General features: G+C 40.8%; 58 protein-coding genes (2 of these 58 running past the window's edge). 40 read left to right on the top strand and 18 right to left on the bottom strand.

The window, feature by feature from the left end; translation table 11 throughout:
• From CSV63_RS11815 to paaX, 21 genes are all read left to right on the top strand, one after another.
• On the top strand, nucleotides 1-1,254 hold the 3' portion of the coding sequence (locus CSV63_RS11815) for a 2-isopropylmalate synthase (protein WP_099695980.1). It extends 333 nt beyond the left edge of the window; the window shows 1,254 of its 1,587 coding nt (coding positions 334-1,587); its start codon lies beyond the left edge, outside the window; its stop codon occupies nucleotides 1,252-1,254.
• A gap of 478 nt (nucleotides 1,255-1,732) precedes the next feature.
• Complete coding sequence (locus CSV63_RS11810) at nucleotides 1,733-3,052, top strand: phenylacetate--CoA ligase family protein (protein WP_099695979.1); 1,320 nt, start codon at nucleotides 1,733-1,735, stop codon at nucleotides 3,050-3,052.
• 30 nt (nucleotides 3,053-3,082) lie between these two features.
• Entirely contained in the window at nucleotides 3,083-3,961 is an 879-nt protein-coding gene (locus CSV63_RS11805) for a branched-chain amino acid ABC transporter permease (RefSeq protein ID WP_099695978.1), read from the top strand.
• Entirely contained in the window at nucleotides 3,961-4,998 is a 1,038-nt protein-coding gene (locus CSV63_RS11800; RefSeq protein ID WP_099695977.1) for a branched-chain amino acid ABC transporter permease, read from the top strand. The genes CSV63_RS11805 and CSV63_RS11800 overlap by 1 nt, the downstream gene beginning before the upstream one ends.
• A 4-nt stretch (nucleotides 4,999-5,002) precedes the next feature.
• Entirely contained in the window at nucleotides 5,003-5,782 is a 780-nt protein-coding gene (locus CSV63_RS11795; RefSeq protein WP_099695976.1) for an ABC transporter ATP-binding protein, read from the top strand.
• Nucleotides 5,779-6,519 (top strand): ABC transporter ATP-binding protein, encoded by a 741-nt coding sequence (locus tag CSV63_RS11790; RefSeq protein WP_099695975.1) that lies wholly within the window; start codon nucleotides 5,779-5,781, stop codon nucleotides 6,517-6,519. The genes CSV63_RS11795 and CSV63_RS11790 overlap by 4 nt, the downstream gene beginning before the upstream one ends.
• Nucleotides 6,520-6,536: 17 nt before the next feature.
• Nucleotides 6,537-7,712, top strand: a complete 1,176-nt coding sequence (locus tag CSV63_RS11785; protein WP_099695974.1) for an ABC transporter substrate-binding protein — start codon at nucleotides 6,537-6,539, stop codon at nucleotides 7,710-7,712.
• A gap of 255 nt (nucleotides 7,713-7,967) precedes the next feature.
• Nucleotides 7,968-9,002, top strand: a complete 1,035-nt coding sequence (locus tag CSV63_RS11780) for an NAD(P)/FAD-dependent oxidoreductase (RefSeq protein WP_099695973.1) — start codon at nucleotides 7,968-7,970, stop codon at nucleotides 9,000-9,002.
• Between the two features lie 36 nt (nucleotides 9,003-9,038).
• Nucleotides 9,039-9,278: a ferredoxin gene (locus CSV63_RS11775; RefSeq protein WP_099695972.1), complete on the top strand. Its 240-nt coding sequence runs from the start codon at nucleotides 9,039-9,041 to the stop codon at nucleotides 9,276-9,278.
• A 121-nt stretch (nucleotides 9,279-9,399) separates the two neighbouring features.
• Nucleotides 9,400-10,353 carry a 1,2-phenylacetyl-CoA epoxidase subunit PaaA gene (gene paaA / locus CSV63_RS11770; protein WP_099695971.1) on the top strand — a complete coding sequence of 318 codons (954 nt, stop codon included), beginning with the start codon at nucleotides 9,400-9,402 and terminating at the stop codon, nucleotides 10,351-10,353.
• A gap of 16 nt (nucleotides 10,354-10,369) precedes the next feature.
• The gene (gene paaB, locus CSV63_RS11765) at nucleotides 10,370-10,717 is read left to right on the top strand and encodes a 1,2-phenylacetyl-CoA epoxidase subunit PaaB (RefSeq protein ID WP_099632044.1); all 348 of its coding nucleotides are present in this window, start codon (nucleotides 10,370-10,372) and stop codon (nucleotides 10,715-10,717) included.
• Complete coding sequence (paaC, locus tag CSV63_RS11760) at nucleotides 10,714-11,523, top strand: 1,2-phenylacetyl-CoA epoxidase subunit PaaC (RefSeq protein WP_199203652.1); 810 nt, start codon at nucleotides 10,714-10,716, stop codon at nucleotides 11,521-11,523. Before paaB ends, paaC begins: the two co-directional genes overlap by 4 nt.
• 24 nt (nucleotides 11,524-11,547) lie before the next feature.
• Nucleotides 11,548-12,051, top strand: a complete 504-nt coding sequence (gene paaD / locus CSV63_RS11755) for a 1,2-phenylacetyl-CoA epoxidase subunit PaaD (RefSeq protein ID WP_099695970.1) — start codon at nucleotides 11,548-11,550, stop codon at nucleotides 12,049-12,051.
• Nucleotides 12,052-12,065: 14 nt separating this feature from the next.
• Complete coding sequence (locus tag CSV63_RS11750) at nucleotides 12,066-12,371, top strand: EthD family reductase (protein ID WP_099695969.1); 306 nt, start codon at nucleotides 12,066-12,068, stop codon at nucleotides 12,369-12,371.
• Nucleotides 12,368-13,144: an enoyl-CoA hydratase-related protein gene (locus CSV63_RS11745; protein WP_099695968.1), complete on the top strand. Its 777-nt coding sequence runs from the start codon at nucleotides 12,368-12,370 to the stop codon at nucleotides 13,142-13,144. Before CSV63_RS11750 ends, CSV63_RS11745 begins: the two co-directional genes overlap by 4 nt.
• 14 nt (nucleotides 13,145-13,158) lie before the next feature.
• The gene (locus CSV63_RS11740) at nucleotides 13,159-13,932 is read left to right on the top strand and encodes an enoyl-CoA hydratase-related protein (RefSeq protein WP_099695967.1); all 774 of its coding nucleotides are present in this window, start codon (nucleotides 13,159-13,161) and stop codon (nucleotides 13,930-13,932) included.
• A gap of 14 nt (nucleotides 13,933-13,946) precedes the next feature.
• Nucleotides 13,947-15,461: an aldehyde dehydrogenase family protein gene (locus CSV63_RS11735; protein WP_099695966.1), complete on the top strand. Its 1,515-nt coding sequence runs from the start codon at nucleotides 13,947-13,949 to the stop codon at nucleotides 15,459-15,461.
• Between the two features lie 93 nt (nucleotides 15,462-15,554).
• Nucleotides 15,555-16,427, top strand: coding sequence for a 3-hydroxyacyl-CoA dehydrogenase (locus tag CSV63_RS11730; protein WP_099695965.1), 873 nt, complete (start codon nucleotides 15,555-15,557; stop codon nucleotides 16,425-16,427).
• Nucleotides 16,424-17,629, top strand: a complete 1,206-nt coding sequence (locus CSV63_RS11725; RefSeq protein ID WP_099695964.1) for a thiolase family protein — start codon at nucleotides 16,424-16,426, stop codon at nucleotides 17,627-17,629. Before CSV63_RS11730 ends, CSV63_RS11725 begins: the two co-directional genes overlap by 4 nt.
• A gap of 36 nt (nucleotides 17,630-17,665) precedes the next feature.
• Complete coding sequence (locus CSV63_RS11720; protein WP_099695963.1) at nucleotides 17,666-18,442, top strand: enoyl-CoA hydratase-related protein; 777 nt, start codon at nucleotides 17,666-17,668, stop codon at nucleotides 18,440-18,442.
• A gap of 95 nt (nucleotides 18,443-18,537) precedes the next feature.
• Nucleotides 18,538-19,398, top strand: coding sequence for a phenylacetic acid degradation operon negative regulatory protein PaaX (paaX, locus tag CSV63_RS11715; RefSeq protein ID WP_099632067.1), 861 nt, complete (start codon nucleotides 18,538-18,540; stop codon nucleotides 19,396-19,398).
• Nucleotides 19,399-19,456: 58 nt separating this feature from the next.
• Here the strand turns inward: paaX and CSV63_RS11710 are convergent, their stop codons facing one another.
• Nucleotides 19,457-19,984: a gamma carbonic anhydrase family protein gene (locus tag CSV63_RS11710; protein ID WP_099695962.1), complete on the bottom strand. Its 528-nt coding sequence runs from the start codon at nucleotides 19,982-19,984 to the stop codon at nucleotides 19,457-19,459.
• Nucleotides 19,985-20,047: 63 nt separating this feature from the next.
• Between CSV63_RS11710 and CSV63_RS11705 the strand changes: the two genes are divergently transcribed.
• On the top strand, nucleotides 20,048-20,995 hold the full coding sequence (locus CSV63_RS11705; RefSeq protein WP_099695961.1) for an NAD(P)H-dependent flavin oxidoreductase: 948 nt from the start codon (nucleotides 20,048-20,050) through the stop codon (nucleotides 20,993-20,995).
• Between the two features lie 288 nt (nucleotides 20,996-21,283).
• Here CSV63_RS11705 and CSV63_RS11700 read toward each other — a convergent pair whose 3' ends face one another.
• Nucleotides 21,284-22,648 carry a sigma-54 interaction domain-containing protein gene (locus CSV63_RS11700; protein ID WP_099695960.1) on the bottom strand — a complete coding sequence of 455 codons (1,365 nt, stop codon included), beginning with the start codon at nucleotides 22,646-22,648 and terminating at the stop codon, nucleotides 21,284-21,286.
• A 255-nt stretch (nucleotides 22,649-22,903) separates the two neighbouring features.
• Here CSV63_RS11700 and CSV63_RS11695 point away from each other — a divergent pair, with 255 nt between their 5' ends.
• The 6 genes from CSV63_RS11695 (at nucleotide 22,904) to CSV63_RS11670 (ending at nucleotide 29,681) form a co-directional block, all read left to right on the top strand.
• Nucleotides 22,904-23,938, top strand: a complete 1,035-nt coding sequence (locus tag CSV63_RS11695) for an NAD(P)/FAD-dependent oxidoreductase (protein ID WP_099675979.1) — start codon at nucleotides 22,904-22,906, stop codon at nucleotides 23,936-23,938.
• Nucleotides 23,939-23,964: 26 nt separating this feature from the next.
• Entirely contained in the window at nucleotides 23,965-24,213 is a 249-nt protein-coding gene (locus tag CSV63_RS11690; RefSeq protein ID WP_099632031.1) for a ferredoxin, read from the top strand.
• A gap of 48 nt (nucleotides 24,214-24,261) precedes the next feature.
• A complete protein-coding gene (locus tag CSV63_RS11685) occupies nucleotides 24,262-25,356 on the top strand; it encodes an aromatic ring-hydroxylating oxygenase subunit alpha (protein ID WP_099695959.1) in 1,095 nt (364 codons plus the stop codon).
• Entirely contained in the window at nucleotides 25,349-26,794 is a 1,446-nt protein-coding gene (locus tag CSV63_RS11680; RefSeq protein ID WP_099695958.1) for an aldehyde dehydrogenase family protein, read from the top strand. The genes CSV63_RS11685 and CSV63_RS11680 overlap by 8 nt, the downstream gene beginning before the upstream one ends.
• Nucleotides 26,795-26,811: 17 nt before the next feature.
• Nucleotides 26,812-27,894 (top strand): tartrate dehydrogenase, encoded by a 1,083-nt coding sequence (locus tag CSV63_RS11675; protein ID WP_099636230.1) that lies wholly within the window; start codon nucleotides 26,812-26,814, stop codon nucleotides 27,892-27,894.
• Between the two features lie 125 nt (nucleotides 27,895-28,019).
• Nucleotides 28,020-29,681: a BCCT family transporter gene (locus CSV63_RS11670; protein WP_099632028.1), complete on the top strand. Its 1,662-nt coding sequence runs from the start codon at nucleotides 28,020-28,022 to the stop codon at nucleotides 29,679-29,681.
• 438 nt (nucleotides 29,682-30,119) lie between these two features.
• On the opposite strand, the gene yedF is transcribed toward CSV63_RS11670, so the two are convergent.
• A complete protein-coding gene (gene yedF, locus CSV63_RS11665; RefSeq protein ID WP_099673420.1) occupies nucleotides 30,120-30,359 on the bottom strand; it encodes a sulfurtransferase-like selenium metabolism protein YedF in 240 nt (79 codons plus the stop codon).
• A complete protein-coding gene (yedE, locus tag CSV63_RS11660; RefSeq protein WP_099695957.1) occupies nucleotides 30,349-31,557 on the bottom strand; it encodes a selenium metabolism membrane protein YedE/FdhT in 1,209 nt (402 codons plus the stop codon). The genes yedF and yedE overlap by 11 nt, the downstream gene beginning before the upstream one ends.
• Nucleotides 31,558-31,985: 428 nt before the next feature.
• Here yedE and CSV63_RS11655 point away from each other — a divergent pair, with 428 nt between their 5' ends.
• Nucleotides 31,986-33,500: a BCCT family transporter gene (locus CSV63_RS11655; RefSeq protein WP_233192066.1), complete on the top strand. Its 1,515-nt coding sequence runs from the start codon at nucleotides 31,986-31,988 to the stop codon at nucleotides 33,498-33,500.
• A gap of 111 nt (nucleotides 33,501-33,611) precedes the next feature.
• Here CSV63_RS11655 and CSV63_RS11650 read toward each other — a convergent pair whose 3' ends face one another.
• The 4 genes from CSV63_RS11650 to CSV63_RS11635 form a co-directional block, all read right to left on the bottom strand.
• Nucleotides 33,612-34,181 (bottom strand): nitroreductase family protein, encoded by a 570-nt coding sequence (locus tag CSV63_RS11650; RefSeq protein WP_099695955.1) that lies wholly within the window; start codon nucleotides 34,179-34,181, stop codon nucleotides 33,612-33,614.
• A 117-nt stretch (nucleotides 34,182-34,298) separates the two neighbouring features.
• Nucleotides 34,299-35,831 (bottom strand): AbgT family transporter, encoded by a 1,533-nt coding sequence (locus CSV63_RS11645; protein ID WP_099675986.1) that lies wholly within the window; start codon nucleotides 35,829-35,831, stop codon nucleotides 34,299-34,301.
• Between the two features lie 315 nt (nucleotides 35,832-36,146).
• Nucleotides 36,147-36,989 (bottom strand): YitT family protein, encoded by an 843-nt coding sequence (locus CSV63_RS11640; protein ID WP_099695954.1) that lies wholly within the window; start codon nucleotides 36,987-36,989, stop codon nucleotides 36,147-36,149.
• A 68-nt stretch (nucleotides 36,990-37,057) separates the two neighbouring features.
• Nucleotides 37,058-37,492 (bottom strand): hypothetical protein, encoded by a 435-nt coding sequence (locus tag CSV63_RS11635; protein ID WP_099695953.1) that lies wholly within the window; start codon nucleotides 37,490-37,492, stop codon nucleotides 37,058-37,060.
• A 132-nt stretch (nucleotides 37,493-37,624) separates the two neighbouring features.
• Here CSV63_RS11635 and CSV63_RS11630 point away from each other — a divergent pair, with 132 nt between their 5' ends.
• The 5 genes from CSV63_RS11630 (at nucleotide 37,625) to proS (ending at nucleotide 43,817) form a co-directional block, all read left to right on the top strand.
• On the top strand, nucleotides 37,625-38,530 hold the full coding sequence (locus tag CSV63_RS11630; protein WP_099695952.1) for a DMT family transporter: 906 nt from the start codon (nucleotides 37,625-37,627) through the stop codon (nucleotides 38,528-38,530).
• 155 nt (nucleotides 38,531-38,685) lie between these two features.
• Nucleotides 38,686-39,960 carry a sensor histidine kinase gene (locus CSV63_RS11625; RefSeq protein ID WP_099695951.1) on the top strand — a complete coding sequence of 425 codons (1,275 nt, stop codon included), beginning with the start codon at nucleotides 38,686-38,688 and terminating at the stop codon, nucleotides 39,958-39,960.
• Nucleotides 39,957-40,832, top strand: a complete 876-nt coding sequence (locus CSV63_RS11620) for a response regulator (RefSeq protein ID WP_099695950.1) — start codon at nucleotides 39,957-39,959, stop codon at nucleotides 40,830-40,832. Before CSV63_RS11625 ends, CSV63_RS11620 begins: the two co-directional genes overlap by 4 nt.
• A gap of 98 nt (nucleotides 40,833-40,930) precedes the next feature.
• Nucleotides 40,931-42,220, top strand: a complete 1,290-nt coding sequence (locus tag CSV63_RS11615; RefSeq protein WP_099695949.1) for a cation:dicarboxylate symporter family transporter — start codon at nucleotides 40,931-40,933, stop codon at nucleotides 42,218-42,220.
• A 160-nt stretch (nucleotides 42,221-42,380) separates the two neighbouring features.
• The gene (gene proS / locus CSV63_RS11610) at nucleotides 42,381-43,817 is read left to right on the top strand and encodes a proline--tRNA ligase (RefSeq protein ID WP_099695948.1); all 1,437 of its coding nucleotides are present in this window, start codon (nucleotides 42,381-42,383) and stop codon (nucleotides 43,815-43,817) included.
• 552 nt (nucleotides 43,818-44,369) lie between these two features.
• Here the strand turns inward: proS and CSV63_RS11605 are convergent.
• The gene (locus CSV63_RS11605) at nucleotides 44,370-46,562 is read right to left on the bottom strand and encodes a DNA topoisomerase III (RefSeq protein WP_099695947.1); all 2,193 of its coding nucleotides are present in this window, start codon (nucleotides 46,560-46,562) and stop codon (nucleotides 44,370-44,372) included.
• Between the two features lie 294 nt (nucleotides 46,563-46,856).
• Here CSV63_RS11605 and CSV63_RS11600 point away from each other — a divergent pair, with 294 nt between their 5' ends.
• On the top strand, nucleotides 46,857-47,294 hold the full coding sequence (locus tag CSV63_RS11600) for a GatB/YqeY domain-containing protein (protein ID WP_099695946.1): 438 nt from the start codon (nucleotides 46,857-46,859) through the stop codon (nucleotides 47,292-47,294).
• A 52-nt stretch (nucleotides 47,295-47,346) separates the two neighbouring features.
• Here CSV63_RS11600 and CSV63_RS11595 read toward each other — a convergent pair whose 3' ends face one another.
• From CSV63_RS11595 to CSV63_RS11585, 4 genes are all read right to left on the bottom strand, one after another.
• Nucleotides 47,347-47,949: a hypothetical protein gene (locus CSV63_RS11595; RefSeq protein ID WP_099695945.1), complete on the bottom strand. Its 603-nt coding sequence runs from the start codon at nucleotides 47,947-47,949 to the stop codon at nucleotides 47,347-47,349.
• Nucleotides 47,950-48,259: 310 nt separating this feature from the next.
• Nucleotides 48,260-48,451: a hypothetical protein gene (locus CSV63_RS16365; RefSeq protein WP_143565397.1), complete on the bottom strand. Its 192-nt coding sequence runs from the start codon at nucleotides 48,449-48,451 to the stop codon at nucleotides 48,260-48,262.
• A gap of 10 nt (nucleotides 48,452-48,461) precedes the next feature.
• The gene (locus tag CSV63_RS11590) at nucleotides 48,462-49,979 is read right to left on the bottom strand and encodes an ABC transporter permease/substrate-binding protein (RefSeq protein ID WP_099695944.1); all 1,518 of its coding nucleotides are present in this window, start codon (nucleotides 49,977-49,979) and stop codon (nucleotides 48,462-48,464) included.
• Nucleotides 49,972-50,922 carry an ABC transporter ATP-binding protein gene (locus CSV63_RS11585; RefSeq protein ID WP_099695943.1) on the bottom strand — a complete coding sequence of 317 codons (951 nt, stop codon included), beginning with the start codon at nucleotides 50,920-50,922 and terminating at the stop codon, nucleotides 49,972-49,974. Before CSV63_RS11585 ends, CSV63_RS11590 begins: the two co-directional genes overlap by 8 nt.
• A 167-nt stretch (nucleotides 50,923-51,089) precedes the next feature.
• On the opposite strand from CSV63_RS11585, the gene CSV63_RS11580 reads away from it, so the two are divergent.
• From CSV63_RS11580 to CSV63_RS11570, 3 genes are all read left to right on the top strand, one after another.
• Nucleotides 51,090-52,121, top strand: a complete 1,032-nt coding sequence (locus CSV63_RS11580) for an ABC transporter permease (RefSeq protein ID WP_099695942.1) — start codon at nucleotides 51,090-51,092, stop codon at nucleotides 52,119-52,121.
• Nucleotide 52,122: 1 nt separating this feature from the next.
• Nucleotides 52,123-52,800, top strand: coding sequence for an ABC transporter ATP-binding protein (locus tag CSV63_RS11575; protein WP_099695941.1), 678 nt, complete (start codon nucleotides 52,123-52,125; stop codon nucleotides 52,798-52,800).
• Between the two features lie 191 nt (nucleotides 52,801-52,991).
• Nucleotides 52,992-53,621, top strand: a complete 630-nt coding sequence (locus tag CSV63_RS11570; RefSeq protein ID WP_099695940.1) for an alpha/beta hydrolase — start codon at nucleotides 52,992-52,994, stop codon at nucleotides 53,619-53,621.
• A 76-nt stretch (nucleotides 53,622-53,697) separates the two neighbouring features.
• Here the strand turns inward: CSV63_RS11570 and CSV63_RS11565 are convergent, their stop codons facing one another.
• From CSV63_RS11565 to CSV63_RS11555, 3 genes are all read right to left on the bottom strand, one after another.
• On the bottom strand, nucleotides 53,698-54,603 hold the full coding sequence (locus tag CSV63_RS11565; RefSeq protein WP_099695939.1) for an EamA family transporter: 906 nt from the start codon (nucleotides 54,601-54,603) through the stop codon (nucleotides 53,698-53,700).
• A 161-nt stretch (nucleotides 54,604-54,764) separates the two neighbouring features.
• Nucleotides 54,765-55,004 (bottom strand): hypothetical protein, encoded by a 240-nt coding sequence (locus CSV63_RS11560; RefSeq protein ID WP_099695938.1) that lies wholly within the window; start codon nucleotides 55,002-55,004, stop codon nucleotides 54,765-54,767.
• A 16-nt stretch (nucleotides 55,005-55,020) separates the two neighbouring features.
• Nucleotides 55,021-55,320 carry a DUF3243 domain-containing protein gene (locus CSV63_RS11555; protein ID WP_099695997.1) on the bottom strand — a complete coding sequence of 100 codons (300 nt, stop codon included), beginning with the start codon at nucleotides 55,318-55,320 and terminating at the stop codon, nucleotides 55,021-55,023.
• A gap of 157 nt (nucleotides 55,321-55,477) precedes the next feature.
• On the opposite strand from CSV63_RS11555, the gene CSV63_RS11550 reads away from it, so the two are divergent.
• Nucleotides 55,478-55,945 carry a YflT domain-containing protein gene (locus CSV63_RS11550; RefSeq protein WP_099695937.1) on the top strand — a complete coding sequence of 156 codons (468 nt, stop codon included), beginning with the start codon at nucleotides 55,478-55,480 and terminating at the stop codon, nucleotides 55,943-55,945.
• Nucleotides 55,946-56,008: 63 nt separating this feature from the next.
• Here the strand turns inward: CSV63_RS11550 and CSV63_RS11545 are convergent, their stop codons facing one another.
• Both CSV63_RS11545 and CSV63_RS16905 read right to left on the bottom strand, forming a co-directional pair.
• The gene (locus tag CSV63_RS11545; protein WP_099695936.1) at nucleotides 56,009-56,218 is read right to left on the bottom strand and encodes a CsbD family protein; all 210 of its coding nucleotides are present in this window, start codon (nucleotides 56,216-56,218) and stop codon (nucleotides 56,009-56,011) included.
• Nucleotides 56,219-56,513: 295 nt separating this feature from the next.
• Nucleotides 56,514-56,636, bottom strand: coding sequence for a hypothetical protein (locus tag CSV63_RS16905; protein ID WP_255408937.1), 123 nt, complete (start codon nucleotides 56,634-56,636; stop codon nucleotides 56,514-56,516).
• Nucleotides 56,637-56,781: 145 nt separating this feature from the next.
• On the opposite strand from CSV63_RS16905, the gene CSV63_RS11540 reads away from it, so the two are divergent.
• Nucleotides 56,782-57,671, top strand: partial view of an MFS transporter gene (locus CSV63_RS11540; RefSeq protein WP_099695935.1) — the 5' portion only. Its footprint extends 304 nt past the window's final position; 890 of the gene's 1,194 nt are visible here — the first part of the coding sequence; it begins with the start codon at nucleotides 56,782-56,784; its stop codon lies off the right edge, out of view.

The following is a 57,671-nucleotide window of genomic DNA, read 5'->3' as shown; positions in this document are numbered from 1 at the left end:
AAAAAGTTCAACAAATCAAAGGACCAGATCCTTGAACTAGGCGTAGAAGCGGTGAAATATGCAAAAACGTTAATGCCTCAAGTTCAGTATTCAACGGAAGATGCATCACGCTCGGAATTCGAGTATTTATGGCATACAATCGAGTCTGTTATGAATGCGGGTGCAACAATGATCAATGTGCCTGACACAGTGGGCTTTGCAGAGCCTGAAGAATTCGGTGCGCTGATTTATAAATTAAATGACCGGATGAAAAACTTGAATCCGGATGTCTTATTAAGTGTTCACTGTCATAATGACCTAGGAATGGCGACGGCAAACACCTTAGCAGCGGTCAAGAATGGTGCGGATAAAGTAGAGTGTACCATGAATGGAATCGGAGAACGAGCAGGCAATGCTGCGCTTGAAGAGGTAGTCATGGCATTAAAAACAAGAAGCTCAATTTATAATGTGCGTACGCAAATCAACACAAAGGAAATTATGAACACTTCCCGTCTTGTATCTAGCTTCATGGGTCTGGATGTGCAAGTGAACAAGGCGATTACAGGTGATAATGCTTTTGCGCACTCGTCGGGTATACATCAAGATGGCTTGTTGAAATCCCGTGATGCGTATGAAATTGTTCATCCGGAAGATGTTGGATTAGATGATATGGAATTGATTTTGACAGCACGGTCAGGACGGCACGCTGTGAAAAACGCACTTGAAAAGCTAGGCTTTACTCATATGAAGCCAGAGGAATTTGAAGGGATTTTTGAAGGATTCCTAACATTGGCGGATATGAAAAAGGAAGTTTATGACCATGATTTATATATAATTGTGGAAAACTACTATGAAAAGCATGAAAAAGAGAACGTGACGAATTACAGCGATCATTTCTTTGAATTTGAAGATTTACAAGTCGTTAGCAATTCTAGCTTCCCTTCAGCTAGCGTCAAAATTCGTAAAGGGGCAGAAATCTTCCAGTCGAGTGCTGTTGGTACGGGTCCAATCGATGCGCTGTATTCAGCAATTGCAGAAATTACTAAGATACAAGTTAAATTGATTGGCTATGATATAAGCAGTGTTTCTCGGGGGAAAGATGCATTAGGGAAAGTGAAAATTACTATTGCACATGAAGAGGAAAATTATATCGCGAAGGCAGCAGACACTGATATTTTGAAAGCAAGTGCATTGGCGTACATCAATGCAGTCAACAGTGTAATCGTAGCGAAAATAAAAGGAACTTCTGCACATAAGTTAGCTGTGAATAGTTAATTCAAAATAAAGAGGCAGCTATCCGTTTATGGATAGTTGCCTTTTCTCATGTGTAAAATTAAAGTAAAGCAGAGAAAGGCTCGGAACTTTGTTAATAGTATGAAATAATCATATAGTTCATTAAATCAAATTAACCAAGTAAATTAGATTTGCGGTATGATATTCATAGATCCTGTTAATCTTTTCATAAAAATCAATTACTATAACACAATCGAAACGGTTAACCATTTATCGTTATCATTGAATACACAAATTTTTAGAAGTGAAAGTTATGGTTAAATACCTTTACATATTTATTCTTTTGGTCTTTGAATTACTACCTCATAATGGTCAATCGAAATGGAATATTCTGAAATTGATGTTGACTTAATGAAAAATATGTATTAATGTATTGCTATATATAACGAATAAAGGAAGCGTCGTTCTATACGCGTTATATTCGTATAAAGTAATATGAGAGAAAAGGGAGGATTTATCTATGTACAACCCAGAAATTGAAAGCGCACCCATTTCCGAAAAGCGAGAACTACAGCTCAAAGGATTAAAAAAGACAGTGGAAAACGTATATGAAAATGTAGGATTTTATAGACAGAAATTTGATGAATTGCAAATTAAGCCTGAAGATATTCAATCGTTGGAGGATATTAAAAAGCTACCTTTCACAAAGAAAAAAGATTTCCGTGATCAGTATCCATATGGACTATTTGCTATTCCTGTGGATGATGTTGCAAGGATCCATGGTTCATCTGGAACAAGTGGAAAGCCAACTATTGTCGGCTACTCAGAGCGTGATCTTAAGAACTGGGGAATTTTAGTGGCACGTGCTATCGTTGCTGCTGGCGGTAGAAAATCTGATGTCTTTCATAATGCGTATGGGTATGGATTATTTACAGGAGGGCTTGGACTTCATCAAGGTGCAGATGAATTAGGTGTAGCTACAATACCGATCTCTGGAGGAAATACAGAACGTCAAATCACCATTATCAATGATCTTAAGCCACGTGGAATATGTGGTACCCCGTCTTACGTCTTGAGCATCATTGAGAAGATGGAAGAACAAGGAATGGATCCACGTGAAACAAATCTTGCTTACGGAATATTTGGAGCAGAAGCTTGGTCTGAAAGCGTGCGTCAAAAGCTAGAACAGAAACTAGGAATAAAAGCTGTAGATATCTATGGATTAAGCGAAATTATGGGACCTGGCGTTGCGTCTGAATGTCATGAAGCGCAGGATGGATTACATATTGCAGATGATCATTTCTTTGTGGAAGTAATTAATCCCGATACACTTGAACCCGTTGCCGATGGAGAATTAGTGTTTACTAGCTTGCAAAAGGAAGCGCTTCCAGTTATCCGTTACCGTACGGGAGATATTGCATCAATTACTCATGAGAAATGTAAATGTGGAAGAACAACGACTCGTATGTCACGTGTTAAAGGACGAACTGACGACATGATCATTGTTCGAGGAGTAAATGTTTTCCCTTCCGAGATTGAACGAGAATTACTTCAAATAGAAGGATTATCACCTATTTATCAAATACAATTAGTTCGCAAAGGCGTTATGGATGCAATTGAATTACATATCGAGATTGAGCTTTCTCTATATGAACAAGTTGGCTGTGACCTACTTCATGAATCCATCACGAGTATAAAGCGGATGATCCAACATAAGTTGAAGAATTCGTGTTTAATCTCAGTAGATGTTGTGTGTAATGAACCGAAAGCCCTTCCAAGATCAGAAGGAAAAGCGACACGTGTTGTAGATAAGCGTGAAAGTTCACCTGTAAGCGTATGACAATAACAACTGGATAAGGGCGTGAAGTGAGTGCAAGATTTTTTACAGTTCACATTAACGGGAATTACGATTGGAAGTATTTATGCAATTGTCGCCCTCGGTTTTGTTACTATTTATAGTGTGACAAAAGTTATCAACTTGGCTCAAGGTGAATTTGTCATGCTTGGTGGATTGACCATGTTTTCACTCGTATCAGTGGGCGTGCCATATTGGCTATCCTTTATAGCTACGATTCTCTTTGTGACATTCATCGGGTGGCTAATGGAGAACCTCTTGATACGTAGAGCCAAAGGTGCCGACGCGATCAGCTTAATCATTTTGACTATTGGAACTTCAATTTTCATCCGTGGAATCAGTAGTATGGTATGGGGAAAAGATCAACATACAGTAGCGCCTTTCACGAAGAATACTCCCGTTGAAATTGGAGGCGCTTCCATTACCCCCCAATCCATTTGGGTCATTCTGATTATGTTGTTAGTTGTCGGACTTATGTATATGTTTATCGACAAAACAATGCTAGGTAAAGCGTTCCAAGCATCCTCTGTTAATCCGATGGCTGCAAGATTAATGGGAATAAGTCCAAAAAGAATGTCTTCTTTTTCCTTTGTTTTAAGCGCTGCTCTTGGAGCTATTGCGGGGCTTGCAATCGCACCAATCATTTTCCCTGCATATGACATGGGTGCTATGTTAGGCATTAAAGGATTTTCAGCAGCAATTCTGGGAGGACTAGGTAGTGCCCCTGGAGCTGTCATTGGTGGTTTGCTAATTGGACTATTTGAATCCATGGGGGCAGGCTATATTAGTTCAGGAATGAAAGATATTATTACATTTTCAATATTTTTGCTTATATTAATCATTAGACCCAATGGTATTTTGGGTGAAAAAACTATTGGGAAAGGAGGGTTGTAATGAAGTTACGAGGCGTACAGCAGACGAAGTGGTGGGGCGTAGTTGTATTCATTGCTGCCATCCTTATATTTCCATTGATAGTTACTCAATCATTTTTTATTACACAGGCAACATTTGCAGGTATATACGCTATTATAGCCATCGGTTTAGGCTTGTTAATGGGTTATGCCGGACAAATATCTTTAGGTCAGGCAGCATTTTATGGAGTGGGAGCATATACCACGTCGATTCTGACAGCTACGTGGGGATGGAGTCCTTGGCTTAGCTTGCCTATAGCTTTACTAGTTCCGGCTCTTCTTGCTATTGTCATGGGATATACGATGTCTCGTTTAAGTGGATATTACTTAGCTATGGCAACATTGGCTCTTGGTATAATCGTTCATGGTCTTCTGGTTGAAGGCAAAGGAATTACAATGGGAGCATCAGGATTTTATGGGATCCCCCAGCTGTCATTGTTTGGCATGACAATCAACCAAGGAGTTCCCTATTACTTTCTAGTATGGTTTTTTGTTTTACTAGTTTTAATTCTTTCACTAAACATTGTTCATTCTCGGGTTGGACGTGCACTCCGTTCTATACACGACTCAGAAATAGCTTCCAGCTCGATGGGGGTTAATACGGGCAGGTATAAAATGCAAGTGTTTATATTGAGCGCATCATTTGCGGGACTTGCCGGCTGGTTGTTTGCCCACATGAGCTACAGCATATCTCCTTCCGCCTTTACATTTGATGCATCCATTCTTTTCTTAGCGATGGTCGTCCTCGGAGGAAGTGGAAGTGTATGGGGTGCATTAATAGGCGCTTTACTAATCCGAATGATCGGTATTACCGTTCATACACTTGGTGAGCAATTCTCGTTTATCACTAGTGATTCGGAACACGTGATTTATGGATTAATCTTAATATTAGTCGTGATCTTTATGCCAAAAGGTCTGTTTCCAACAGTAATAGACTGGTTTAAAAATACATCCATAAAAAGAGCAGAGAAAAAATCATCTGTACCCGTCACACCGATAAAACAAAGCGTTTCAGAATGAGAGGATGATGACATTGTTGCAAGTAGAATCAATTACAAAAAGATTTGGTGGAGTTGTAGCAAATAGCGATGTCAGCTTCTCTGTCGATGAAGGGCAAATTGTTGGGCTAATAGGACCGAACGGAGCAGGAAAAAGCACAATGTTCAATATGATATCTTCTATATTTCCACCGACCGAAGGAAATATTTTGTTTTGCGGGAAGAGGATTGATTCTCTTCCTTCATACAAGGTAGCTCCATTAGGCATATCACGGACCTTCCAAAACTTACAAGTGTTTAAAAATATGACAGTGATCGAGAATGTCATGGTAGGCCAGCATATGAGAACGAAGCAAAATCTTTCAGGTGTTGCTTCCATGTTACTTGGTATTTCCAAAAATGAGCGCAAAGTGTATGAAGAGGCAATGGATATCTTAAGTTTTTTCAACCTAGAACTACTTTATGATCAGAAGGCATCCAGTTTGTCATTAGGTAAATTGCGACTATTAGAATTTGCCCGTGCTTACGCCACAGAACCCAAGCTTCTTCTGTTGGATGAAATTGCAGCGGGATTAAATCATAGTGAGACGTCTGAAATGAGTGAGTTGATTAAAAGAGTAAGAGACTCTGGAGTAACTATTCTAGTCGTTGAGCATGACATGGATCTAGTCATGAGCATTTGCGATAAACTCGTTGTTTTGGATCAAGGCATGAAGATTGCAGAAGGAGCCCCAAAAGAAATTCAAGCGAATGAAGCGGTCATTGCGGCTTACTTAGGTGCTGAGATCGAGGAGGAAGTCGTATGAGCGAACAAAAGCTACTTGAGGTACTTGACTGTTCTGTAAGTTATGGGCCGATTCAAGCATTAAATGGCGTATCACTGTCTGTGAATCAAGGAGAAATTGTCGCTTTGCTAGGTGCAAATGGAGCAGGTAAGACAACTCTTCTACAAACCATGTCTGGACTTCTTCGACCGACAAGCGGCCAAGTTATCTATCAAGGTATGGATATTACGGGAATGGAAGCAGAAAAGATTGTTGAGAAACACTTAATTCATGTACCTGAACATCGTCAAATTTTTTCTACAATGACTGTGTTGGATAATTTATATTTAGGTGCTTACCATCATCGCAAAACTACTAACAAGCAGGCAATAGAAGAAAACATCAAAAAGGTTTTTGAGTTATTTCCGATATTAAGTGACCGAAAAGATCAAATGGGTGGAACGATGTCTGGCGGTCAGCAACAAATGCTTGCAATTGCAAGAGGTATGATGGCAGAGCCTGACTTGTTGTTATTAGACGAACCTACATTGGGACTAGCCCCTCTTATAGCGAAGGATGTATTAGAACTAGTCGGTGATTTACGTAAGCAGTTTGGAACAACGATTTTATTAATAGAACAAAATTTACATGCATCCCTTAAAGTTGCTGATCGGGGGTATGTCATTTCTCATGGTGAAATCATTAAGAGCGGCAGTTCAAGCGAATTATTGAATGATCCCGAAGTAAAAGAAGCTTATTTAGGCCACACAGTACATTGATGATGGGGGATGAGAAGATGTTCAAAAAATTAACTATGCTATTTCTAGCAGTTATCATTTCATTGGTACTAGCCGCATGTAGCGACACAGACGCAAGTTCTGAAAATGGAGAACCGAAAGAGTATAAGATCGGTGCCATTTATTCAAAAACGGGTCCAAATAGTCCGTTAGGTGAACCTGAATGGAATGCAGCAAAACTCCTAGAAGAGAAAATCAATGCAGATGGTGGGATTAATGGCATTCCACTAAAGATCATCTTGGCGGATGATCAATCGAGCCAGGAAAAAGCAACACAAGAAGCTAATCGATTAGTGAACGACGAAAAAGTATTAGCGTTACTCGGGTCTTCAGGTAGTGGTGAAAGCCTTGCTATGAAAGGAATCGCATTGCAACAAAAAGTCACTATGATCTCGGCTGCAGCAAGTGCGCATGTCGTTGAACCTGTTGAAGATGCAGAATGGGTATTTAAAACACCGCAATCGGATAGACAAGCAGTTGAACGGGTTTATATGTATTTACAAGAACAAGGAATTAAGAAAATTGGTACGATTAGCGATTCTAATGCGTTTGGCTCAAGTGGCTTAGAGCAATTGGAAGCTTTAGCAGATGAATATGATATTAAAATCGTAGCAAAAGAAAGCTATAATACACAAGATCCTGATATGAGTACGCAAGTGACGAAGATTAATAGTGCAAAAGCAGAAGCAATCGTCGTCTGGGGAACTAATCCCGGACCAGCCGTAATCGCAAAGAATGCGCATGATCTAGGAATTAGTTTACCGATAGTTGGAAGTCACGGCATTGCAAATCAAAACTTTATCTCTTTAGCGGGAGAAGCTGCAGAAGGTGTAGTAATTCCAACTGGCAAGCTATTATTCCCAGACCAGATTCCTAAAGATGATATACAGCACAGTGTATTATCAGAGTTCTACAATGAGTATACAGAAAAGTACGGCAGTGAACCGACTAACTTTGGTTCTTATGGCTATGACAATGTGATGTTGACAGTAGAAGCATTGAAGAATGGTGCTACTGATCGTGAAGCAATTCGAGATTATTTAGAAGAGAATATTAAAGACTGGATTGGAACGACAGGAGTTTATAATTACACAGCTGAAGATCATAATGGGCTTGGACCAGAGAGCTTTGTAATGGCGACTGTGAAGGATGGAAAATGGACATATATTGAATGATGTAAAAAGCACTGCGTCTTAGCAGTGCTTTTTGTATGAAAATTTTTTAAACAACGACATATCTACTGAGTAAAATACGTCCGTGACGCAATGCTCTGAAATCTTGAAATGAAAATAAATTATTCTGAATATATTCTTGACAACGCTTACACATTGATTTAAGATACTAAGTATAACAAGAAAAGCGAATAACGTTATTTATGCGTTATACATGGAAAAATCAATTTTCTTCCGAAAGAGAGGAGAGGCTAGCATATGAGTAATGAACAGAAAATTTATGATATAACAATAATTGGTGGCGGCCCTGTGGGTTTGTTTACATCCTTTTATGCAGGTATGCGTCAAATGTCGGTAAACTTGATTGAGAGTCTTCCACAACTTGGCGGTCAACTAACAGCTTTGTATCCAGAGAAGTATATTTACGATATTGCAGGTTTTCCAAAAATCACTGGACAAAAACTTATTGACAATCTAGTTGAGCAGATGTCTCAGTTTGAACCAACTATCACACTTGGACAAGAGGTACGTGAAGTGACTAAGCAAGAAGACGGGAACTTCAAAATCAAAACGAATAAAGAAACACATTATTCTAAGGCAATTATTATTACTGCAGGAAATGGTGCATTTCAACCTAGAAAGATTGAAATTGAAAACGCTGAACAATACGAGGGTAAAAACTTACATTACTTTATTAAAGATTTACAATACTTTGCAGGAAAGAATGTACAGGTTTTTGGCGGTGGAGATTCTGCGGTAGATTGGTCTCTAATGCTTGAGCCGATTGCGAACAAAGTAACACTCGTTCACCGCCGAGATAAGTTTCGCGCACATGAAGCTAGCGTTGAGAACTTAATGAATTCCAAAGTAGAAATTAAAACACCGTATACACCATCATCATTTATTGGTGAAGATCATATTGAAAAAATTGTTCTTAGTAAAGTGAAGTCAGACGAGGTAGAGGAAATCGCAATTGACGAAGTGATAGTCAACTATGGTTTCGTGTCTTCGCTTGGTCCTATCAAGGATTGGGAACTAGAAATAGAAAAGAACAGCATTGTCGTGAATTCAAAAATGGAAACGAACATTGAAGGTATTTATGCTGTAGGCGACATTTGTACGTATCCAGGTAAAGTAAAACTTATAGCTAGCGGATTTGGAGAAGCACCTACGGCTGTTAGTAATGCCAAGGTCTACATTGATCCAACGGCTAAAGTTCAAGCAACACATAGTACGACGCTAATGGAGAAAAAGGAAAAGCAAGATCAGAAAAAAGTCCCGGTCAACTCTTGAACATATGACTAATTAGAATAAAGGAGGACACCTTTTATGGCTACACATACTATTGTTGATCAATCAACTTGCATAGCGTGCGGTGCTTGCGGAGCAAGTGCACCTGACATTTTTGAATATGACGATGAAGGTTTTGCATTCGTACATCTGGATAATAATCAAGGTTCAGCAGAAGTCGATGAGGATTTATTGGATGATTTGGACGATGCGGTTGAGGGCTGCCCAACTGACTCCATTAAAGTATCAGAACATCCAATCGTTTTGGAAGAGGTCTAGTATTTTTTTGTGGCCAAGTATAACAAAGTTTATGCAAAGTCATTAAATTTGTTATATTTGATCGTTGTAAATAGTATCTTGTGGTATTAACTTTTCAAAATATAAAGGAGGAATTAGATAAATGGTAATGATGACAGCGATGACCGCAGATGAAAAGATGGAGTATTTCATGGAACGTATAGAAAGTGGCGATAAGATCCAGGCAGATGATTGGATGCCCGAAGAGTATCGTCAAACGTTAATTAAACTCATTTCCATGCACGGAATCAGTGAAATTATGGGAGCGCTTCCTGAGAAAGAGTGGGTACCTAAAGCGCCTTCACTATACCGCAAACTTGGAATTATGGCGAAAGTACAAGATGAAATGGGTCACGGACAACTATTATTACGCGTAGCAGAAGATTTAATGAAGCCATATGGTAAAACTCGCGGTGATATCATGCAGGATCTATTTAATGAGGATCTGAAGTTTCATAATGTATTTCATATGGAAACAAAGACTTGGGCAGATGCAGGATTGATAGGTTGGTTAGTAGATGGGGCTGCAATCATTACACAAACGAATATGCTAGATGCATCTTATGGACCGTATGCAAAGGCCTTACAACGTATTTGTGCAGAAGAAGTATTCCATGCGCAGCACGGAGAGTCGATTATCATGGCACTTGCCGAAGGAACAGAAGAACAAAAAGCAATGGTACAGGACGCGCTTAACCGCTGGTGGCCGGCACTGCTTATGTTTTTTGGACCTCCAAGTAAAGCTACGACAGGTGCATCAAAGCAAGAAGCTACTATTAAATATCGTATCCGTAAGAACACAAATGAAGAATTACGCCAGAGCTTCTTGGATAAATACATTCCGAGAATTCTATCGCTCAGTTTAACAATTCCGGATGATACATTGCATTTTGATCAGGAGAAGAATCATTGGGTTTATCAGCAACCCGACTGGTCAGAATTTAAAAAAATTATTAAAAATAATGGACCAAAATCACAAGCGCGTCTTAATCTTCGCCGTTCATCATATGAGAACAATGCGTGGGTACGTGAAGCGTTAAGTGCAATTGTTGAATAAAGGAGCGAAAGAGAATATGTCAGAGAAAACATTTTATCAAGAGTTTGAAGTATTTAGTAAACGCACCCATGCTGCGTCATTCCAGCACCAATTCGATTTACTAGCACCAAATGAAGATATGGCACTTATGATGGCACAAGAAAACTTTATGCGTCGTGAGCCAGTCGTTGATATATGGGTCGTAAATAAAAAAAATATCCGAAGTATGGATGAAGAAGAACGTCTTTCTTTGAGTCGTTTAGATAACAAAGATTACCGTACTACAAAAGGTTATGGTTACTTACGTAAAAAATGGCGTAAATACGAACAAGAAATGCTCGATGAGAAGGAAATCCTATCTTGGGCAGGAGGTAAAGAAAAATGAGTAATGTTGAAAAAATGATGAGTACGGAAGAGAAAAAAGCAGTAGAAACGCTTTTATTCCAGTTAGCAGATGATGATTTCCTGTTTTCATATTGTGGCTCTGAATGGTTGGGTCTAGCTCCGCATATAGAAGAGGACGTTGCATCATCTTCAATCACACAAGATTCCATGGGTCATGCAGCTATGTATTATAAGTTGCTAGAAGACTTAGGATTAGGCAAAGCGGATGATCTAGCTCACTTACGTCCAGCAGAAGAAAGAAAAAATAGTGTTTTGACTGAACGTATTAATGGTGACGGTTATTATATGGACACACCACAATATGATTGGGCTTATACAGTAGTTAGAAGCTATTTCTATACACAAGCGAAAAGAGCGAAAATCAATTCACTTAAAGAAAGCACATTCGAACCACTTCGTGAAGTCGCTGTAAAAGCTAGTATGGAACTCTATTATCATGTGATGCATTGGAAGCTGTGGTTTGAACAACTACTAAGCTCTACAGAAGAAGCGAAAGCCAAAATGATTAGCGCAATCGAATTGGTTGTTGCAGACATCGGAGATCTATTCTCTTATGGGGAACAAAAAGAATTGATTGAACGCTTTGGCTTGATAGATTCAGAAGAAAAAATACAAAATGCTTGGCTTGAAGCATTACGCCCAACTTTTGAAAAATTGAAATTGGATTTACCAATAGTCCCTGAACCCAAGTTGAATGGACGTAATGGACAACACACAGATGAGTTGCAAGCAGCAATCGATACACTTTCTGAAGTGTACAGACTCGACACAGCCACTAACTGGTAATAGATAGAAAGAGGTGTTTTGGAAATGGTAGCTCTTATAAAAAACTCACAAAACTTAGAAGTATGGAAGGTGCTTGAAAGCGTCAAGGACCCTGAAATTGATACAGTCAGTATTGTGGATCTTGGAATGGTGGAGAAAGTGGAAGTTGAAGCCGAACAGATCAAGGTAACGTTATTGCCTACGTTTTTAGGTTGCCCGGCACTTGAAATCATCCGAACGAATACTAAGAATGCTGTGATGGGGCTATCTTTCGCCAAAAACGTCGAAGTAGAATTTATTTTCAGTCCTCCTTGGACATCTGATCGTGTGACGGAAAATGGGAAAAAAGGATTGAAAGAATTTGGAATCGCTGCTCCACCGCGTCATCTAGAAGAAGATGGCTCGTGGCATGTTGATTGCCCATATTGTGATTCAACCTACGTCACGATGGAAAATATATTTGGACCAACTGCTTGTAGAAGTATTTTATATTGCAAGAGTTGTAAAACACCGTTTGAAGCAATGAAACCTGTATCAACAATAATGTAATTGGAGGATTTTAAATGGCTAAATTAATCGCACTTTACAAACACCCTGAAAACAAAGAGGAATTTGACGAGCATTACTTCAATGTTCATTCACCACTCACAGCGAAGATTCCTGGCTTGCGTGAAATGAAAGTAACGAAATTCACTGGTAACCCAATGGGTGGAGAAACACCGTATTACTTGATGTGTGAAATGATTTACGATGATGCGGCATCATTAAAAGCAGGTTTGAGCTCTGATGAAGGAAAAGCTTCTGGAAAAGACTTGATGGGCTTTGCAGGTAAGCTAGTTACTTTGATGATTGGTGAAGACAGCGAATGACAGCTTACAAATTCATAGAAACATCGGTTGATCAACAAATCGGCATGATTGAATTGAACAGACCTAAGCAATTGAACTCGTTAAATCGCTATATGGTAGGTGAAATTCTTGAGGCGCTGCAAGCGTTTGATCGAAATGAGGAAGTACGTGTAATTTTGCTAGTTGGCAAAGGAAAAGCTTTCTCTGCTGGTGCTGATATAGAGGAGATGGCCGGGGCAGATTCAATGAGTCTCGAATTATTGAATCAGTTTGCTGACTGGGATCAGATTCCTCTTATCAAAAAGCCCATCATCGGTGCAGTTCATGGATTTGTTTTTGGTGGAGGTTTTGAACTTGCCCTTTGCTGTGACGTGCTATTAGCCGCAGATGGCACAGAGTTTGCATTCCCTGAAGTGACGTTAGGTGTTATGCCCGGAGCTGGCGGGACGCAACGCTTAACTAAATTAGTTGGACGTGCGAAAGCGATAGAGTGGCTGTGGACAGGTGAGCGAATTATAGCAAATGAATTACAAAAATACGGAGTGATCAACCGAATCGTCTCTCCGGAGCTATTGCGCGAAGAAGCATTCCGGTTTGCAAATAAGATTGCTAGCATGCCGCCACTTGCTATCCGAATGATAAAGGATTCAGTGAACAAGGCGGTTGACTATCCACTGTATGAAGGTATGCAGTATGAGCGAAAGAACTTCTATCTCTTATTTTCATCAGAGGATCAAAAAGAAGGAATGCAGGCCTTTGTCGAGAAGAGAAAGCCAGTATATAAAGGTAAATGAGGAGACGATTTTCTATGTCTGAAACAATTCAATACGAGGTGAAAGATAGTATTGCTTGGCTTACATTGAATCGACCTGATAAATTAAATGCATTCGTAGCTCAGATGAATCATGAAATTAAAGATGCGTTGCGTATGGCATCAAAGGACGACAATGTAAGATGCATCGTCGTAACGGGTGCAGGTAGAGCGTTCTGTTCAGGTCAAGATCTGTCAGAAGTTGATGAACAAATGGATCATGGGCAAGTACTAAGAGATCACTACGGTCCAATGATTTTGGAGATAAAGAAATTGGAAAAGCCGATTATCGCAGCAGTCAATGGAGTAGCTGCCGGAGCGGGTTTTAGTCTAGCTTTAGCATGTGATTTCCGTTTGATGTCTGAGAAAGCCAGCTACATAAATGCATTCATACATGTAGGACTCATTCCTGACTCTGGCAATCTGTTTTATCTATCGCAATTAGTTGGTACAGCGAAAGCAGCAGAAATTTCAATTCTAGGTGAGAAAATCACTGCAACACAGGCATTGGATTTGGGGCTAGCAACGAAAGTTTATTCTCAAGAAGATTTTGAGGTAGAAGTGAAAGCGTTCGCAAAAGGTATTGCCATGAAGCCAACTAAGGCAATTGGACTAATTAAAAGAGGGTTGAATGACGTTCAAACACTACCGTTTGAAGAATATCTTCAACGCGAAGCAGAAAGCCAGCGAATTGCTGGCTTGACTGAAGATCATGTAGAAGGTATCGAAGCATTTAAAAACAAAAGAAGTCCTGAGTTTATTGGAAAGTAAGGGGAGGAAATAAAATGACAAATGTTCAAGAGCAAGTAGTAGCACAAACGATGAAGCGTGATTTCTATAAATTATTTATTAACGGAGAGCAAGTAGAGAGTAGCAATGGTGCTCGGACAAAAGTCTATAATCCGGCAACAGGAGAACTCTTAGCGGAAGTCGCAAAAGCAACTCAAGAAGATGCACAACGCGCTATTGAAGCAGCACGTAATGCATTTGATAACGGGAAGTGGAAAATTACTCCAACAGGAAAACGTGCTCGTGTACTTAATAAAATTGCAGCGATCATGAGAAGTCGTTTTAGCGAATTAGTAGAACTAGAAGTACTAAATACAGGTAAAACTATTTCGGCAGCGCAAGCTCAGATTAATCAGGCTGTAGAAGATTTTGAGTTTTATGCAGGCGCACTAGTTTCACACCGCGGCTCTGTAAATAACGTACCTGGCCAATTCCACAACTACACAGAAAAAGAGCCGGTTGGCGTATGTGCGCAAATCATTCCATGGAACTATCCTTTAATGATGGCAGCTTGGAAAGTTGCACCGGCACTTGCGGCAGGGTGTTCTGTAATTATTAAACCTGCATCTCTGACACCGCTGACAGCAATTGTCTTAGGAGAAATTTGCCATGAAGCTGGAGTTCCCGAAGGTGTAGTAAACATCTTGCCAGGATCAGGTTCTGAAATTGGAAACTATCTGGTTGAACATGATTTGGTAAACAAAGTAGCTTTCACAGGCTCTACACCGATTGGTAAAGATATTATGGCACGTGCTTCTGGCACATTGAAGCGTGTCACATTAGAGTTAGGCGGAAAATCACCTAGCCTAATCTTTGAAGACGCAGATATTGATCAAGCAGTAGATTGTTCTATCTATGGCATTTACAACAACACTGGACAGTCATGTGACGCACGTTCACGAATTTATATTCATGAAGATGTGTATGATGAGTTCGTTGAGAAATTCGTTGAAAAAACGAATCGTATCGTTCTTGGTGATCCGTTCAGCAAAGGAACACATGTAGGAGCAGTAATTGACCAAGGACAATTGGATACTGTAAAAGAATATGTACAATCGGCAATTGATGAAGGGGCAGAAATTTTGGCTGGCGGTGAGCAAATACACCCTGAAGGCTTTGAGAAAGGTTTCTGGTATGCACCAACAGTTATCGGTAACGTGACGCAAGAAATGCGCGTAGTACAAGAAGAAATCTTTGGCCCTGTCGTTGTACTATCCAAGTTCTCAAATGAAAAAGAAGCGATCGCATTGGCGAATGACTCGGTGTTCGGTCTTGCATCATCTGTTTGGTCTAAAGATGGCGCACGTGCAACACGTGTTGCAAATCAAATTCAAGCGGGCATCGTCATGATCAACTCACCATTCTCTGCTTTCCCTGGAACACCATTCGGTGGCTACAAGCAATCAGGATTTGGACGCGAGTTGGCTATTGAAACATTAGATCTTTACTCTGAGACGAAGAGTATCATGTCTTACTATGGATCTCGCCCATTAAACCCATTCGGACTGTAAAAAACATTACGTTAAAAGGAACAGGGGCTAGTTTGCATGCCTCTGTTCTTTCTTACTATAAATATGGAATAGCCATTTAAAGGGGGAAATAAAATGATTAAAAATATCGTAGTTGTTGGTTCTGGCGTGATGGGTAGAGGTATTGCTTATGTAAGTGCATTAGGTGGATATTCTGTCACTGTCGTAGATATTAATGAACAAGCATTGGCTAATGCAGAGAAAGAAATTGAGTTGATCATTACAAAAGGTGTGGATCGCCAAAAAATTTCGCAACAAGTAGCAAAAGAGCTTCGAACGAATCTTCATTTTGAAACGGAGTTAGCAATCGCGGCAAAAACAGCGGATTTAGTTATTGAAGCGGTGCCTGAAATTGCAGATATAAAAAAACAAGTATTCGAAACAATTGAAGAAAATGCACCTACATCTTGCTATTTTGCAACCAATACATCAACTATGAGTCCAACTGAAATTGCATCGTACGGTCAACGTCCTGAACGCACTATTGCCATGCACTTTTTCAACCCTGTACATAAAATGCCACTTGTAGAAATTATACGCGGGCTAGAAACAAGTGATGAAACAGCAGAAGTCATTAGAAATGTAGCTATAAAAATGGGCAAAGAAACAGTGGTCATCAATGAATTCCCTGGTTTTGTCACAAGCCGAATCAGCGCACTAGTCGGAAATGAAGCTTTTTACATGTTGCAAGAAGGGTTAGGCTCACCAGAAGAAATCGATAAAGCAATTAAGTTGGGCTTAAACTATCCGATGGGACCATTTGAATTAGTAGATTTAGTCGGACTTGATGCACGTTTGAATAACTTGAAATATCTCCACGAAAAACTGGGTGAAAAATATCGTCCTGCCCCTCTGCTAGAACAGTACGTTAAAGCTGGACGTCTCGGCAGAAAGAGTGGAAAAGGGGTCTATGACTATACAGATAACAAGGAGATGGTGAAATCATGAAGGAAGTTGTAATCGTTGATGCAGTACGTACACCATTTGGAAGATATAAGGGGGCGCTAAAAACAGTTCGTCCTGATGATTTAGGTGCAACAGTAATCAAGGCCTTAATTGATAGAAATCCAAGTCTTCCAACTAGTGAAATTGAAGAAGTGGTATTTGGAAACGCGAATCAGGCAGGTGAAGATAATCGTAACGTGGCTCGTATGTCAGCCTTACTCGCCGGCTTGCCTATAGAAGTGGGTGGAACGACTATTAACCGCTTATGTGGATCAGGTATTGATGCAGTTATGTATGCAGCTAGAGCAATCATGGCAGGCGAAGGGGATGTCTTCATTGCGGGCGGTACGGAGAGTATGACACGCGCCCCATTTGTGATGGGGAAGCCTGAAGTAGAGTACCCACGTGGAGATATGAAGATGTATGACACAACTATTGGGTGGCGCTTTACTAATAAGGAATTAGAAAAAATGTACGGATCTGACACTATGCCAAAAACAGCGGAAAATGTAGCACAGCGTTATAACATTTCACGAGAAGAGCAAGATGCTTTTGCATATGAAAGTCAACGCCGAGCAAAAAAAGCAATTGAGGAAGATGTATTCAGCGAAGAAATAGTACCAGTTGTATATAAAGATCGTAAAGGCAATGAAATCATTGTGGATCGGGATGAACATCCACGTCCAGAATCATCTATCGAGGCATTGGCAAAACTACGACCGATATTTGAAGGTGGTACAGTTACAGCAGGAAATGCATCAGGGGTAAATGATGGAGCAGCAGCTCTTTTATTAATGAGTGCGGAGAAAGCGAAAGAGCTCGGATTAAAGCCACTCGCCAAGTATGTTGTAGGAGCAGTGGCAGGTCTTGAGCCAGCGGTGATGGGACTCGGTCCGATTGATGCATCGCGCAAAGCTTTAAAACGTGCAGACTTAACAATTGATGACATAGGCCTAGTAGAATTAAATGAGGCATTTGCATCTCAGTCGCTCGAATGTATTCGCCAACTAGAATTAGATACACAGAAAGTAAATGTTAACGGTGGAGCAATTGCGTATGGACATCCACTCGGAGCAAGTGGAGCACGTATTTTAATGACTTTAATATATGAAATGAATAAGCGTGATACGCAGTACGGCCTGGCAACTATGTGTATAGGTGTAGGGCAAGGTATAGCAATGATCGTAGAAAAGCCAGAAGTGTAAGATCTATAACGCGACACGCATAAAGGAGCCTGTATAATGAAACCAGTTTTATTAGAAATTAAAAACCGTATCGCTTATGTGACAATTAATCGGCCGGAATCTTTGAATTGCTTTAATTATCCAGCCTTAAAAGAACTACAAGAAATCGTAGAGACCCTCCATATTGCTCCTGATGTCAGAGTGGTAATTTTCAAAGGGGCAGGGGAAAAGGCATTCAGTGCTGGAGCTGATCTGAAAGAGCGTAAAACTCTTAATGAATCGGAAGTACGCCGTAATGTAAAAGCTATTCGTGATGTGTTCAACAGTATTGCAGAATTACCACAACCTACAATCGCTGCAGTGAATGGCCATGCGCTAGGTGGCGGTTTTGAATTGATGCTAGCTTGTGATTTCTCGATCGCGGTGACACATGCTACGTTAGGTTTGACTGAAACTAGTTGGGCAATCATTCCGGGGGCGGGAGGCACACAACGTCTGCCCCGATTAGTTGGAGTGATGAAAGCAAAAGAACTGATATTTACTGCCAAACGCCTGACTGCAGCTGAAGCATTGGAGCTAGGTATTGTATTAAAAATAGTTGCATCAGATAATTTAATGGCATCTTGCGAAGAATTGGCAGAAGCTATTATGAAAAATGGTCCTGTTGCAATTAAACAAGCTAAATATGCAATTAATGAAGGATTAAATACTGATCTTCGTACAGGACTTGCAATCGAGACGAAAGCATACGAATTAGTCATCCCGACCAAAGATCGCGTTGAGGCTTTACAAGCATTCAATGAAAAGCGTGAACCGGAATTCCAAGGCACATAAGCTTGTCATCATTATTGGCCAAAGGTTATAATGGAGAGAAGGAACCGAATAATTTAATTGAAAGAGTGGTTTTTTCTATCTCTAATACAAAGTCTATGATATTTACGATTTTCGGTGATTATGTTCGCCACTATGGCAATAAAATTTGGATTGGTAGCCTGATCCAGTTAATGAAAGAATTTGGCCATAATGAACAAGCTGTACGCGTTGTTCTATCTCGAATGATGAAGCAAGGATGGTTTGAAACAGAGCGTGTAGGAAGAAAGAGTTACTATTACTTAACAAAACGTGGGGTATCTCGTATCGAGGAAGCTGCATCGCGTATTTTTAAATTAGAGCCTCATGAATGGGATGGTCAATGGCGTATGTTGATTTACAACATACCTGAAGATAAACGGCAACTCCGCGATGAATTGCGGAAAGAGCTTTTATGGAGTGGATTCGGTACCTTTACGAATGGTTGTTGGATTACGCCAAATGATTTGGCGAAAGAAGTACGCTTATTAATAGCAAAATATGAGATTGAAGATCATGCAGACTTATTTCTTTCCGAGAACAGAGGACCAAGGTCAAACCAAGAATTGGTTGCCAAAAGCTGGCCTCTTGAAGAGATTGAGAAAAAGTATGAAGAGTTTATTTCGATATACAGTCATAAATTCGTCGTGTCTACAAGTGCAATGGAAAGTGGTTTGTTATCGGATGCCCAATGTTTTGTAGAACGCACCAATTTAGTGCACGAATATCGAAAGTTTTTGTTTGTTGATCCTGGTTTGCCAAAAGAACTTCTTCCAGAGATGTGGAGCGGAACACACTCAGCTCATTTATTTGCACAATATTATAAGTTACTTGCGGAACCCGCTAATCGATTTTTCGAACATATATTTGAAAAAGATAATGATATAAGTAGAAAAGACGCTACTTACGATGCTGAAGACAACCCGATGATCATAAAATGATAGAAAAAAGCCATGAGCATTTTATTTTATGCTCACGGCTTTTCTTAATTATAACCTATCAAGCATTCAATTCGTTCTGTAAAATAAGGTTGAAGTCTTTTCCTTTCTCAACGTACGTATCTATAGACAGCTGAATCAGTTCAAGATCTTGGTCATTTAATTGTCTAACGACTTTTCCGGGAGATCCAATCACTAAAGAGCGCGGTGGGATAACTTTTCCGGAAGGGATTAAAGTGTTTGCGCCTATAATGCACTCTTCTCCGATGTCTGCATGGTCAAGAATGGTTGAACCCATACCGATAATAGAACGTTTTCGGATTCTACAGCCATGTAATACTACATTATGACCAACAGTTACTTCGTCTTCAATTTCAACAGGTGCATTTTCATATAGGTGAATGGTGGAATTATCCTGTATACTGCACCGCTTGCCAATTACGATAGCCCCCTCGTCCGCGCGTAATACAGCGTTGAACCATATCGTAGATTCTTCTCCAACTGTTACGTCGCCTATCAGATGAGCACCAGGGGCAATGAAAGCGGATTCATTAATCAAAGGACTTTTGTTATTATAAGGTATAATCATGAATTTACTCCTCCTATCGATGTAAATATATGATAAAGTATAACATAAAAGGGAGTGCATTGTATGAATAGGTTATGTAAGGAACTGTCTATACGATATCCAGTCATTCAGGGTGGGATGGGAAACATCAGTAGCGTAAATTTGGCGGCAGCTATTTCCGAAGCTGGGGGTTTAGGCACAATAGGTTGTGGAACGTCTGAATTAGACGAGGTAGAGCAAAAAATTGTCGATTTAAAATCTATGACTTCACGTCCTTTTGCTGTAAATATTGCTATCAATGTTGCACCTCAAGTCGAAGAATTACTAGCATTAGTTGTTAAGCACCGAGTACCGGTTGTATCGTTATCGGCTGGCAATCCGTCACCGTACATTCAAAACTTACATGCTAATGAAATAAAAGTTATGGCTATCGTAGCTTCTGTAAAGCATGCAGTAAAAGCGGAAGCGGCCGGAGCGGATATTATAGTGGCGGAAGGGTTTGAAGCTGCTGGTATCAACTCGCCTCTTGAATTAACTACGATGACATTGATTCCGCAAATTACTAAAAGTATTCAAATTCCTGTCGTAGCAGCAGGTGGAATCGGGGACGGAAAAGGTTTAGCTGCAGCACTTGCTCTAGGAGCTGAAGGTGTGCAGATGGGCACTCGCTTTATAGCCACTCAGGAAATGCAAGCGCACGAACTCTATAAGCAACGTCTACTAGATGCATCTGATATAGAAACGAGAATCATTGGTCGTGAAGTTGGTCGTGTGAGAAGAGTACTAACTAACGATTATGTAATGAACCTAGAAAAGCGTGTAAAAGAGGGAATGAAGCTAGAAGAGTTTAATGAAGCGACTACCGAGGTACAGCATGTGTTAGGTGCCATAAAGGGAGATATGCAGAACGGCTATATCAATAGTGGTCAGGTCGCTGGATTAATAGAAGATATTCCAACGGTCCAAGAACTATTGGAACGTATGATGATAGAAGCGAAGGAAGCGTGTAAACGCACAGCAAATTTACTGTGAACCAATAAATAACAGATATAAAGCACTTGCTTATAATTGTTGAAAAGCAAGAGCTAGTATATCTGTTGGTTATTAAAAGATAGCGAGACAAAATATCGTAGTTTTTATTTTCACTTACCCGATTTGCGAAGAAGGTATGGTTGTTCGATTGATCACTCCATGAAATAGAAAATAGAATCTCCAGGGAAAATCCTATAAAAACAATAATAAAAGGCTACCGCTCGGCAAAATGTTACTCGTGCCGAGTGATGCCTTTTTATTATTGTCAAATTCATGATAATAGTTCTCTTACTCTTCATCCCGACAATAATCACGAATCAATCGGGATGCTTTCGACTGGCTGATCTGGAGGTCTGATGCTACACCCCTCGTAGAACCAAACTTCTGATAGGATCTTCTGACCATGGTAGCTGTTACATTATCCAATGCCTGGTCGAGCGAATTGGAATAGGCGAGTTCAGGTATCTCTTTTACTTTTTCCAAGATTACTTCGGGTAAATCTTCTAAAGTGATGACTGCATCACTTGTAATTACAAGTCGCTCTATCAAGTTTTCTAACTGTCGCACATTGCCTGGCCACGAATAATGATAGAGTACATTCAAACAATCTTCGGAAATTATTTTAGTAGAGTTGTACTTGTTGTTAAAATTATTCAGAAAGCTATAAGTTAAAGGGATAATATCTTCTTTGCGTTCATCCAACCGTGGTAGTTCGATGTCAATGACATTGAGTCGGTAGAATAGATCTTCGCGGAAAGTCTTATTTTCTACCATTTTCGGTAAGTCTTGATTTGTTGCGGCGATAATACGGATATCCACTGTCTTGCTGACGTTGCTGCCAATCGGAATAAACTTTTTGTCTTGTATGACTTGAAGAACTTTTGCCTGAAGGGGCAAAGCCAACTCGCCGATTTCATCCAAAAAAATTGTGCCGTTATCTGCTGCCTCAAACAAACCAATTTTACCGTCTTTTTTAGCACCAGTAAATGATCCTGCCGTGTAACCAAATAGCTCCGATTCTAACAGATCTCCGGGAATAGCTGCACAATTTACATTAAGGAAAGGACCATCCTTTCTTTTACTCAATTTATGCAATTGATATGCGATGACCCCTTTTCCAGTTCCCGATTGACCATGGATTAAAATAGTAGAATCTGTAGGTGCCACCTTTTCACAAAAGCGCAGTATTTTTCGCATTTTTGCGTTGTTCGTAATAATCGTACTTGCAAAAACTTCATCTGCCGAGTTTGTAAGGTTAGGTTCTTCCTTTTTGACGAGCCGTTTAAAATCTTGTATTTCGGTTGCTGTGCACACAATGTATTCAATCTCATTGTTCGAGTTCAATATAGGGAAAGCCCTAGTCAGCAATTCAGCACCAATATGAGTTTGTTGGCGTACTGAAACGGGAGTTTTCTTTTCCAGTACGAGTGGAACTACGGAAGGCGTCCAGTATCCATCGTTAAAAAAGTCATCATTATACTTACCGACAACATCATCTTTTGTCATTCCATAATGCTTTTCACAATTTCGATTTACATAGACGATCCTTATCTCTTTGTCCAATACATAGATTTCATCTGATGAATAATCCAGAATTTTAAGCAAGGATTCTAAAGATAGACTCATTTTCTCCTGTTCGTTCTCATAGGACATATTGTTACACCTTCCTACTAATTATTTTGAGTTAATTTTGAGAATATTTATATTTTACTGAGTCTCCATTGACTCAATTGTGAATCAATTGTAACAGCGTTTTATAAAAAAGACGAGAACAATCGTATTCCCATGCAAATCTCAAAAGTTGGCATGATACTTGCAATAGTATTTAGTAACGCGGCAAGGATAAGGGAATACCCTGATCGCCCCGTAACTATATCTTTAATATAAATGATAATGAGGAGGCACAATATGAACAGATCAGCCGAAGTTAGTGACATAACAATTATTGGAGGTGGACCAGTCGGCCTATTTACTGCATTTTATGCAGGACTTCGACAAATGTCTGTAAAAATTATTGAAAGCTTACCCCAACTAGGCGGTCAACTTTCTGCATTGTATCCTGAAAAATATATTTATGACATTGCAGGGTTTCCTAAAGTCAGAGCTCAGGAGCTAGTAGATAATCTAGTTGAACAAATGAATCAATTTGAGACTACTATCTGCTTAGGTGAGACGGTAATGGAAGTCTTAAAAGAACATGACGGTGTTTTCAAGTTGACTACAAATAGTGGAGTACATTATTCACGAACAATTATTATCACTGCCGGAAACGGTGCTTTTCAAGCAAGGAAGATGGAAATCGAAAGTGAAGAGAAATTCCAAAATCAAAACATTCATTACTTCGTTCAGAACATGAATCAGTTCCAAGGCAAGAAAGTGGCTTTGTTTGGTGGCGGGGATTCTGCAGTAGATTGGGCATTGATGCTTGAGCCGATTGCTGAAAAGGCTTCCATTATTCACCGGAGAGATAAGTTTCGTGCACATGAACACAGTGTAGAATTATTGAAACAATCCAAAGTGAACTGCTTGACGCCATATGTTCCAGTTGAATTGGTGGGAGACGAGAAAGTTGAAAAGGTCATCATCAAGCATTCGAAAACAGGTGAGTTGGAAGAGCTTGAAGTCGATGACGTATTGATCAATTACGGTTTTGTCTCATCGCTCGGTCCTATCAAAGACTGGAGTCTTGAAATAGATAAAAATTCCGTAGTGGTTAATTCAAAAATGGAAACAAATATTGAAGGAATATACGCGGTGGGCGATATTTGTACTTATGAAGGAAAAGTTAAGCTGATTGCATCTGGTTTTGGAGAAGCACCTGTTGCGGTGAGTAGCGCAAAAGTATATATAGATCCGACTGCAAAAATGCAACCGCTACACAGTACGAGCGTTATGGGTGAAGCGGAAGAAGTGCCAAAGAAAGCGAAGGTTGGAGTCAACTGATTAATTTTTAGATAGGAGGCTAGGAAATGGCGCAATATACAATGGTGGAGCGAAGTACATGTATTGCTTGCGGGGCATGTAATCCTGTTGCTCCCGAACTATTTGACTACACAGCCGATGGATTTGCTTTTGCTTTATTGGATGACAATGAAGGAGTTACGGAAGTTCCGGAAGATCTGATTGAGGATTTGGAAGACGCATTTGAAGGTTGTCCAACCAACTCTATCAAAATGGCAGATACTCCGTTCTCTTGTCAGAAAATTAAAGCTAGTTGATAAAATAATTGATAAAATGAAAAATATAACTCTGAAGGAGAATGAAAAATGGCTTATAATAAAGTACAGAACGCAACGAATAGAACTTTTGAAAGAACGATGCCTTACAACCTATTTACGGATCCAGAGGTATTGAAAAGAGAAAGAGAATTGATTTTCGCAAAGAGTTGGCAATTAGTCGGCCATGTTAGCCAAGTTGAGAAAAAAGGTGCATTTTTTACTGCTGAGGTTGGCGATGACCCACTTATCATTATTCGTGGAACAGATGAAGTTCTACGCGCGTTTTATAATGTTTGTCCTCACAGAGCGACGAAGCTGGAGAAAAGTGATTCGGGCAAAAAGAAAATTCTACAATGCTCGTATCATGGCTGGACATTCAAAACGGATGGCGCTTTAAACAAAGCACCGAACTTCCGTAGTGAAGAAGATGCTGCTTGCGTTCAAGATGCGTGCTTGCGTTCCGTGAGAATGGAAGTAATCGAATCTTTAATTTTTGTTAACTTGGATGACAACGCAAAGCCATTGGCTGAATCATATGGCGATTTCTTCGATCGTCTAGGTAAATTTGAATTCTTGAAGAATCTACAGTTTACTCACAGGAAGTCCCGTCATATTAAAGCGAATTGGAAAGCATTTATTGAAAATTATCTCGAGTGTGATCATTGTCACGTAGCACACCCAAGTTTTATTGACACATTGGACATGGATGATTATCAAATCATTACGTGTGAGAACTATTCAATACAAGGTTCTATGGTGAAGCCTGATAAGAAATACGGCGAAGTAAATCTAGATGAAGCAGAAATGCAAGGCGGGTCATTCTTCTGGTTATGGCCGAACTTGATGCTGACAATTTATCCGGGACCTGCAAATATGGCAACTATTCAGTTAGTCCCGATTGACGAAGAAAATACTGAAATCGTGTATACGTACTACTTTAGCGAAGACAGCTTGGATAAGTTGACTCAAGAAGAGAAAGACTTGATGACGTTCGCGGAGCAAGTTCGCTTTGAAGATATCGAATTGGTTGAATTAGAGCAACTCGGCTTCAAATCACGTGCATTCGAGAAAGGTCGCTACTCACAATCTGAACAAGCAATTGTACAATTCCACGAAATGGTTCTGGAGGCGCTCAATGAATAAATTACTAGACAGAACAACAAATAAACAATTAATGATTAATGGGGAATATGTAGAAGCACCAAGCTACGCTCCATTATATTCTCCATACTCCAATGAAAAAATTGCTGACATTGCTATGGCGGATCAAGCATTGACGGAACAAGCAATTGAAGCTGCGTATAATGCTAGAAAAATTATTGGCAACATGCCAGCATTTCAACGTGCTGAAATATTAGAAAACGTTGCAAGCATACTAGCTGAGAGAACAGAAGAAGCAGCGACAGTTATTTCAAGTGAATCTGCGAAGCCCATCATGTTTGCAAGAGCTGAAGTTTTACGAACAATTGAGACATATAAATTCGCTGCAGAAGAAGCGAAACGCATTCACGGAGAAACGATTCCATTTGATGCTGCTTCAGGTGGTGTAGGACGTATCGGTTATACATTGCGTGAACCGATTGGCGTAATCGCAGCCATTACGCCATTTAACTTCCCAATGAATTTAGTGGCGCATAAAGTTGGCCCGGCAATTGCTGCAGGGAACCCGATCGTTTTGAAACCGGCTTCCCAAACACCTTTATCTGCTTTATTCATTGCGGAAGTATTTAAAGACGCTGGTCTTCCACCGGGCGTGCTAAATGTCATCACGGGACCGGGCGGTGTGATCGGCGACGTTCTTGTCTTAGATGAACGTGTTAAAATGGTTACGTTTACTGGAAGTCCAAGTGTCGGAATCGGAATCAGCAATAAAGCTGGATTGAAGAAGACAACATTGGAATTAGGATCCAACTCTGCGTTGATTATAGATAAGGACATCGATATTGACTCTATTATCGATCGCTGTATTATGGGAGCCTTCTCGAATCAAGGTCAAGTGTGTATTTCAACACAACGAATTTACGTTCACGAAGATCTTTACGAAGAATTCACAACTAAATTTGCTGCTGCTGCTAAACAATTGAAGTTAGGTGATCCGCTTGCGGAAGATACGTATATCTCATCGTTGATTTCAAAGAAAGAATTGGAGCGCACACTTAGCTGGATTGAAGAAACAAAGAATTATGATGCAGAAATTCTTGCAGGTGGCCATGCGCAAAACGGTGTCCTGGAACCTACAATCATTGCAAATGCAGATCATGCGCTAAAAGTTTCTTGCCAGGAAGTGTTTGCACCAATTGTCGTGGTGAATAAAGTGGATTCCGTGCAAACAGCTGTTGAGTTAGTCAATGACTCTCGTTTCGGTTTACAAGCGGGAATCTATACAAATAATGTGCAGCATGCTCTGTATGTTTCGAAAAACTTGGAAGTCGGCGGCGTGATTATTAATGACGTACCTACTTACCGTGTAGATCAAATGCCATACGGCGGTGTAAAAGAGAGCGGAACAGGACGCGAAGGCTTGAAATATGCCATTGAAGAAATGACAGAAATGAAACTCGTAGTCTGGAATCAAGGATGAAAGTGGTGGATTCGAAATTGAAAACGTATAAAATTGCAGTTATTGCAGGAGATGGTATCGGTCCCGAAGTTATTGACGAAGGGATTAAGGTATTAAAGAAAACTGCCGAACTAGACGGCGGCTTCGCATTTGATTTCACCTATTTCCCTTGGGGCTGTGAATATTACACGCAACAAGGACGGATGATGGCGGAAGATGGGATTGAGCAGCTAAAGGAATTCGATGCCATCTATTTAGGGGCAGTTGGTTTCCCAGGTGTTCCTGATCACATTTCCTTGTGGGATCTCTTGTTGATTATCCGTAAGAGTTTCGATCAATATGTCAATATTCGTCCTGTGACGTTGCTGGCAGGGGCACATACTCCACTGCAGAATATCGAACGCAAAGATATTGATATGCTGTTCATTCGTGAAAATACAGAAGGTGAATATTCGGGAGCTGGAGATTGGCTGTTTAAAGGTCAGGAGCATGAAGTGGTTCTGCAGAACGGTGTATTCTCCCGCAAAGGTACAGAAAGAATTATTCGCTATGCTTTTGAAACTGCTAAAAAACAAGGCCGTAGCCTGACAAGTATCAGTAAAGCGAATGCATTAAACTATTCGATGGTCTTCTGGGATCAAGTATTCGAAGAAGTAAGTGCAGAATACCCGGAAGTCAAAACTGCATCTTATTTAGTGGATGCTGCTGCGATGCTAATGATCACAGATCCAAAACGTTTTGAAGTAGTAGTTACTTCGAATTTGTTTGGTGATATTTTAACCGATGTCGGCGCAGCAATTGCAGGCGGAATCGGCCTGGCTGCAGGTGCAAACATTAATCCGGAGGGTACATTCCCTTCCATGTTTGAACCTGTACATGGGTCGGCTCCCGATATTGCAGGCAAAGGAATCGGTAATCCTTTAGCTACCATCTGGTCTGCGAGTCAAATGCTCGATCACTTCGGTTACGAACAATACGGTAAAATGGTTGTAGATGCTATCGAGCAATTATTGGTGGACGATGAAGTGCTCACGCCTGATATGAAGGGCAGCGCTTCTACTTCTGAAGTGGGAGATCGGATTGTAGATATCATAGGGAATTTGCAGTCAGTTAAAGCTTAAATTCGATTTAATCGGTGTTATGCAAATAACACCGATTAAAATTTAACAAATGCCCGCTCGTTTGGCTGTGTGTGGGGATACTCGACACATCCACACAAGTGGGTCTTTGAAATAGGAGCGGTAATATGAGAGATAAAAAAACAGTGTTTTATTCTTCATTGGCTGTTAGCTTAGTTTTAATAAGTATCGGTATTTTTGCGCCGAAGCAGCTAGAAAACTTCTCAAATTCCTCACTTAGTTTCATCTATAATAATCTAGGTTGGTTCATTTTGGGAAGCGTTTTCATTTTCTTCGTTTTTTGTATTTATATCGGGATGTCCAAATTCGGTCATATCCGGTTGGGAGATGATGATGATCGGCCGGAATATAAGACGGCCACTTGGATCGGTATGCTATTTAGTGCCTCTATAGGAATCAGCCTGGTCTTCTGGGGAGTTGCAGAACCGGTTTCCTACTACATAGACCCTCCGTTTGGAACGGGTTATTCGGAAGAATCTGCAAAAACGGCAATGCAATTCGTTTTCCTGCATTGGGGTGTTTCGGCATGGGCCTGCTATGCGTTGGTCGGTGTATCATTAGCGTTTTTCCAGTACCGGAAAAAACTACCCGCTTCTTTAAGTTCCGTCTTTTATCCGTTGGTCGGCGATAAAATTCGAGGAACTTTCGGCAAAACTATCGACGTCATCGTCATCCTATCCATCGTCATTGGGATTGCGACTTCGCTCGGCTTCGGAACATTACAAGTCAATAGCGGCATGAATTATCTCTGGGACGTGCCGATCGGTATTTCCACACAAGCGATCATCATCATAGTCGTTAGCATTATTTACGTGGCTTCGACAGTTTCCGGTCTTCAAGGGGCGATGAAGCATCTATCCAACTTGAATATGTTACTGGCGTTCGTTTTATTAGGGTTGGTGCTTCTCTTTGGTCCGACACAGATGATTATGAAAATCTTCTTCCAAGGAATAGGTGATTATGCGCAGAACTTCATCAGCATGTCATTCCGTACGGATCCATATGGGGATGGTTCGTGGATTTCAAGTTGGACGTTGTTCTATTTCGGCTGGTGGATCGCATGGGCTCCGTTGGTCGGCAGCTTTGTAGGCAGGATTTCAAAAGGCAGAACGATAAAGGAATTTATGTTCGGTGCGATTTTCATCCCAGTATTGGGATCTTTCATTTGGTTTTCGGCCATGGGTGGCTCAGCGATTACGTTCATCCAGAATGCAGGCGCGACTGCACTTGCAACCGCGGTGGAATCAGATGTTACTTCAGCACTGTTTAAGTTTTTTGAATACTTGCCAATGACAGTATTTTTGAGTATTTTAGCCATGGTGCTAGTCATTGTTTTCTTTATCACTTCCGCAAACTCAGCAGTATTTGTACTTGGTATGATCAGTGAAAGTGGGAATCCGAATCCATCACATCTGACGAAGATCGTATGGGGAGTGATCATCGCAGCTATCTCTATCGTGTTGATCATGACAGGTGGCTTAGCAGGGCTGCAATCTGCACTCGTTGCCACAGCCATTCCAATCGCAGTCATGATGCTCTTCATGTGCTACTCAACATTTATTGGGTTAAAAGAAGAGGCTGCAATCATTTCTGGGGAAAAAGCGAAGGAGAAGGCGGAACCTTCTGAACCGGGGAAACCGGAACTTTCTAAACCAGTAAAGTCCGGTCTTTCTAAACCGATAAAGCCGGTAGAGACGAAGAAAGAACCAGCACTTTTGGCAGACGTGGAAGGGACACGGGAAGAGGAAATGGTAGTCACGAGTAAATAATTTCTATAAAAAGCAATGGGTGAGCCATAAATGTTGTAAGCAGTAACATCGATTGATAAAGTAAGAGATTAAATGAAAAGGGCTGTTCCGGGTATTCAATACAAGGAACAGCCCTACTTCTGTTGCTTGGGAATCAAGGATAGTTATCGGACATAGCAGCGGTTATTACTGCATTGTCTCTGGTCTTCATCATATTATCAATGATGGCTTCGTTTATAAAATGGGTGTGTCAGTATGTAAAAAGATGGAATCCATATTTATGAAGGGGTACCTTATGACGAACTGGAAGAACAGATGGTGGAGATCACAATTGAAAAAGGAACAAGGAATAAAAAAGACGACTACTGTCATTGAGAAAGAAAACTTGATTTAGATGTGCGGTTTTCAGTTTTAAGAATGTAAAAGGCAACTTCCCTTTCAGAGGAAGCTGCCTATTTTTCATGCGTAAATATGAAATATATATTCTTGTCCGTTCTTGACAGGATCTTGTGCAAATTTGTAACCGTGAGCAATTGCTTCTTCGGGTACGTTGCGGAAAGAGCCGGGGCAATCGGTGATGACTTGCAGCAACTCGCCTTTATTCAACCCTTCGAGTGTTTCTAATGTGTAAATAACAGGGTAGGGACAAGACTCACCGCGAAGGTCGAGTGTGAAGTCCGCTTCTAATTTAGCTTGCATGTACCTTCATTCCTCTCTTAATTGCTAATTTCTGATGGTAGCGTTTTTCTCCATATACTGTTAATGCATATAGCCCGCCAAGCATGAGGAGTGTGATGGAAATGGCTCCAATGGGTCCGAGTGTTTCAAGTAGATTGATTTTCGCGCCATTCTTAACTAATACATTATAAACACCGAGGTGATCCCATGCGTAGGCAAGGAACGTAGCACCGATAATATTGCCCAAAAATACCGGCAAAAATAATAATTGACCTTCCATCAAGCGATACATCATACCTGTTTCACAGCCTGATGCCATAACAATACCAAGTCCGAATAATGCGCCGCCGACAAACGTGCTAAGTGCCGCAATTTGTGTGATCGGTGTTACATCATAAATAGAAATGACAATGATCATCAAAATAGAACTGACGGACATTCCGAGAATAATCGCTTTTGCCATGACACTGCGTCCAACGAGAAATAAATCACGGAATGCAGAAGTAAAACAAATTTGTCCGCGTTCGATTAGAATACCAAATGCGAGACCAAACAGTGCGCCTAAACCAAGCAATTTTTGTCCTGACGCGAAGAAGTATATAATGAGTCCAATGTAAAGTGCAGCGATGACTCCACCAACGTACGGTTGGATCATACGGTTTTTTAGTTGTGTCGGCTTTGCATTCCCCCGAGTCAACGAAGGCTTGCCTTTCCACCAGCGTGTTTTAGTCAGTTTAGCACCGAAGAATGTACCTATACCTGTCGCCACAATGAAGATCCAAGAATGGAAAGAAAATTGCGGAACGCCTGTGAAGAAAGCAGCCAAGTTACAACCGAGTGCCAAACGAGCACCAAATCCTGCGATGATTCCACCAATTAACCCCTGAACATAGCGTCGCTTTTGCTGTGGAAGACGGATCTTGAAGCTATTACTGAGCAACACCATAATGAGCGCGCCTACAAACATCCCCCAGACAATCCAGCCATCCGGTCTATTCCATGTTGCTCCTTGTAGATGTACCATATCAAAGTATTGCCAGTCTGAGATATCTACTCCGAACCACAATAAAATATCGCCACCAAGCCGAGTAAATTCACCGGTAACTGCCCAAACAGTTGATGTTAAACCGAAATATAGTGCACTCAGAATACCCGCCATCAATAAGACGAGATAGGGATTCCAATAGCGTTGAAAAATAGATTGTATGCTTGATTTCATATGATAGCCCCTTAAAAAGTTCTTTTTCTAGTGTAAACCTAAATGACGAGAAATCAAGTGCAATATAAATAAAGTTCATTCAAAAAATAGGCATACTAGACATCGAGTATTCGATTAAAATTCATGATGTGTAGAATATGTACTTCGCTTTAAAGTAAATAGAAATAAAGGTTATTAACAGATTAATTTGATATATATGTTAAGTTGACAATTTTAAAACAAGGTTATAGTCTGTAACGTAGGTTCTTTTGAGGTAGGGCATAACAAGAAATTGAATGTGTCTGGAATGATGAAATCTACTATAGTACGTGAACTTTTTTCTTTATTACGTTCCGATACTTGAACTAACAATCACTAGATTATGACAGGTAAAGAGGGCTTTAGAAATAGAATGGAGTGGAAGTATAATAGAAGAGTATTGGCAGTTCATACGTAGAAAGATTGATTGGCCGGTGTTTGTATGTAGTGGAGGGGTATTGTTGGCGTTTGTGTTGTTTTCACTTTTTGAAGTGGAAGCGGTAAATGCATTTGTAAATAAGGGATTTGAATTATCTATTCGCTATTTCGGGGCGTATTGGCAATTCTTAATGATTGCGACATTTGTAGTCGGAGCAGTTTTAGCCATATCAAAGTACGGAAAAGTACGTTTAGGAGATTCCCCAAAACCTGAAATGAGTTATTTTAAGTGGGTGGCCGTTATTTTGACTACCGGACTTGGAGCAGGTGGAGTTTTTTGGGCAGCAGCAGAGCCTATGTATTACTTTTTGGACGTTCCTCCGATGCATAAAGGAATCACAGAAGGAACAGAAGAAGCAATTGGACCTGCGCTTGCCCAAAGTTATATGTCATGGGGGTTTACTGCATGGTCAGTGTATGGAGCGATCAGTGCGATCATCCTCATTTATGCGCATAAACATAAAGGAATGCCTTTGAAACCACGCACTCTTCTTTACCCTATTTTGAAAGAAAAAATCCTGACAAGTAAATGGGGCACAGCAGCAGATGTGTTTTGTATAATCGGGGCAGCAGCGGGAACAATTGGTCCGATCGGCTTTCTAGGTTTACAAGTCAGCTATGGACTCAGTTCTATTTTCGGAATCACCGATCAATTTACTATACAGCTCGCAGTCATCGCTATTTTGACTGGAGTTGTTCTGATATCTACACTTACGGGCATCAATAGAGGGATACAATTTTTAAGTAAGCTGAATGTCAATATGGTAGCTGTGATTGCTGTATTTCTATTGTTGTTCGGGCCGGGATTATTCATCGTCAATTCTTTCCTGACCTCTTATGGAACATACGTCAGTGAATTTATTACTATCAGTACGTTTCGCGGAGACAATGCGTGGCTTGGTTCATGGATGTTATTTTTCTTCGGTTGGTTTATCGGATTTGGACCGTTAGTGGCGTTATTCGTAGCCAGGATCTCTAATGGAAGGAAGATCAGAGAGATATTTGTTGTAGTAGCCATTATTGCACCAGTTGTAGCCAATCTTTGGTTCACAATCCTCGGAGGTAGCGGTATATTCTATGAGCTGAAAAATGCGGGGTCCGTGAGTGAACCGTTAACTGAAGGCGGCTTGCCTAGTGCAATTATTGCAATAGCAGAGCAGATGCCGCTTGGAACTATCATGCCATCCGTTTTCTTGATACTGACCACTTTGTTTGTGGTAACTACGGTGGATTCCATGTCTTACTCGATATCCATGGCCGTAACAGGTGTGGGCAATCCACCAAAATCAGTTCGTGTATTTTGGGTTATGATCATGGCGACAATTGCTACGATACTTATAAAGATTGGCGGGGGTGGAATTGGGGCCTTACAATCCTTTGTAGTCATCGCAGCTGTCCCAGTATCCATTCTATTACTTCCTGTTATCTGGTATGCTCCCAAGGTAGCCAAAGAGCTAGCGGTCGAGCAAGGAATAGTCAAAAAGTAAATACTATATGTACTAAACTGGATTTCGATGAATGAATAAATGAGCCCCTCATTTCTTGCTTGCCGTTCACGGACAAGCAGGCAATGAGGGGCATTGCTATTTTATTGGAAATCATTCATTGATAATTATAAGTAATTCCTCTATATTCTTCCTTCTCTCAGCTTTAGGAATATGTGCAGGATAACCAATCATCAATGTCCCAACAATTTTTTCATCAGGTGCTACATCGATTGCGTTTTTAAATACTGGATCATGCGTCCAATCATTGGTACGCCAGATCATACCAATACCGCGTTCCCATGCGGCGAGCTGGAAGTTTTGAATCATTGCGGAAATTGCAGCATAGTCTTCATCCCAGCGTTTTTTACGGGAGTCTTCCGGCATGATGGCAACTAAGTGAAGGGGAATGTCGCGGAAATATGCTGCTTTGTTCTTAGCTTTATCTGGTAAGGCACCGTCTTGTTCTTGTGAAGCCAGAAACGCTTCCACGAATTTTTCCTTGCCAGCGTCTGTGTATAACTGAAAACGCCAAGGTTGAGTCAATTTATGGTTAGGTGCCCACTTCGCAACATTCAATAATTCAATCACTTCATCTATATCAACCGGATCTTTTTTAAACTTCTTAATAGAGCGTCTGCTCATAATTGATTTTTCTACATCGTTTTTTCCTTCGTAGCCCATAATGTAAAACTCCTTTACTTAAATAGAATCACTCTAAATGAAAACTATTATCAACTACTATCGTATCATAAAAAAAACCGAAAGAGCAAAGAATGCTCTTTCGGGGTACTGATCGTCTTATTTCAAGTAATAAATAGGGGAGCCAGGTCCAAGATCAATTCCTAGCAACATCCAAATAATTAACGTGGCGCTCCAGAATAGTAAGAAGAACATGGAATAAGGGAACATAACGGAAACGAGCGTTCCAATCCCCATTTTCTTATCGTACTTCTGCGCAAACGCAATAATGATCGCAAAATAGGTCATGAGTGGTGAAATGATATTGGTTGAAGAATCTGCCACACGATATGCCATTTGCGTCAGTTCTGGAGAATAGCCGAGCTGCATCATAATCGGTACGAAGACTGGTGCCATCATGGCCCATTTTGCAGATGCACTACCGATGAACAAGTTGATGAACGCCGCAATTAGGATGAACATCAGTAACAATGGAATTCCCGTTAAATTAATGCTGTCAAGGAAGTTTGCGCCGTAAACACCTAACACTAAGCCCATGTTTGACTCCGAGAAAAAGGCAACAAACTGACTTGCCGTGAATGACAAGACGATAAACATTCCCATTGCAGACATCGTCGTGGACATCATAGCGGCTACGTCTTTGTCATTACGAATCAGTTTCGTTACTCTACCGTAGACAAGACCCGGCACAAAGAACAGGAATGCAATAATCGGCACGAGCGATTTCATGAATGGTGATTTGATGATTGGCATATCCGCTTCATCCCCACGCAATGGAGCACCCGGGAATACGACAAGAAGGGCAACCAATGCTCCTGCAACAACGACAGAAACACCTGCTAAAATCAACCCTTTCTTTTCAAGACGAGTCAGCTTTTCAACTTTCTCACGGAATTCACCGTTATATTCGCCAAGACGTGGTTCTACGATTTTTTCTGTGACCCACGCACCAACGATAGTCAGAACGATAACAGAAAATGCGATGAAGTAGTAGTTCATGGCAATATTCATACCTTCTGCGTATTCGGGATTAATGATTGCTGCTGACATGATCGTCAATTCGCCAAGTAATGCATCGGTACCAGAAAGTAACAAGTTTGCACTGAATCCACCGGAAACCCCGGCAAAGGCAGCTGCTAGACCCGCAAGAGGGTGTCTACCAAGTGCTGCGAACAATACCGCACCTAGTGGCGGTAAGACAACATAGCCTGCGTCAGACGCTACACTCGACATAACGCCTGCAAACACTAATCCAAGCGTGATCATTCGTTTTGGAACAGACATTACAAAGCCGCGAAGTAAAGCACTGATTAACCCTGAACCTTCCGCAACACCAATACCAAGCATCGTGATGAGTACGACACCAAGCGGAGCGAAACCGATAAAGTTATCGGTCATATTCGTAATGATGTAATGAATACCTTCACTACTCAGTAAATTATTTACTTCAATCATTTCGCCTTCTTTACCCGGATGTTCAGCACTTACGCCGAAGTAAGAGACAACTGCTGAGATGACGATTACCAATAAAGCCAAAACAGCAAATAATGTAACCGGATGCGGCAATCGGTTACCAGTTTTCTCGATCATATCCAAAAACTTCTGGAAAAATCCTTTTTTCTGTTGATCCATGATAATTTCCTCCCACTTAAAAAAACACTATTCAATCTATCACGAAAAGGTATAAATTTTTTAGACAGTATCAAGTATATAGAAGAACTCTGTTGAGTGAAATGCTTTATTAAAATAATTAAATTGGAAGATAGTTGCGACTCTTGCGAGGAGGTTGAATAGTCTAAAACAAAAAGAAGCCTACCGAATAATAGGCAGGCAGGGGCTGATTAATTATTATAAATTTACATAGAATACATTTCACGTTGATTAAAATCCTTCGCAAGCAAGTAAAATAACTGCGAAATTGCCTCTCTCATAGACTGTGAGAACAATTTATTTTGGTCGCCTTTCCTTGAATCCACGCTTAAAAACCTCTTGTACATTATTGATTGTGACATATGCATCTTCGTCTACTTTTTCTAAAATACGTCGCAATTGAACAATTTCCGTCTGGTTAATAATAATATATAAAATTGCTTGTCTCTCGAGCGTATAGCCGCCGCGTCCATCGAGAATCGTGACACCTCTGCCCAATGTAGTGAGCAATTCTTGGCGAATGTCTTCTTGATGTTTCGAAATAATCATCACGGCTTTACGATCATCTGCACCGTCGACGATTTTATCGATCACTTTTGCACCCACGTAGACAGCAACGAGTGTGAACATTGCTTTTTCTTTACCGATAACAAAAGCCGACAATAAAATGACGGAAATATCAATGACTAGCATCGCTTTCCCAACGCTCCATCCGAGCCACTGCTGAAGCATCCGTGCCACTGTTGTCGCACCTCCGGAAGTACCGCCAACACGAAAGATCATTCCGAGACCACCACCAACAAATAAACCGGCAAACAACGCAGCCAGTAATGTGTCACTGCCTAACTGTTCTCCCCAATTCTTCGTAAGCTCAAGGAAAACGGACGAGAATATGATGGTGATGACCGTATAGATTATCGTCCGTTTACTGAAGAATTTGTACCCGATTGCAACGAGTGCTAAGTTGATTATGAAACTGACGAGTCCAGGAGACCATTCGAATAAATAGTATGTAATGATAGTAATCCCGATAACGCCGCCTTCAGATAGCATATTCGGAATCGCAAAATAGTTAATTCCAAGTGCAAATATAAAGGATCCCAAGAGTAAAGCGGCGTAATCTACTAGTTTTCGTTGCATGCAATCCTCTCTTTCCGAAAAAAGCGACATACTATAGTATGTCGCTTCAAATGACTTCTTTATAGTTTTTAGTCCACGTCAATGAAAATTCCTTTAATAACCGGTATATCTTCATCATTTTTCCCTACATACGTACCGTAAACGGAAACTTCAAAGCCTTCCAAAATATCCATACGTTCTCCAAGTCGAATATCATTCACATATACGATTTCATCCGAGGATTCATCAGCGTTGCTTTGCACAGTTAATGTTCCTTCGTTAACAGCCGTCACAGTTCCAAGAAACTTTACTTTGGAATTGACAGGTACTTGGTCATCAGCAAACGCAACGTATTTATGCTCTATTGTATCTGCTTTTAGCCCTTTTTCTACTTCGTCGCCTGTTTGTTCTCTCGGTACTGTCTCTTCAACTGGTTCTGTTGATTCAATCGGATCTTTTGGTTCATCATTGCTACAAGCTGCTAGTACAGCAGTAGTTATCATTATTGCGAATAGCTTTTTCAAGTAAATCGCCTCCATTAGTAATCATAAGGAACTTTTGTAAAAAAGAAAACCTTTGTCTTCGATTGTAGTCAGAAAAAAGATAGCGGGAATAGATTATATCAAAATGGTAAATACAATGGAAAGGATGGGAGAGTGAACAAGCTATTCACGAAATCTTCCTTGGCGTTGGTGATTTTAGTAGGGATTTGGGGTGTCAGTTGGCCAATTTACAAACTATCGATTGTGTATGCACCACCACTAGTATTCTCGGGAATGCGTGCATTGCTTGGTGGTTGTTTGATTGCACTGTTAATTATAAAACTACGTGACAGGTTGCAATGGCGTCAACATTGGCGGAAGTATTGTATATCGGCTCTTTTCAATACCGTCCTATTTTTCGGATTACATACAATTGGACTGCACTATTTGCCGGGCGGGTTATTCTCTGTACTTGTATATTTCCAGCCGGTTCTTCTTGGTCTATTTGCCTGGATGTGGTTGGGTGAAAGTATGACGGCAATTAAAGTAACTGGTCTGTTGATTGGATTCATCGGAATAGTTGTAGTTAGTGTTGAACATTTCAGTACCCAGATTTCCTTGCTGGGCGTGATACTAGGTGTATTGACCGCTTTCTTTTGGGCAATTGGAGTTGCCTATGTGAAGAAAGTAAGTGAGGAAATTGATGCGTACTGGATGGTAGCGATGCAATTTACTATAGGGGGTGTCGTGCTGCTAATAGTCAGTTCCGCTACAGAGAGCTGGTCTACAATAGAGTGGCATCCTATGTATATTTTCGGACTCGTATTCGGTGCAACGATGGGGATCCCGGTTGCGTACATCATTTATTATTCACTCATTCGTGCGGGAGAGGCAAGTAAGGTGGCTGTTTTTACCTTTTTAGTTCCCGTAATTTCTGTGTTTATCAGTACAGTATTTGTCAGAGAGCCAATGACGCATACGTTGTGGGTAGGCTTGTTGCTTGTCGTTGTCAGTATCTGCTTCGTCAATTATCGCAAGAAGGTTCCTGTTACACTGATGGATATACGTAATAAAGGATAATGGATAGGCATGATACTAGTTTCATTCTTTCGATATATAACTATAATAAATGGCTTTCTTACTGTACTCGTGCCGTTTAATTCCAAAACTGTACATTAGTTTTTGGGTTGCTATAATACGTGTACGATTACTTATTTTATTAGGAGTAGAAACTTATGAATATAAAATTAATGTGGCGTCAATTCTATCAATCGGAAGCAGCCAGAATGGTATTTATTGCAATCGTGACAGCCCTTACCGGTGAATTGAAAGTGATGCCGTTTGACGGAGAAATATTTCGTTTTGCGCTTGGCGGTATTTTATTCTTTTTACTGATTCTGATCTATCCACCTGTTTCTATTTTGCGCACAGGATTTGTTACGGCAGTTACCGTAGTTGTATTTCGCGTAACAAAAGAGCTATGGCTGGGTGCTGCTTTACTTGAAAGTTTACAGATGCATGTACCGGTCTTTTTATTTTACTTTATTGTCGCGGTCGGCTGGCACTTTGTTGGACTTGAAGAGTATAAATCTTTCCCACTTCGACTTGGTGTGTTGGCTTTTTTATTTGAAGTAATTAGTAATTCGTCTGAGCATGCACTGCGTAACTGGTGGCTGCATGGTTCACTACTTAATAGTAAAGAATGGGGAATACTCGTAGGCGTCGCGTTATTACGTAGTTTCTTCACAGTGGGGTTATATAGTTCCGTGGCATTATCAAAAGAGAAGCAGCGTGTAGAGGAGATGCTCGGGGTAGGTTCGGAACTATATGCGGAAGCGTTGTATTTGCAAAAATCCATGAATCATATAGAACAAATTACCGCGTCAAGTCATGACTTATACCGCAAGCTCAAAAAAGAGAATCAACGGGAGCTTAGCAGCCAGGCGTTACACATCGCGCAGGAAATCCACGAAGTGAAAAAAGATTCCCAGCGTATTTTAGCAGGCTTGTCAAAGTGGACAACTCGGCAACAGATAGAGGCTTTTTACTTATCAGATTTACTCGACATGGTCGTCACTGCGAATGAAAAATATAGTGAAATGATTGGTAAGGAATGTGTAGTGGAAACTACAATTCACGAGGACTTCCAAACGGGTCAGCACGTACCTTTACTTGCCGTGTTAAACAATTTGACAGCGAATGCGGTAGAAGCGATTGAAGAGAAAGGCCATATATTCATTACAATCAACAGTAATGAGGAATCGGTGTATTTTAGTGTGCGCGATACAGGAAAAGGGATTCCTATTGAGCATGAAGACGTAATTTTTGAACCGGGCTATACAACGAAGTTTACGGATCAAGGAACGGCAGCAACAGGTATCGGGTTATCGCATGTTTCCACTATTATTGATGCGATGCAAGGTATGATTGCTGTAGAACGTCTGGATAAAGGTCTGATCGTAACCGTGAAAATCCCTCTGAAATCCATCATGAAGGAGATAGAGACATGAGATATTTTATCGTAGATGATGACAAAGCAAGCCGTGTGATGCTGAAAAACATCTTGACTGAGGCGGAAGGGATGGTAATTGGAGAGGCGGATAGCGGAGTAAAAGCTATTCCTCAAATCCTATCCTTGGCTCCCGACGTTGTATTGATTGATTTATTAATGCCTGAACTTGATGGAATTGAAACGATTCAGCAATTAAAAACAGAAGGCTACAGCGGCCAATTCATTATGTTGAGCCAAGTCGTCAATAAAGAAATGGTTGGAGAAGCTTATCAAGTCGGGGTAGAGTTCTTCATACATAAACCAATCAACCAAATAGAAGTCCAAAGTATAGTGCGACGTACAGCAGAACAGCTCCGCCTGAAAAACTCCTTACTCACGATTCGGGAATCATTGGCGCAATTCGCTTCCGTCGAGCAGCCAAAAGTACAGCAACCGGTAAAAGATATTGTACTGAAGAAGTTACACGACATGGGGATCTATAGTGACAGCGCGAGCCGCGACATCATAGCCATTATGGAAGTTTTGACTGAACAACGAGCTATTCAGCTACCGCCTTTAAAAGGATTATATGAAGATGCCTTAACTAAACTAGGTGTACCTGATCAAGACATCCAAAAGGAAAGTAAGGCAATGGAACAAAGAATTCGTCGGGCGATCCTTACTGCAATGGAACACTTAGCATCACTTGGCGCAGTGGATTATACAATCGATGAATTTGAATACTATGCACCGCGCTTTTTTGATTTCCAAGAGATTAGTGTACGAATGAAACAAATTCAAGAAGAAACTCTTGATAATAAGCCGATCAAAGTGAACAGTAAGAAATTTTTGCATGTTTTATATATGGAGACGGTAGATAAACGAAAATAGTTTTTGTAGAATGCTGTAGAATTTTGTAGGCCCCCCGTAAGATATGAATAAGTTACTGAAAGAAAGCGTTTTCAGAGGACGTCAAAGGGGGATTATCGATGAGAAAGATATTTAAATTGTCTTTAGCTTACCAAATATTGATTGGATTGGTTTTAGGTATTGCAGTCGGTGCAATCTTCTACGGTAATCCTAGCGTAGAAAGATATTTGCAACCAATCGGCACGATGTTCATTAATATGATTAAAATGATCGTAGTACCTATTATTATTTCAACGTTGGTAATTGGAGTAGCAGGTACCGGTGATATTAAGAAATTAGGAAAACTTGGCGGTAAAACGCTTATATATTTTGAAATTGTTACAACGATTGCGATTATTGTTGGCCTTATGTCAGCAAATATTTTCAAACCGGGTGACGGCATTGATATGTCTTCTCTTGAAAAAGGGGACATTTCGCAATATGTTCAAACAACGGAAGAAGTGCAGAATGGCGGCTTCATGGATGTGTTGGTCGGCATCGTACCAAGTAATATCGTAGATTCGATGGCGAATGGTGATATGTTGCCAATCATTTTCTTCTCTGTATTATTTGGATTAGGCGTAGCGGCAATTGGAGAGCGCGGCAAACCGGTACTGGATGTGTTCCAAGGGGTCGCGGACGCGATGTTCTGGGTAACGAATATGATTATGAAATTCGCGCCGTTTGGTGTATTTGCCTTAATTGGTGTAACCGTATCTAAATTCGGTTTGGAATCACTCATTCCGATGGGTAAATTAATGGTTCTTGTATATGCAACGATGATATTCTTCATCATCGTCGTGTTAGGTGGAATCGCGAAGATCGTCGGTGTGAACATCTTCCATCTCATGAAAATCCTAAAGGACGAGTTAATTCTAGCGTTTTCTACGTCAAGTTCGGAAACCGTGTTACCGAAAGTGATGGAGAAAATGCAAAAATTCGGTTGTCCGAAAGATATCGTATCTTTCGTGGTGCCGACTGGCTATTCGTTTAACCTAGACGGATCTACACTTTATCAAGCATTGGCTGCCATGTTTATTGCACAAATGTATGGAATTCAGTTGAGTATTACGGAACAAATCACATTGGTTTTGGTATTGATGATTACGTCTAAAGGAATTGCGGGCGTTCCTGGCGTTTCTTTCGTCGTGTTACTTGCAACGCTTGGAACAGTGGGCATTCCGCTTGAAGGATTGGCGTTCATCGCAGGTATCGACCGTTTGCTAGATATGGCACGTACAGTAGTTAACGTAGTCGGAAACGCACTTGCAACAGTTGTCTTGTCGAAGTGGGAAGGTCGTTTTGGTGAAGAACCTGAGAAGGTAGAAAGCGAACCACAATTTGTTTTTGCAGAAGAGAAATTAGTTTAATCAAAGGCTGTCCTCATGAGTGAGGGCAGTTTTTTTTATGGTGTTGATGATGTCGGACAAGCATTATGACGGCATTCAATTGTAGGAATGCTTGATTTGTTATATGATTAACAGTATGGATCAACAAGAGTGCGGTTTTTACTAAGGAGGAAATGAAGTAATGAGCAATCAGCAAAATGATTTTACAAAATGGTATATCGACACAATCCAGAAAGCGGATTTAATGGATTATACACCAGTGCGCGGATGTATCGCGTTTAAACCAGACGGCTATGAAATCTGGGAGCATATTCAAGATGAAATGAATCGTCGTTTTAAAGAAACGGGTCACCGTAACGCATATTTTCCCATGCTAATTCCGGAGTCGTTTTTTGAAAAAGAAAAAGATCATATCGAAGGGTTTTCTCCAGAATTGCCATGGGTAACAGAAGCTGCGGGCGAGAAATTAGAAGAACGTTTAGCGCTACGTCCGACGTCTGAAACGATGATTGGTCATTTGTATTCCGACTGGATCAAGAGCTATCGTGATCTTCCCGTATTGATCAACCAGTGGGCAAACGTATTCCGCTGGGAGAAAAAGACGCTACCATTCATTCGGACATCAGAGTTCTTGTGGCAAGAAGGACATACTGCACACGTAGATGAAGAAGAAGCGCGTCATGAGACGATGCAAATGTTGCAAATCTACAAAGAAGTTGTTGAAGACCTACTTGCAATTCCTGTATATGACGGTCAGAAAACACCATCTGAGCGTTTTGCGGGTGCTATTGATACATTCTCGATTGAAGCGATGATGAAAGATGGTAAAGCAGTACAAGCCGGAACTTCACATTACCTTGGAACAAAGTTTGCGGAAGCTTTTGATATCAAATACTTAACAAAAGAAAATAAGCATCAGTTCGTGCATACGACGTCATGGGGAACATCCACACGCTTGATTGGTTCCGTTATCATGGTACATGGTGACGAGCAAGGTCTTGTATTACCTCCGCGCATTGCACCGACACAAGTTGTGCTGATTCCAGTGGGTCCTTGGAAGAAGAATCCCGCAATCATGGAAAAGCTGGACGAAATCTACGCTGAATTGAAATCTAAAGGCATTCGTGTCCGTTTAGACGATTCTGACCAGTCTCCAGGTTTCAAATTTAATGAGTATGAATTAAAAGGTGTTCCAGTACGACTAGAACTTGGGCCACGTGATCTTGATAACAATCAAGCATTGATGAAAGCGCGTGACGGCGGAGAGAAAGTAGCAGTTGACCTGACTGAAGCTGTAGCGAGCATTGAGCAAGAACTACAGACGATGCAGAAGCGATTGCTTGAAAATGCTCGTACGTTCCGTGACGAACATTCCCATACGAACATCGATACGCTGGATGAGTTGCAGAAGCATATTGAAGATAGTGCGACAAACGAAGTAACTCCAGGCTGGATCCTTGCAGGCTGGTGTGGAGATGACGCATGTGAAGAACATGTCAAAAATGAAACGAAGTTTACAACACGTAATATTCCATTCAATCCACCAGCAGAGAAATCCACTTGTATTAATTGTGGAAACGAATCGAAGCATACTGTTTGGTTTGCAAGAGCTTACTAATAAAGAAATTAAAAGCTGTCCCACGAAGTTTTGTGGGACAGCTTTTTTAGTGATTTAAAGTACAAATACTGTAGAGAGTGAAGTGGTGTTGTGTTGGGGATTGAAGCTCCAGTTGGCGGACGCTTTCCCATGGGCCCGCGGTGAGCCAACCAGTTCGCAAGTGCAAAGAAATGCTCCTAACGCTTCGCTTTTACTCGCAAAATCCGTTCTTCGTGACGGCTCTCGCTCTCTTTTGGTTGTCTCACCTGATCGGGCAGATCCATCGGGAGTCGCCACCAACTTCCGCTTCCATCCTACATTGATAGTGCGGGTACTTAGATCACTCACTGTAGGTAGTATGTGAATTATTTTTTTGCCTTAACTTATTTAGATTCAAGTACCGAAGTTCAAAAGCTATTACAGCATTTACTTTAATGCACAACCAAAAATATCAATTGCCCATATTGTAAGGGATTGGCTCGTAGGAGGGCTTTTGCGAGTTAAAGCGAAGCGTTAGGAGCACATCTTTGAACTCAATCCCCACCTCAACACAATAGCCAGCCTTTTTTGATATTAGTCGTCCAACTTCAAACCTTTTAAAGCATCCGCAAATGGATTGTTGACAGGCTCATCGTCATTGTTTTTCTTTAAATACTTCTGCACATCGCGCTTATTGACCTTGCCTTTTGAATTCTTCTCACGTCGCGCCTTGAACGTAGAAAGCTTTTCTCGATAACCACACTTACACGTAAAGATTTGCCCGTCGCCTTCGCCTCGTAGCTCCATTTTCTTTTTACATTGTGGACAGCGTGCGTTCGTGACACGGGAGACGTTTTTACGGTGACCACACTCACGATCCTGACAAACGAGCATCTTGCCATGCTTGCCATTAACTTCAAGCATCGGCTTGCCGCAGTCTGGACATGTTTTCGTAGAAATATTATCGTGCTTAAACTTCGCTTCGCTTGCTTTAATCTCTGAAACAATTTCCTTCGTATAGCCCTTCATTTCATTAATGAAATCTTCTTTTTTTAGCTGACCTTTTGCGATCTTTTCTAGTTTCAATTCCCACTCCGCTGTCAGCAAAGGAGATTTCAATTCATCCGGTACTAATTCGAGCAACTGCTTGCCTTTGTTCGTGACGTGGATGTCTTTTCCGCGTTTCTCGATTAAGAAGGAGTTGAAGAGCTTGTCGATAATATCAGCACGCGTTGCCACGGTTCCTAGTCCACCTGTGGATTTCAATGTGTCAGCAAGTTTCTTATCCTGTGTACCTATATATTTCGTTGGATTTTCCATTGCAGATAATAATGTAGCTTCATTGAATCGGGCAGGGGGCTTCGTTTGTCCAGAAGTTTCTTTGATAAGTTTGATGTCTAGCTTATCGCCTGCTACGAGCTTAGGTAATAATTGTTCTTTCGTGTCCTGTTCAGTTTCTTCTTCATCGAATTGGTTATTATAAACTTCTTTCCAACCGGCGGTCAAAATGGTTTTTCCACGTGCTGTGAAACGTTCGTCTGCTACTTTTGCATGAACTGTTAATTGTTCGTATTCATGTGCTGGGAACAGAACGGCTAAGAATCGCTTGACTACCAGATCATAGATTTTGCGCTCGCGATCAGACAATTTGTCGAGTAAAACGATTTCTTCTGTCGGAATGATTGCGTGGTGATCAGATACTTTGCTGTCGTCAACAAAGGATTTACTCGTTTTAATCGGTTTCTTCAGTATTTTATTCGCAAGTGTTCGATATTCGCCTATACCGACAGTTTTCAAGCGCTCGGGAAGTGTTGCAACGAGATCGCTTGAGAGGAAACGGGAGTCTGTCCGTGGATAGGTTAGTATTTTGTGCTGTTCATATAATCTTTGCATAATATTGAGTGTATCTTTAGCAGAGTAGCCGAACATTTTGTTGGCATCACGCTGTAATTCAGTCAAATCGTAAAGACCTGGTGAGAATGTCTTCTTCGCTTTTTTCTCGACATTTTCAATTATAGCTTGCTTGCCATCAACTTTTTTGACGATGGCAGATAGTTTATCACGGTCAAATGAACGGGTATCGCCTGTTTTTGCATCCTGCCACGTCAGTTTTAATTTGGAGTCAGATTGTGCTTCGATGCCGTAAAATGTTTTAGGACGGAAGGTGTTAATTTCCTCTTCACGCTGTGCAATAATTGCAACGACAGGTGTCTGCACACGTCCGCAGTTCAGTTGTGCGTTAAATTTGGTTGTCAGTGCGCGCGTGGCATTGAGACCGATATACCAATCAGCTTCAGAGCGGGCGACTGCTGCTTCAAATAAATTTTCATAAGCTGTACCAGGTTTTAACTGAGCGAAACCGTCTTTAATTGCTTTGTCCGTTACGGATGAAATCCATAAACGTTTAATCGGCTTCTTAACTTTCGCTTTTTCAATAATCCAACGTGCGACTAATTCTCCTTCACGTCCAGCATCTGTCCCGATAATAATATCTGAAACATCTGTGCGAAGCAGTTGTGCTTTTACGGCATTGTATTGTCTGCTCGTTTGTTTGATGACGGTAAGTTTTAAATCTTTCGGCATCATCGGTAGATCCTCTAGTTTCCACGTCTTAAATTTCGTATCATAATTTTCTGGATCAGCGAGTGTCACCAAGTGTCCAAGAGCCCATGTCACGATATACTTATCGCCTTCTAGATAGCCGTTACCTTTTTTATTGCAGTTCAGCACGCGGGCAATGTCCCTTGCGACGGAAGGTTTCTCCGCTAGTACTACACTTTTTTTCATATAATGAACTCCTTTTTTATATACATGTCGAAAAACTCCTCCAATAGATAAGGTTTATGGCCTTACGCTAAATGAAGAAGTTACTTACTAAAAAGTGTAAACTAGACCGCTACTTTCGTCAATTAAGGCGGATGGATACTTTTTCGTTCATTGTACGTTAGAGATTGTATTGCTAAGGGGAAGTACAGTCCACCTTGAACTAGCGATTTGTATTCCAGACGGAGTGACAATACAAGACTGAACGAAGGATTTTTTTGTATACTGTAAGTAACACTATAGAAACGAGGGATTTCAATGTCAGAACTAAGAGATCGTTTAATGGCCGATATAAGGACAGCAATGAAGGAAAAAGACACAATGAAGAAAGGTGTCATCAATTTATTGCGGGCTGGTCTACAGAATGAATCACTAGATTTAAAGCGTGAACTGACGATTGAAGAAGAAATCAAAATCGTTCAGCGTGAACTCAAGCAAACCAAACAATCGCTTGAAGAAGGTCAAAAAGCCAATCGCGAAGACATCGTGGAAGCAGAAAAAGCGAAGATCGCGATCGTTGAATCGTATTTGCCGAAGCAGATGAATGTGGAAGATGTAAAAGAATTGATCGCATCATTAGGCACTCCAACCGATGCATCAATGGGTCAGACAATCGGCGTTGTAATGAAGGAAGTTGCTGGTCGTGCAGAAGGAAAGACTGTTTCGCAGGCAGTTAAAGAGTATTTGCAGAACTGAATTATTAATAAGAGAACTGGATGACAAGTCGTGTACTTGTCATCCAGTTCTTTTATTTTTCAAACGAAGCCCGTAATACATAAACCACGTCGTATTTTTTTAATTCATCCAAGTAGCCTTCTTTTTGTTCATAAAAATCGCTAGATAACGTACTAGTCGGCGAACCTTCTGTCGTAGATGTGTAGACGATACCGGCCAACAACATATTATCCGAGAGAAGTAAACCTTCTTGTGGATTGGTATTAAATAGAGTCGCCATATCGTCCATACTCTTAAGTTCTTCTTGATTACTCACACTCGCAGAGCCTTTAGCGTCACTGACACTTGCGGAGAATAATAATTCTTCCTCAAGTGTTTGTGTGACCGTCAAGACGATGCTACCCTTCGTCGACTCACCAGGCAGTGGAGTAGATAACTCGCTGATTGGCTCCGCAACCTTCTTACCTTTTTTATACTTTTCCACCCACAAATTAACCTTTGTATAGTTTTGATCAGCTGTATAGTCAAAGACAAATGCAGTATTGGCAGCTGTTTCAAGTATTTGTTTTTCACGATCTGTAAGTTCAGGTATCGTCAATTTATTCGTATCGGTTGCTGCACAGGCACTGAGAAATAATAGGCAACTTAAGAGAGCTATACTCATTCGTTTTTTCATCGCTTATGCCTCCTTCTCTATATATTTAATTATAGCATTTTACAGTATTGTCTGAAGCCATTGGGCACTCCGAATATGTAAAAGAAAGCTATCTATTTTTATTAAATACATATTAGTTAACTAAAAAGGGGAGATGAATGGTTGCAAGTGTCAAGTGCCGTGGTAATTTCACGGGTTAAGGAAAGATGTTCATACGCGACGGGCATGCGCGCGTTATGATGAGGTCGACAACCTATATGTTGCGTGGATGGTTTAATTAAATAAACTAAAAACAGTCACCAGCATTTTTCTGCCAGTGACTGTTTTTAGTTTAATGGCTGCCTTGATAAGTAGAAGTGGGCTGTTCCGTTTCGCTCATTAAACCGTATAAACGATCATACCGTTCAATCAACCGCTCTAAGCCGGTGTCCAAGCGCTCTATCAGCATGCACACGCGCTCTATCATGCACCGCAAGCGCTCATACTTGCCATGTAACCGCTCAATACGTACAACAACGTTCACACTTTCCGCATTACTCCAACAAACCTTGTTCTTTCAAAAATGCCTCTGCTACTGTTTTCGCGCTAGCACCTTCCGCATTCACTTGATAATTCATTTCACGCATCTCATCGTCCGTTACGATTCCGGCTAGACTATTTAACGCATCCTCAAGTTCAGGATACTTCTTTAATGTCTCTTTGCGAAGCAATGGCGCGCCTTGATACGGTGGGAACAGTTCTTTATCGTCTTCTAGAACTGACAAATCATATTCGCGTAGCTCGCTATCTGTCGAGTAGGCGTCCATCAAGTTGATTTCGCTTGCCTCTATAGCTTGATAGCGCAGCTTCGGTTCCATCGTTTGAATGGAAGGGAACGTAATGTCATAAAGCTTTTGAATGCCTAAGTATCCATCTTCCCGGTCATTAAATTCGAGAGTAAAGCCCGCTTTTACGGCCTGTTCCACTGCGGCTAGATCAGAAATTGTTTTAAGTCCGTACTCTTCTTGGAATGTTTTGGAGACAGCGAGTGTATACGTATTATTGAAGGACATCGGTGTAAGGAATGTCATATTAAATTGTTCGTCTAGTCCTTTTCGCGCTTGCTCATACACTTCGTCTCGGTCATTGCTGACGGCTTCATCTTTCAAAAACTCGGATATCGCCGTACCTGTAAACTCCGGGTACAAATCGATGCTTCCAGATTTCAATGCATTGAAGACGAATGACGTTTTACCGAGCCCCGGTTTTAATTCCACGGAAAGATCCGTTTGGTCTTCGATCAATAGTTTGTACATATTAATAAGAATTTCAGGTTCTGCGCCAAGTTTGGCACCAATGACTATTTCTTGTTTGGAGTTACCGCCTAAGAATGGAGCTGCTATCATCAAGACCGCTACAATAACGAAAATGGTAAACGCAGTGATAGCTTTCCTAAACGAAAGACCTTCGAATATTTTTAATAAGTAATCAAAGAATAGTGCTAGTAACGCTGCTGGTATAGCGCCTAGGACAATTAATGATGGATTATTACGATCAATACCAAGCAATATCAAATCACCTAGTCCACCTGCGCCAATCAATGCCGCTAATGTGGCAGTTCCGACGATCAATACCATCGAAGTGCGGATACCTGCCATAATGATCGGCATTGCGAGCGGCAATTCCACTTTCATCAACCTTTTTCGGGTATTCATTCCCATCGCAGTCGCTGCTTCTTTAAGTGAAGGATCCACTTCTTTAATGCCCGTGTATGTATTACGTAAAATGGGCAACAACGCATAGACGACTAACGCTATAATTGCGGGTATTTTTCCTATACCGAATAGGGGAATCAATAGACCGAGTAGTGCAAGGGAAGGAATTGTCTGCAATACAGCGCTTGCACCGATGACAGATTCCGCCATTTTTCGCCGGTTTGTCAAATAGATGCCAAGTGGAACCGCAATCAGAACCGCAATTAATAAGGAGATTAAGGAGATTTGAATATGTTCGATCAGAGCGTCCAGTAATTGACCGCGCCGACTTTGAAGAACATCCAGAAAACTATTCATTCGTTATTCCTCCTTTACGTGACTGCTCAGCTAGAAAGTGGAGAATGCCTTCTCGTGTAATCATTCCAACAACGTGTCCGTCTTGTTCAATCGCGACTTGGTCAGTAGAAGTCAAGAACTGTAAGAGCGTTCCCCATTCTGAGTCAATTGGTATCGCGAAAGCCAACGATAGATTTGTAGGAATTTCCTCCAGATGATCTGCAATGGAAAATGTGCGTGCTGCAGCCGATGCAGTAAATTCACGCACGAACGGTGAAGCAGGTCTAGTAAGAATTTCTTGCGGTGTTGCAATTTGTTCGATTTTACCCTCATTCATAATACAGACCCGATCACCTAATTTAAATGCCTCCTGTAAATCATGCGTGACGAATACAATAGTTTTTTGAATTCTTTGCTGTAAATCCAGTAGATCATCCTGAAGTTTCAAACGACTAATAGGGTCCAGAGCGCTAAATGGTTCATCCATCAATAGAATATCTGGGTCGGCTGCAAGTGCGCGCACAACACCTACTCGCTGTTGCTGACCACCTGACAATTCACTCGGTTTACGCTTCCGATACAATTCGGGATCTAATCCCACCATTTCAAGCAGTTCCGTTACACGTTCGCGGATTTTTTTCTTTTTCCAGCCGACCAATTCGGGGACAATTGCAATGTTTTCTTCGATTGTCATATGGGGAAATAAGGCGATTTGTTGTAAGACATAACCAATTTGCCAACGAAGTTCATGGATTGAATAATCACTGATTCGCTTGCCATCGAGCCAAATCGTGCCTTTTGTAAGTGGGATCAGTCGGTTGATCATCTTAAGCGTAGTAGTCTTTCCACAACCACTTGGTCCCACTAGAACTAGAAACTCCCCCCGCTGAATTTCTAAATTCACCGATTCTACGACTAGGCGTGACATATCATAACTTTTTGAAACTTCTTCAAAACGAATCATCGAACCCCCACCTTTTTATGATAATTTTCACATAGTATCGATAGAATAGAAAGTTATATCCCTTCGAGAAGAGTAATGAGAAATCGTGCATTGTAATGAGCCGTTCATTTTCCGTTCACCTTCATAAGATAAGATGTGAGTATAAAGAATAACACGGAGGCGTTACTATGAAAATCGCATGGAAAGAAATGAAGAAAAGCAAAGCCAAGTTTCTAATTCTTGGATCTATTATATTTCTCGTTAGTTTCTTGACGTTTATTATTTCAGGACTGGCAAATGGGTTATCCCAGGATAATGCTGCGTTGATAAAAGATTTACCTGACGGACAATTTTATCTAAGTAAAGATGCAGATAGTACGTATAATCTCTCCAAAATAGACGAAGAGGTTCAAAAGCAAATACTTATAGACAATCCTAATGCAACCGCATTTTCGGTTCAAATGGGATTTGTCAACGATGCGGAAGATAAGCAGCATAGTGTAGCATTCGTTGCTTCTACTGAGTCTAAGCTATTTGAAAATGTCAAAGACGGGGAAATTGTTCTGGATAGCTCGTTGAAAGAAGACGGTATTGAAGTCGGTGACGTCTTAACTAACAATCAATTTAGTGGAGAATTCATTGTTAAAGGATTTGTGGAGCAGCAGAAATACAGTCACGCACCCGTTGCATTCATTGGAATGACGAACTACCAAGAGATCTATCGTGTGATGGAAATGCAAACGATTTTCATTCCGGGAAAAGATGCACCCACACTGAGTGCACTCGATTCTTTTTCGAATAAAGAGTTCTTACATGCTATTCCGAGTTACAGTGCAGAGCAGATGTCATTGAATATGATTGTCTGGTTCCTTGTCATTATCAGTGGTATGTTGTTTGCAATTTTCTTCTATATGATGAATGTTCAGAAGATCGGGTTGTACGGCATATTGAAAGCGATTGGCATGAAGACGATTTCGTTATTCAAGATGATTTGGTATCAGATGCTAGTCATTACCGCTATTTCACTCGTATTGTCCATTGCGCTCAGCCAAGCATTCAGTTTTGTTACCCCTGAAGGCATGCCATTCCACTTAACGATGGATACTGTCTGGATGCTATCTGCAGTATTTATGACGGTCGGTTTTATCGGTGCGACCATTTCAGGAATCCAAGTGAAAAAAATTGAACCGCTTCAAGCGATTCAACAAGGAGAGATGTAATATGTCTGTCTTTACTATTGATCATGTAAAAAAGACGTTTACCAATGGAGAAATCGAAGAAGAGATATTAAAAGGTGTGAATTTGTCTTTGAAAGAAGGGGAAATTACCGCGTTGATTGGCCCTTCCGGCTCTGGAAAATCAACCATCTTAACGATTGCGGCAGGTTTGCAAAGAGCATCTGGCGGTGAGATTTTATTTGAAGGGAAAGACATGACGAAAATGAGTCAGGAAGAGATTCGCCATGTTCGTGCAACGGACTTCGGATTTGTTTTTCAGTCTTCCCACTTGGTTCCTTTTTTGACGGTGGAAGAGCAACTGCAGTTGATGCTTGACGTAGCGGAAACGAAAACGAGTAAAAAGGAACAAGCTAAAGCAATAGATGAGATGTTAAAGTTAGTTGAAATGCAGCACCGCAAAGATGCGTATCCTTCTTCTTTATCAGGAGGAGAGCGTCAACGTGTAGCGATTGCTCGCGCGATCATTCATCGTCCAAAGATCTTATTTGCAGATGAACCCACTGCAAGTCTTGATACGAAACGCTCGAAAGGTGTGATGGAATTATTGCAGGAATTAACACGTACATTACATTTAACGACATTGATGGTGACGCATGATGAAGAGATGCTACGGTATGTTGATCGGGTTATAACGATGCGAGATGGTTATATAGTAGAATAAAACAGTTGACCCATCGATACAATGACTAAAGAACACCGTGATCAATACAAAGATGGAACTATCAACTGGGATGAAGTATGAGCGTAGCCAGAAAATAAATAAGCCGTTCAACACGTCTGTCGCATATAGTGGCAGACGCTTTTTTCTGTGGTAAACTAGTGGCATAAAGAAGAGAAAAGGGGAGAATGACTATGAAATCACCATTTACATTTACACATACAAAGCCCGCGAATACAGAAGAAAAACAACCTGCGCTATTTTTACTTCATGGAATGGGGAGTCATGAAGAGGATCTACCGCAATTAGTTCAAGAATTTAAAGAAACACATCATATTTTCAGTTTGAGAGGTCCTGTCGTTCACGCGCCAGGCTATGCATTTTTCACGATTGAAGAAGAAGGAAAGCCGGTCCGTGAAGTATTCGATAAAGTGCTCGTCTACATCCAATCATTTATACGTGAAGCCATTCAGGAATATGATCTAGATCCTGAGCGGTTGACAGTCATCGGTTTCAGTCAGGGAGCCGCTCTTGCACAGGCGCTGGGTGTAACGTTGATACCTTCACTCCATGGAGTGGCGGCACTTAGTGGATACGTACCTGATTTCGTCAAGAGTGAATATGCAATACAGTCCGTGGAAAATCAACACGTATTCATTTCCCATGGTGACTATGACTATATAATTCCATCGCAATCTGGAGCGGAAAGCAAGGAATACTTTGAATCACTTGGCGCGCATGTAACGTTCAAAACATATAATGACGGACATGGCGTAACGCCAGAGAATCAACAAGATTTGGTGACATTTATTCGGTCGCTATAAGGGATTGGTCGAAATAGACGACAAACAAGACTTCACTGGATGAGTGAAGTCTCTTTTGTTGTATTCATTTTTCCGTTTATTCCACCCGTCTTAACCGCAATTTCCTATTCATTGCATACCGTTGCAACATAGCTGGCCACGTCATCCCGAACAATACGAGGAAAATGCCAAGAAACTGCAATGCCGTTAATCTTTCGCCAAGCAACAACATTGAAGCTATAATCGCTACGGGCAATTCAACAGCACTTAAAATAGAAGACATGCCTGCGCCAACTTTTGGTACTCCGATAGAAAATAGGAAGATGGGGAGAACAATGCCAAATACGCCCAAAATGGCACCATAAACCCACAATCCATCACCTAACATCCCGTTCCATAAAATTTCGGGAGACTGGAAAAAAGTGATTGCGATCGCTGCATAAAATGACATTAAGAACAACCGCGTCACGACATCCATACCTGGTACTGGCTTCTGATTCGCTGTAACGAACGCTGCGAAACTAAACGCAGCAGCAAGTCCCCATGCCCATCCTTGCCATGGAATCCCGCTTACATCCACGTCAATCAATCCTGCAGCTAAAATCGTCCCACCGAATAGAAAAACAAGCGATACCACTTCTGATTGTTTAGGCAAACGCTTGGCTAGTACACACTCATACAACATACCGATCCATGTGAATTGAAAAAGCAAGACAACTGCCAGTGAAGCAGGCATATACTCTACCGATTTGCCGTATACGGTGCCTGTAATTGCTGTAAATAATCCTGCAATTAAGACCGGAAAACTGCCGCGAAATGTTGGTTTAGAGCGCTTAACGAAAATAAAAATAATAAGAGCTAAAAGAAATCCTGTATAATATTGGCTCGTCACTGCCTCTGAAGCGGTGAAACCATCCTGAATAGCTAATTTGATAATCGTTGATAAAATTCCATAACATGCAGCCCCAAATACAACGAGCAACGGATACATCCACAGTTTCATCGGTACACCCTCCATTTCCATCGGATCATAGTATATCATGAAAATGGTTTTTCAAACTGCGCAATACTAATCGTATTTCCCGGGAAATAGCGACAATAACTGCAAATAAACGGGGAAAAGCTGTACAGTGGAATTTTCACTGTACAGCTTTTATCGGTAGTTCAGTGGGGAGCGCCGTAGTCATTCGACAAGCTGCCACCACTAAAACGGGGGGAGTGGTTGATTTTTTCTTTCATAAGCGCTTTTCGCTGATCGGGTAGAGAGATGGAATCGACTGTTTGCATATCTTCATGCAAATCGAACAAACTAACTGTGTTAGTCTGTAGATTTTCAGGATGTGTCTGAATCAGACGATACGTATTCGGAGGATAATTGGGGCTTGGATTTTTCGTTGACGTCACGTCTAACCGCCTCCTATTATGCTTGACGAACCATTTTGAGAAGCATATGTGCCAAAGAGTGTTGCTCTTCTTTAGAGCCTGAATCCCAAAGTTCTTGTAATAAATATTGCTCACGATTTCGAGGTTCTTCATGACGTGATAAATAATCGGCAATAAATGTTGTAGTTTTCGCCAATTGTTCATCATTCATTCCAAGGATTTCACCTTTTTTTACTTTATCAGCGAGATACCCTTTAAAATGATTGAAGTTCTGTAAAATCTGCTCTTTCTTTTCATTTCCCATGTTTGAAACTTCAGACTCCAACTTCTTTTTCATATCCACCAATCAACCACTCCTTTTCATTGTGATACAACTAGCTTGTACAGGAAGTAATGAACTATGCATGTGAAGATAGTGGTAATGTATTTTGAATTATGTGTGAAAAGAGGCTTCAGTGGGTAGGAGTATAGCATAGTGAAAGGGAGGTGCAATAATGGCTACTAAACAATATGCGGGTACATTTCATTCTGTGGATAATGTCCTTTATAAAATAACTGAACTTGAGGCAAAAGGATTTAAAAAACATCATATGTGTGTAGTTTCCAATGTGCGGGATGATCTGAAAGTTTTGGAAAGTGATTCTGATATAGAGATAATCGGTATCCAGGAAGGGTCGCTCTGGGATCATACGCGCCGTTTATTCAACAGTAAAGATGAAATGTTAACGATTTTCATTAAAATGGGTTTTACGAAACTAGAATCCAAAACATTCTACACTGATTTAAAAGAAGGCGGCATTGCTTTGTTTGTCGATCAGCTAACAGACGAAGAACGAGTCCAATCTGTAGATCCTCATGACAGTGCTCGACAGCAAACGGAAAGCGGGGAAAATCTGGATAGTGATCCGAATGAAGTAGTGGGGAACCCGATTCCAAACAGTCCGAGAATAGGTACAGATTAGTTGTAAAAAGAAGGATCTTCCATCGTAATGGAAGATCCTTCTTTTATGTTCGTACTACACGTTTTACTTGTTAGGGTGTGCTTCATCATCACTGAAGTGTTCTTTCGCTTCACCAATCTTTTCTTGTGCAGCGCCTTTTGCCTTGTCCCATTTACCTTCAGCTTGCATTTTAGTGTCATCAGTCAAATCACCTATGGTATCTTTTACGCTACCTTTTACTTTGTTGCCAATACCTTTTAATTTATCTTCTGCACCGTGATCTTTGTTACTCATACTATCTCCTCCGTTTCGTTTGTTAGTATATAAATACCCACTTTCAAAAAGAGAAAACATCTGAAGTATTGTTGGAATAGTTACAGCACGATTGTGCCTGCCACATTCTACTGATTGATTATGTCATAACCTCATTTCACAAGATACCAGTTATTTATAATATGAGTTACGGATGATTTTTGGATGAACAGCCGGAATGGAGGCATGATATTGCACGATATAGTGTGACTAAACAAGTGAAAAGCCGGATCCCTTTAGAGGCTCCGGCTTTTAGGGTGTTTACAAATGTCTGGCATTACGGAGTACTGTTCATTCCTGAAAGGTTACTAATTTGCTCCATAAGCTTTTCCCGTGACTGCTTATTTCGCATGAGATAAAGTGCACCAAGTCCGACAGCTGTCATCGCCATTTTGCTCATTTGTCTAACACCTCCAAATGGTAGGATGGCTCCTTATAGAAAGAATATACACTGAATTTCAATTTGTCTCCTACAATTTCCTGTTAAACTTTTAGTGTAGTGATATAATTTCATTATTCACATTTATTGGACTGGAAGTGTCATCATGAATTTACAAGCTAAATCAACGATTCGCGAACTTCGATTTTGGCGTATTGTCATCGGGCTAGGCATTGCTTCAGTGCTGATTTTTGCCGCGATGTATGCTATACAACCTTTGCTACCTATTTTAACGAAGCAATTCAATGTCTCCGTGTCCGCAGCCAGTTTAGCCATGTCGGTTAATACAATAGGTCTAATTTTCGGTTTAGTGATTCTTGGATTTTACTCTGATCGACTAGGTAGATCAATTTTTGTAAAAATCTCAGTTTTAGTAACAGCTCTTTTATTTATTCCTATGTTTTTGACGCATTCTTTTACAGTGTTTCTGGTATTGCGATTTATACAGGGCTTTGGGATGGCGGGCGTATTGGCTGCAGCTCTAGCCTATATCAATGAAGAGATCAATGAGCGGGTAGTGAGCGTGGCGACAGCTCTATATATTTCATTCAACGGCACTGGCGGGATGCTTGGCCGTTTTGTAACGGGGTATTTGGCAGAACGCTGGTCTTGGGAACTGTCACTTCAACTTCTAACGGTCGCAGGTGTATTGATATTTATCTTCTTACTATTCGCGTTACCGAAATCCAATTACTTCGAACCGAGTGTGGCGTCGATAAAGAAAGACATGGAAGGTTTCGGTGTCCATTTAAAGAATCCGGCTTTGCTAATGGTCTTTGGACTTGGTATTGCACTACAGTTGAGCTTTACCGGCATGTGGACATTTCTGCCTTTTCATTTGACTACTTCACCATTTTCGATGACGCTTGATGAGGTTTCCTATATCTACTTCGCTTATGCATTTGGAATTATCGGTGCACCGCTGGCCGGCTCGATTGCCAGTAAGGTAGGTATGAATCCGGTTCGTTTAATAGGCGTACTATTGCTGGCAGTCGG

Origin of the sequence: Sporosarcina sp. P34, from assembly GCF_002743375.1 — a bacterium.
GTDB lineage: Bacteria > Bacillota > Bacilli > Bacillales_A > Planococcaceae > Sporosarcina.
This window is presented reverse-complemented; position numbering and strand designations above follow the sequence as displayed.

Bases quoted from the DNA above. Each gene is read 5' to 3' on its own strand.
- CSV63_RS11545 (WP_099695936.1), bottom strand. From the start codon at position 56,218: ATGAGTAACAAAGATCACGGTGCAGAAGATAAATTAAAAGGTATTGGC.
- paaA (WP_099695971.1), top strand. From the start codon at position 9,400: ATGGTAATGATGACAGCGATGACCGCAGATGAAAAGATGGAGTATTTC.
- CSV63_RS11605 (WP_099695947.1), bottom strand. From the start codon at position 46,562: ATGAAAAAAAGTGTAGTACTAGCGGAGAAACCTTCCGTCGCAAGGGAC.
- CSV63_RS11640 (WP_099695954.1), bottom strand. From the start codon at position 36,989: ATGCAACGAAAACTAGTAGATTACGCCGCTTTACTCTTGGGATCCTTT.
- CSV63_RS11565 (WP_099695939.1), bottom strand. From the start codon at position 54,603: ATGAAACTGTGGATGTATCCGTTGCTCGTTGTATTTGGGGCTGCATGT.
- CSV63_RS11810 (WP_099695979.1), top strand. From the start codon at position 1,733: ATGTACAACCCAGAAATTGAAAGCGCACCCATTTCCGAAAAGCGAGAA.
- CSV63_RS11730 (WP_099695965.1), top strand. From the start codon at position 15,555: ATGATTAAAAATATCGTAGTTGTTGGTTCTGGCGTGATGGGTAGAGGT.
- CSV63_RS11780 (WP_099695973.1), top strand. From the start codon at position 7,968: ATGAGTAATGAACAGAAAATTTATGATATAACAATAATTGGTGGCGGC.
- CSV63_RS11735 (WP_099695966.1), top strand. From the start codon at position 13,947: ATGACAAATGTTCAAGAGCAAGTAGTAGCACAAACGATGAAGCGTGAT.
- paaC (WP_199203652.1), top strand. From the start codon at position 10,714: ATGAGTAATGTTGAAAAAATGATGAGTACGGAAGAGAAAAAAGCAGTA.
- CSV63_RS11570 (WP_099695940.1), top strand. From the start codon at position 52,992: ATGAAATCACCATTTACATTTACACATACAAAGCCCGCGAATACAGAA.
- CSV63_RS11700 (WP_099695960.1), bottom strand. From the start codon at position 22,648: ATGTCCTATGAGAACGAACAGGAGAAAATGAGTCTATCTTTAGAATCC.
- paaX (WP_099632067.1), top strand. From the start codon at position 18,538: ATGATATTTACGATTTTCGGTGATTATGTTCGCCACTATGGCAATAAA.
- CSV63_RS11775 (WP_099695972.1), top strand. From the start codon at position 9,039: ATGGCTACACATACTATTGTTGATCAATCAACTTGCATAGCGTGCGGT.
- CSV63_RS11585 (WP_099695943.1), bottom strand. From the start codon at position 50,922: ATGATTCGTTTTGAAGAAGTTTCAAAAAGTTATGATATGTCACGCCTA.
- yedE (WP_099695957.1), bottom strand. From the start codon at position 31,557: ATGAAATCAAGCATACAATCTATTTTTCAACGCTATTGGAATCCCTAT.
- CSV63_RS11705 (WP_099695961.1), top strand. From the start codon at position 20,048: ATGAATAGGTTATGTAAGGAACTGTCTATACGATATCCAGTCATTCAG.
- CSV63_RS11555 (WP_099695997.1), bottom strand. From the start codon at position 55,320: ATGAAAAAGAAGTTGGAGTCTGAAGTTTCAAACATGGGAAATGAAAAG.
- CSV63_RS16905 (WP_255408937.1), bottom strand. From the start codon at position 56,636: ATGAGCAAAATGGCGATGACAGCTGTCGGACTTGGTGCACTTTATCTC.
- CSV63_RS11575 (WP_099695941.1), top strand. From the start codon at position 52,123: ATGTCTGTCTTTACTATTGATCATGTAAAAAAGACGTTTACCAATGGA.
- CSV63_RS11745 (WP_099695968.1), top strand. From the start codon at position 12,368: ATGACAGCTTACAAATTCATAGAAACATCGGTTGATCAACAAATCGGC.
- CSV63_RS11550 (WP_099695937.1), top strand. From the start codon at position 55,478: ATGGCTACTAAACAATATGCGGGTACATTTCATTCTGTGGATAATGTC.
- CSV63_RS11800 (WP_099695977.1), top strand. From the start codon at position 3,961: ATGAAGTTACGAGGCGTACAGCAGACGAAGTGGTGGGGCGTAGTTGTA.
- CSV63_RS11650 (WP_099695955.1), bottom strand. From the start codon at position 34,181: ATGGGCTACGAAGGAAAAAACGATGTAGAAAAATCAATTATGAGCAGA.
- CSV63_RS11615 (WP_099695949.1), top strand. From the start codon at position 40,931: ATGAGAAAGATATTTAAATTGTCTTTAGCTTACCAAATATTGATTGGA.
- yedF (WP_099673420.1), bottom strand. From the start codon at position 30,359: ATGCAAGCTAAATTAGAAGCGGACTTCACACTCGACCTTCGCGGTGAG.
- CSV63_RS11785 (WP_099695974.1), top strand. From the start codon at position 6,537: ATGTTCAAAAAATTAACTATGCTATTTCTAGCAGTTATCATTTCATTG.
- CSV63_RS11590 (WP_099695944.1), bottom strand. From the start codon at position 49,979: ATGAATAGTTTTCTGGATGTTCTTCAAAGTCGGCGCGGTCAATTACTG.
- CSV63_RS11750 (WP_099695969.1), top strand. From the start codon at position 12,066: ATGGCTAAATTAATCGCACTTTACAAACACCCTGAAAACAAAGAGGAA.
- CSV63_RS11740 (WP_099695967.1), top strand. From the start codon at position 13,159: ATGTCTGAAACAATTCAATACGAGGTGAAAGATAGTATTGCTTGGCTT.
- paaD (WP_099695970.1), top strand. From the start codon at position 11,548: ATGGTAGCTCTTATAAAAAACTCACAAAACTTAGAAGTATGGAAGGTG.
- CSV63_RS11725 (WP_099695964.1), top strand. From the start codon at position 16,424: ATGAAGGAAGTTGTAATCGTTGATGCAGTACGTACACCATTTGGAAGA.
- proS (WP_099695948.1), top strand. From the start codon at position 42,381: ATGAGCAATCAGCAAAATGATTTTACAAAATGGTATATCGACACAATC.
- CSV63_RS11685 (WP_099695959.1), top strand. From the start codon at position 24,262: ATGGCTTATAATAAAGTACAGAACGCAACGAATAGAACTTTTGAAAGA.
- CSV63_RS11645 (WP_099675986.1), bottom strand. From the start codon at position 35,831: ATGGATCAACAGAAAAAAGGATTTTTCCAGAAGTTTTTGGATATGATC.
- CSV63_RS11620 (WP_099695950.1), top strand. From the start codon at position 39,957: ATGAGATATTTTATCGTAGATGATGACAAAGCAAGCCGTGTGATGCTG.
- CSV63_RS11720 (WP_099695963.1), top strand. From the start codon at position 17,666: ATGAAACCAGTTTTATTAGAAATTAAAAACCGTATCGCTTATGTGACA.
- CSV63_RS11625 (WP_099695951.1), top strand. From the start codon at position 38,686: ATGAATATAAAATTAATGTGGCGTCAATTCTATCAATCGGAAGCAGCC.
- CSV63_RS11695 (WP_099675979.1), top strand. From the start codon at position 22,904: ATGAACAGATCAGCCGAAGTTAGTGACATAACAATTATTGGAGGTGGA.
- CSV63_RS11670 (WP_099632028.1), top strand. From the start codon at position 28,020: ATGAGAGATAAAAAAACAGTGTTTTATTCTTCATTGGCTGTTAGCTTA.
- CSV63_RS11680 (WP_099695958.1), top strand. From the start codon at position 25,349: ATGAATAAATTACTAGACAGAACAACAAATAAACAATTAATGATTAAT.
- CSV63_RS11595 (WP_099695945.1), bottom strand. From the start codon at position 47,949: ATGAAAAAACGAATGAGTATAGCTCTCTTAAGTTGCCTATTATTTCTC.
- paaB (WP_099632044.1), top strand. From the start codon at position 10,370: ATGTCAGAGAAAACATTTTATCAAGAGTTTGAAGTATTTAGTAAACGC.
- CSV63_RS11710 (WP_099695962.1), bottom strand. From the start codon at position 19,984: ATGATTATACCTTATAATAACAAAAGTCCTTTGATTAATGAATCCGCT.
- CSV63_RS11795 (WP_099695976.1), top strand. From the start codon at position 5,003: ATGATGACATTGTTGCAAGTAGAATCAATTACAAAAAGATTTGGTGGA.
- CSV63_RS11790 (WP_099695975.1), top strand. From the start codon at position 5,779: ATGAGCGAACAAAAGCTACTTGAGGTACTTGACTGTTCTGTAAGTTAT.
- CSV63_RS11600 (WP_099695946.1), top strand. From the start codon at position 46,857: ATGTCAGAACTAAGAGATCGTTTAATGGCCGATATAAGGACAGCAATG.
- CSV63_RS11690 (WP_099632031.1), top strand. From the start codon at position 23,965: ATGGCGCAATATACAATGGTGGAGCGAAGTACATGTATTGCTTGCGGG.
- CSV63_RS11580 (WP_099695942.1), top strand. From the start codon at position 51,090: ATGAAAATCGCATGGAAAGAAATGAAGAAAAGCAAAGCCAAGTTTCTA.